We start from the raw sequence: 57,671 nt of genomic DNA, 5'->3' as shown, positions 1-57,671 counted from the left end.
GGTTCAAGCAGATACTTTTCAAAAAACTGCGGATGGCGTTGAAATAAAAGCGATCGTCAAAGGCACCGAGCAAACATTCACAGCTTCAAAAATGCTCGTTTCCGTTGGGCGTGCTGCAAATGTTGAGAATATCGGACTTGAAAATACGGATATCATCGTCGACAAAGGCGTGATTCAAGTAGCGCCCAATTTCCGAACAAAAGAGAGTCATATTTATGCGGTTGGCGATTGTATCGGTGGCTTGCAATTAGCGCACGTCGCGATGGAAGAAGGCATCATTGCCGCAGAAGACATCAGTGGCAATCCTCAACCAGCCATTAATTATAATCACGTACCACGCTGTACGTATACATCACCAGAGATTGCTAGTGTCGGTATTACCGAGGAACAAGCGAAAGAACAGGGCTATGAAGTCAAAACCGGTAAGTTCTTTTTCCGAGGAATTGGAAAGGCGCTTGTTTACGGGGAGTCAGACGGTTTCATCAAAGTGATTGCAGATAAGAAAACAAATGATCTACTAGGTGTCTTTATGATTGGACCACACGTGACAGATATGATTTCAGAAGCCGCGCTCGCACACGTGCTTGACGCGACACCATTTGAAATTGGCAGCACGATTCACCCGCATCCAACGCTCGCAGAAGCATTCGGTGAAGCCGCGCTTGCTGTTGACGGACTAGCTATTCATGGATAACAAATAAGGAGGAAATTTGGCAATGGGATTAAAAGAAACAGGTTTATCAGATGAAACCTTATTAGAAATGTATAAGAAATTACTCTTAACACGACGCATTGATGAGCGCTTATGGTTGCTCAATCGATCTGGGAAAATACCGTTTACAATATCAGGACAAGGACAGGAAATTGCTCAAATCGGTGCAGCATTTGCTTTTGATTTGGAGAAAGATTACTGTCTGCCTTATTACCGCGATCTTGCCGTTGTCCTTTCATTCGGTATGACTGCGCGCGACATCATGCTCAGTGCATTCGCAAAAGCGGAAGATCCAAACTCTGGCGGTCGCCAAATGCCTGCTCATTTCGGTCAAAAATCAAACCGAATCGTGACGCAAAGCTCGCCGGTAACAACACAATTTCCGCATGCAGCAGGAATTGGTCTCGCTGCGAAAATGAAAAAAGATCCAATCGTTGCCTATACTTCTACAGGCGAAGGTTCCTCCAATCAAGGCGATTTTCATGAAGGTATCAATTTTGCGAGTGTGCATAAATTGCCTGTTGTCTTCGTGATCCATAATAACCAGTATGCGATATCTGTTCCAGTTGAGAAGCAATATGCTGCTGCAAAACTTTCCGATCGCGCCCTAGGTTACGGCATTCCAGGCGTTCGCGTCGATGGAAATAACATGACCGAAGTTTACTTAGCATTTAAAGAAGCGACCGATCGTGCCCGTCGTGGGGAAGGCCCAACTTTGATTGAAACAATGACATACCGCTTCACGCCTCATTCCTCAGACGATGATGATAGAAGCTATCGGACACTAGAAGAAGTAAACAAAGCGAAAGAACGCGATCCACTTGCTGTTTACACGGAAGAATTAGAAGCGCTCGGTATTCTAGACGACGCCAAAAAAGAAGCGTTTGAAAAAGAAGTGATGACATTGGTGAACGATGCAACAGACTACGCGGAAGCGGCAAGTTATGCAGAACCAGAATCAGCCCTACTTCACGTCTACGAAGAACCGACCAATTAAGACTAAGGTTGGCAGTTCATGAAAAACCAACCATTTAGGAGGAATAATAATGCCTGTCATTTCATATATTGATGCGATTACGGCCGCGCTTCGTGAAGAAATGGAACGCGATGAAAATGTATTTATTTTAGGAGAAGATGTCGGGAAAAAAGGAGGCGTATTTAAAGCAACTGCTGGCCTCTACGACCAATTTGGCGAAGACCGCGTGCTCGATACGCCACTTGCTGAATCCGCTATTGCTGGTGTTGGTATCGGTGCTGCGATGTATGGCATGCGTCCTGTTGCTGAAATGCAATTTGCTGATTTTATCATGCCTGCGGTGAACCAAATTATTTCCGAAGCATCGCGCATTCGTTACCGCTCAAACAATGATTGGGATTGCCCGATTGTATTTAGAGCGCCATACGGTGGGGGTGTTCATGGTGCACTTTATCATTCCCAATCGATCGAGAAAGTTTTCTCAGGCCAACCGGGACTTAAAATTGTGATGCCATCGAGCCCATACGATGCTAAAGGACTTTTGAAAGCTGCGATTCGCGATAATGATCCAGTTCTTTTCTTGGAGCACAAGCGCGCGTACCGTCTTATTAAAGGCGAAGTTCCAGACACAGATTATACGGTTCCGATTGGTAAAGCAAATGTTGTCCGCGAAGGCGATGATTTAACGGTCATCACATATGGTTTAGCCGTGCATTTTGCGCAACAAGCCGCCGAAAAATTAGCGAGCGATGGCATTGAAGCTGAAATTCTGGATCTCCGCACGATTTATCCGTTAGACAAAGAAGCCATTATCGAAGCTGCGAAAAAGACCGGAAAAGTGCTACTCGTAACGGAAGATAATAAAGAAGGTAGCATCATTGGCGAAGTAGCCGCAACCATCGCGGAACATTGCCTCTTTGATCTGGATGCACCAATCAAGCGTTTAGCTGGTCCAGATACCCCAGCGATGCCTTTTGCACCAACTATGGAGAAATATTTTATGATCAATCCAGATAAAGTTGAAAAAGCGATGCGTGATTTAGCGGAATTTTAAAGGAGTGAAAAAGAATGGCACTTGAAAAAATTACAATGCCACAACTTGGTGAAAGCGTAACAGAGGGAACGATTAGCCAGTGGTTAGTTGCACCTGGTGACCACGTAAATAAATACGATGCCTTAGCAGAAGTATTGACGGATAAAGTAACAGCAGAAATCCCATCTTCTTTTACAGGTACAATCAAAGAATTAATCGCAGAAGAAGATGAAACATTAGATGTTGGAGCTGTGATTTGTATTTTAGAAACAGAAGGTGAAGCTGCGGAGTCGGAAGAAAAAGAAACAGCGACGACGCAACAAGCTACTCCTGAACAAACGCCAGCCTCTAAAAAAGCACCCGTGAAACAATCAGCGGGAGCAGGTCGTTTTTCACCGGCAGTCTTAACGCTTGCAGCAGAACATGGCATCGATTTAGCTAATGTGAGTGGCTCAGGTCGCGATGGCCGAATTACGCGAAAAGATGTGCTTGCTTATGTAGAAAATGGCGCGCCAGTTGCTAATGTCGCGAAACCAACAGAAGAACCTAAAGCTGTATCAACACCGTCACAGCCTAGCGCTCCGATGCCAACAAGTCAAGTTGGTGATCGTGAAGTTCCGATTGATGGAATCAGAAAAGCGATTGCAAAACACATGGTTGCAAGCAAACACGAAATTCCACATGCTTGGATGATGGTCGAAGCAGACGCAACGGGCCTTGTTCGCCATCGTGATGCGCTCAAAAACAAATTCAAAGCAGAAGAGGGCTATTCGCTAACGTATTTTGCATTTTTCGTGAAAGCTGTAGCACAAGCGCTGAAAGAGTTCCCAATTTTAAATAGTACATGGGCTGGCGATAAAATCATTGAACGCGCGGATATCAATATTTCCATTGCTGTTGCGACGGATAGCCACCTTTTCGTTCCTGTTATTAAAAATGCAGACGAGAAATCGATCAAAGGAATTGCTCGTGAGATCAGTCAACTAGCGGCTAAAGCGCGTGCTGGGAAATTAACACAAGACGATATGTCGGGTGGCACGTTCACGGTGAATAGTACAGGTTCATTTGGTTCTGTACAATCGATGGGAATCATCAATCATCCGCAAGCAGCGATTTTGCAAGTCGAGTCCATTGTGAAACGTCCTGTGGTTATTGACGATATGATTGCAATCCGTAATATGGTGAATCTATGTCTGTCAATTGATCACCGTATTTTAGACGGACTAGTTGCTGGACGATTCTTAAATAAAGTCAAACAAAATATAGAAACCATCACGAAAGAAAATACACCAATTTATTAATTTAAAAATGGATATACTAGGGAGTGGAAATTGGCGCTATATGTTTTAGCGCTTGCTACAGCGGGTATTTATATACTACATCTAGATCCATACCCCTAAACTCCCTAGATTTCTTGAGTGATACGTAATCCTACGCTATCACTCTTTTTTAGTTCGATCAAACGTTCAAAATGACGAGGTTGGACGGGCAAATAGGATCTTATCTAGCAATGCCTTTCATTGGGACGCAAAAAAACCACATAAATAAATATGCGGTTCGCCATTTTTAATTTTATTAGCAATTATAAGAACATCAAAACCCCTGTTAACACAGAAGAAGCAACGATTGCAACTAGCATTAAAATAACGATTACTTTAGCAACTTTTTTGTTAGTCATAGTATTGGATGACTCCTTCCAAATAAAATCTCGATATCTCTATCATACTTACTTTATGTGAGAATTTCAAGTGAAAATAGTAACAAAAATCGAATAAATTTAAAAACAATGATCGAGGTGAGTAAATATGACACATTCTAACGTACGTGACCTTTTTTTAGAATTGGTTGCAATCCCATCACAATCTGGACAAGAACAAGAGCTTATTTTGTATGTAGAACGCTATTTCAAAGAACTCGCCATTGATGTCAAAGTTAGTAGACAGCAAGCGGGTATTGTCGCATGTATTCCGGCAACAGATGATTCCGTTACACAATTGCCTGTGATTGCTTTTTCAGCGCATCTGGATACAGTAACTTCAACCGAGATCCCAGAAGTCATCGTTGCAAACGGGTATATCGATACAGCAAATGAAGCTCCTCTTGGCGCTGACGACAAAGCAGGTGTGGCGGCATTATTATCGGCAGCGTCTGAGCTTGTTACAAGCAAGGATCCCCACGGCCCATTGGAATTCATTTTTACTACAAAAGAAGAAGAAGGGCTGACAGGTGCGAAATTATTTGATCTCGATTTGGTGGACGCTTCCTTTGGTTACTGTTTAGATGCCCCAGGTGCGGTCGGCGGTATTATTCGAACAAGTAAAACCCATTTGCAATTGGATTTTTGGATTGAGGTTGGCATGTCACATGAAAAATCAGCTATTCTCGTTGCACGGGAAGCGATGAAAAAAATCCGGAAAAATTTTGCGGCTACGTTAGGAATTTCATGGCAAGTTTACCATTTTGGTGGTGAAATTTTGGAAAACGGTAATGAGAAAGTGACGATTCTATCTGAATTTGCGGCCGATGTCCCACTTTCAGACTGCTTACCATACGTAGAACAAATTAAACAGATTTTTATTGAAACTGGTGTTACATATAAGGCGGATGTGCAAGATGTGACACATATGAATTACCACCATTTTGATATCCCTGAAACGAGCCAGGTCTGTAAGATTGTAGCAGAAGCGATGCAGTCTCTAAGCATTCCGAGAAAAACAATTCAGCAAGAAGGTGGCACGGATGCTAATGTCTTTAACGATCGTGGAATTCCATTTATCGTTCTTGCTACAGGTTTTGAAAATCCGCATACAACGAGGGAACGAATAGCTGTTCCAGAGCTAGAAAGGCTGACCGAACTCGTTTTAGAAATCATAAAGAGAGCGGCAAACAGACAATAATTTCGCTGAATTCGGGTTCGTTTCGTTGCCGTGGCGCCAAAGTTTTGATATAGTTGTTAGTGTTGAGTAAATGGTAGCATTCATTATAACGAATGACTCGAATGAGAAGGGACGAATGTAAAAAATGGCAAAACAAGAAATTGGCGTTATCGGAATGGGCGTAATGGGTCGCAACTTGGCCTTGAATATCGAAAGTCGTGGTTATAGTGTATCGATTTTTAACCGCTCTAGCGAAAAAACGAAAGCAGTCGCAGAAGCACATAGCGACAAAAAATTGTTTCCAACGTATAACTTAGAGGAGTTTGTTAACTCTATCGAAGTACCTCGTCGTATTCTTTTAATGGTACAAGCGGGAGCAGCGACAGATATGATGATCGATGCTGTCAAGCCGTTCTTAAGCCAAGGGGATATTTTGATTGATGGCGGAAACACGTTCTTTAAAGATACGATTCGTCGTAATAAGATGCTAAGTGAAGAAGGTTTTAACTTTATCGGAACTGGTGTTTCTGGCGGCGAAGAAGGCGCGCTTAAAGGTCCATCTATCATGCCTGGTGGGCAACGCAAAGCCTACGATTTAGTCGCTCCAATTTTGCAAGAGATTGCCGCTGTGGCGGATGGCGAAGCATGTGTCACTTATATCGGCCCAGATGGCGCTGGACACTATGTGAAAATGGTGCATAACGGAATTGAGTATGGCGACATGCAATTGATCGCAGAAGCCTACACAATTCTGAAGCAAATCGGCGGTTTAACAAATGATGAACTTGCTGAAGTTTTCACAGAATGGAACGAAGGCGAGCTCGATAGTTACCTCATCCAAATCACGAAAAATATCGTGAAAACAAAGGACCCTGAAACAGGTAAGCCAATTGTTGATGTTATCCTTGATAAAGCCGGTCAAAAAGGAACAGGTAAATGGACAAGTCAAAGCGCACTAGACTTAGGTGTGCCGCTTTCTCTAATTACCGAATCCGTGTTTGCACGTTACATTTCCGCTCTTAAAGAAGAACGCGTACATGCAAGTACTGTTTTAACTGGACCAAGTAACTACTCATTTAATGGCGACAAAAAAGCTTTCGTAGAATCCGTACGTCGCGCGCTATACTTCAGTAAAATTGCATCATACGCACAAGGATTCGCTCAAATGAAAGCAGCCTCTGACGAATATGATTGGGATCTGCAATACGGCGAAATCGCGAAGATCTTCCGTGCCGGTTGTATCATCCGCGCTCGTTTCCTACAAAAAATTACAGATGCCTACAATAACGACAAAAACCTAAACAACTTGTTACTCGATCCATACTTCAAAGATATCGCTCATAATTACCAAGATGCATTGCGTGAAGTCGTAGCAGAATCGGTAAAAGCAGGAATTCCAGTACCAACTTTCACAGCAGCAATCAGCTATTATGACAGCTACCGCGCAGCAGTATTACCAGCAAACCTAATCCAAGCCCAACGTGACTACTTCGGCGCCCACACATACGAACGCGTGGATAAAGCAGGAGTATTCCATACAGAGTGGCCGGAGATTGGGGAATAAATAGAAAAGCGGAAACAGCCCGTTAGCCTCGACAGAATTTGTTAGGGGGCGCAGTGAAAACCTTCTTTTGGTTTTTGCGGAGGCCACGAAAATTCCGAGAGGCTGGCTGTTGGAGCTAGATCCGAAGGTGCTGAACATGACTCAAGCATGAATCTCGATATTCTATAACCTCGAGATGCCTAAACTTCCTTAAAGAACAAGGCACAGCTTCCAAACTCGGCGTTTAATACCAGCCGTTGAAACCTGATTGGGGGATCAAACTCAGCGCCTTCCTAAGATCTAGCCCAAAAAGAATGATGATTTACCTCTAAACAAGAGATAAGTCATCATTCTTTTTCATTTCAACAATCACGACAAACTAATGGCAACCTCCTAAGAAATTCACCCCCAAAATGAGTATCCCATGAATATCTACGAATAAATTGCTTAAACAGACTGTTATTAGTTGTTTTTGCCGTGATTTTAGTTACAATGGTAATAGGAAGATATCTGGTTTTTGAAGGTGGGGAAGTTAATGAATAGAATATTAATTGTAGAAGATGAGAAAAATTTAGCTCGCTTTATAGAACTAGAGTTGCAACATGAAGGTTATGAAACTGGTGTTGCGAATGATGGCCGTGCTGGCTTAGAACTCGCGATTACCGAAGAATGGGATGCCATCCTCCTTGATTTAATGCTACCTCAGCTTAATGGTGTCGAAGTTTGTCGCCGAGTTCGTCAGGTAAAAGAAACACCAATCATTATGATTACCGCACGTGATTCTGTTATTGACCGCGTATCTGGTCTAGATCACGGTGCCGATGATTATATTGTCAAACCATTCGCAATTGAAGAGCTGCTTGCGCGTCTGCGTGCTTTATTACGCCGAATTGAAACAAGTGAAAACGAAACGAAACAAACAACGCTTGAATATCGTGATATCGTTGTGGAGAAAGAAAGTCGTATCGTGAAACGTGGGGAAGATATTATCGATCTGACGAAGCGCGAATATGAATTATTACTCACTTTGATGGAGAATATCAATATTGTTTTAACACGTGAAGTCCTTTTAAATAAGGTATGGGGTTATGAAACCGAAGTGGAAACGAACGTGGTCGATGTGTATGTCCGGTATTTACGGAATAAGATCGATAATAAGGACGAGGACGAAAGTTACATCCAAACAGTTCGGGGCACGGGGTATGTGATGCGTACATGACTCAACCAAACACATTCTCTTTAAAAAGCCGATCACTTAAATTCAAATGGACATTTGGCGCCAGTGCCGCAATTTTTCTAACATTTTTCTTATTCTCATTTGCGATTTATCAAGGAATCGGTAGCATGCTCTTAGGTGAGAAGAACACGACTATCAAATCAGCCGCGACAGCAGCCTCACAAGCGCTTTATATTAATGGTTTGACAAGTAGCGCCTCGAATCTAACGAGCGAAAATATAGGCCCGGTAGTGCAGGGGAGCAAAGATTTAAGTCAACGTTTAGAAGATCAAGTTCTTGTTTTTTATGATGCAAAGGGGAAGAAGATTGAGCAATATTCCTCCAGTATTTTTAAAAATAGAGATTATGCTACGTATGATTATAGTAGCTATCTTGTGAAAGAGCCTGGGGATCCTATTTTCAAGCCAACTGTCAAAGGTCAACAAATGGTTATTGGACAGATGCCAATTGTGGATAGTGCTGATAATTCTACTATTATTGGCTATATTCAAGTCATTAATCCGATGACATCCTATAATAGCATGATGGGCAAACTGCTTGCGACGATGTTCTTGCTGGGTGCAGTAGCCTTATTTATTAGTGGTATGCTTGGTTATCTACTCGCACAAAATTTCCTTAATCCACTGACTAGAATGGCGAAAACAATGAATGATATTCGGAACAATGGTTTCCAAAAACGTATCGAACCAACGAATATTACTAAAGATGAGATCGGTGAATTAACGATTGTCTTTAACGATATGATGGAACAAATTGAGCGTAGTTTTGAACAACAGAAGCAGTTTGTAGAGGATGCCTCGCACGAATTAAGAACGCCTGTACAAATTATGGAAGGGCATTTAAAGTTGCTGACTCGTTGGGGGAAAGATGATCCAGAAGTTCTCGATGAATCGCTCAATGCGTCGTTAACGGAATTGGAACGAATGAAGAAGCTTGTGCAAGAAATGCTTGATTTATCTCGCGCGGAGCAAATTTCGCAGACGAAAGAATTGCAACTCGTATGTGTAAATGATGTCGCGGAACAAGTAAGACGTAATTTTGAAGTAATGCACGAAGACTTTATATTTACGCTGAAAGAGGACGATAAAGATCTCCATGCGCTGATTCAACATAATCACTTAGAGCAAGTCTTAATTATCATTGTCGATAATGCGGTGAAATACTCTGGTGATGGAAAGCAAGTGGATATGCACGTATTTAAAGAAGACGATAAAGTAAAAGTTGCGATTAAAGATTATGGTGTTGGTATATCCAAAGATGAGATTGACAAGATATTCAACCGTTTCTATCGTGTGGATAAAGCGCGGAGCCGTGAAGTTGGCGGGAATGGTCTGGGTCTTGCTATTGCAAAAGAACTAGTCAGTGGTTATCTTGGATCGATTCAAGCTGAAAGTGAAGATAATGTGGGCACGACAATAACAATTACACTTCCTTTAATCGAGAAAAAAGAAGAAAAAACATCTTAAACAAAAAAGTTTCCGATTCTCGCTGCTACGTTTAGCGTGAAAATCGGAAACTTTTTTATTATGAATTTTTATTCTGTTCTTGTTCTAATTTCTCAATATCTTTTTCTTCTTTTTCCATAATCTCTACTTCTGGGTGTTTTTTCATGTATAATTTTTTGGTTAGTAGTGTTTGGCCAGCAAGGAAGAGACCACCGACTGCCCAATATAGTGCTAAGGCTGATGGCGCCGAGAAAGAGACGAACAAGATCATTACTGGTGAAATTAACCCCATAATCTTCATCTGTTTTTTCTGCTCGGGTGTGTAACCGATAAGGGATACGAAATATTGTAGTAAATAAACTGCACCGGCAATAAATGCTAGGATCATGTCAGGACTTCCTAAACTAAACCATAAAAAGGTATGGTGTGCAATGTCGGAAGATCCACGAATCGCGTAGTAGAATGCCATCAAAATAGGCATTTGTATTAAAAGTGGTAAACAGCCCATTTGTAGCGGGTTAATATTATATTTGGAATAAACAGCAGCCATTTCTTGTTGAATTTTTTGCTGCTCTTCTTTTGAAGTTGCTCTTTTTAGTCGTGCTTGGATTTCATCAATTTCTGGTTTTGCGACAGCCATTTTAGATTGCATTCCCATTTGTGCTTTGGCAGTACGCAAGTTAAGTGGCATGATAAGCGCTCGAATGGCTAGTGTTGTGACGATAATTGCGATACCATAGTTACCGCCAAATATCGAAGCAATCCACTCAATCACAGTGGTGAATGGCTTAATAAGATAGATGTAGAAAAAACCATCTGTATTTTGAGAAGGGTCCATGCTACAACCCGCTAGTGCAAAAAATAAAGTTCCAATCATGATTAGCAATAAAATATTTTTCTTTTTCAATGTCTTTTTTCCTCCTAGAACTTAAGTTTCTAATATATGTGAGGTTAGGAAAAAGACGGTGACATCTCGTCGTCTGTGTTGGAACAACGTGTTATTGCCTGAACAAGCCATGTGATTATGAAGCTCGGCTGATCTGTTTCTGTTGGTTTCAAAGGAATAACAGGAAGTGGCGTGATGCATAGGTGTTTCGTATGCAGTACCATTGTTGGCTTCACCATAGCAAGAATCGGCCAGTATTTCAGCACAGCCATCGTCATGAAAAACGTGACATAAAGCGAGATATATTCAGGTCCGAGCGCCATCTGGATCATTGATTCAAACACACGCAACACTCCTTTCCGTTCATAATAAGTACAGCCTTAACTATAAGTGAATTGCGCCAGAAAAACAAGTCTAGGCCGTAAGAAAATTCTAGTACTCGATATCAAATGTTTTTTGTTCTTCAACAGGAGCGTCTTTATAGATATAAACCTCACCAATTTGCGCGGAAGGAGAAGGTCCTTTTTTCACTGCTTCGATGAATTTTTCTAAGTCAGATTCTTCCGCGATAGCTTGGATTTCAACGGAGCCATCCTCTAAATTTTTAACGGTACCGCTTACGTTCATTTTGTACGCTAAATGTTTTGTTGTGTAGCGAAATCCAACGCCTTGTACCATTCCAGTTACACGCATAATTACTGTTTTACGAGCCATACGTCATCACCTATCCTTTTTGATTATATTTTTAGTGTACCTTTTTTTCGACAATTTTTCAAAAAATAACGTATCAGAAGCAAGTTAGGATGAGTTTGGGAGGCCTTGTGCTATAATTGTTTTACAAAAAGAAGTGAATGAAAGTAAGGTGTTTTTGGAGATGGAAGAATTTCAAGTCATTGTTACGAAAGGCGAATACGAGCCCTGGTGGTTTTTTGAAGAATGGCAAAAGGATATTGAGTCGATTTTTACGTATACAGAGAAAGAAGAAGCGCTTGCGAAATATCAAACATTAGCCGAAAAATTAAGAGACATTTATCCGCATAGTGCTGTTAAAAAATCCGTATTACTAGCGACTTGGTCTGAAGATGAGACGCAGTATTGCGAAGAGTGTGAGGACGATATTCAAACGTTTCATGGTCTTATATTATTTCAAAATGGAGCGGTGTATGAACCGACAGCAGACGAACAAGCCATGTATTTTTCTTTTGCAGAGGAATTAGATATGTCAAAGGACGCCTGAAATTTAGGTGTTTTTTTAGATAGGAGGAAAATCAATGAGGGAAGAAGAGAGGTCACGTCGAAAAGACGAACATATTGCGCTAGCTTACAGACAATATCAAGAAAATGCGTCATCTTTTGAGGATATTCGATTTATACCGCAATCTTTGCCTGATTTTCACAAGGAAGATGTGGCATTACATACCTATTTTGCGGGTCAAAAATTCGAATTGCCGTTCTATATTAATGCGATGACGGGCGGAAGTGCGCGAACGCAAAAAGTGAATCAAGATTTGGCTATTATTGCACGTGAAGTTGGTGTCGCGATGGCAGTTGGATCCCAATCAGCCGCACTAAAGAATCCTGATTTGGAAGATACGTATAAGGTTGTTCGAGCCGAGCATCCAGATGGACTTATTTTCGCCAATATAAGTGCTGACAATACGGTTGACGATGCTCGAAAAGCGGTCGACATGCTTCGTGCCAATGCTTTACAAATACATATTAACGTAGCGCAGGAATTGGTGATGAAGGAGGGCGATCGTGATTTTTCGAATTGGTTGCGCGCGATTGAAAAAATTATCGCCTTGCAGGAATTTCCTGTTATTGTGAAGGAAGTTGGCTTTGGAATGAGTCGAGAGATGATGCAGCAATTGCAAAATATTGGTGTGGAGACGATTGATTTAGGCGGAAAAGGTGGTACTAACTTTGCGAGGATAGAGGGAGATAGAAGGCGCGATCAAGCTTACGATTTCTTGGGAGACTGGGGTTTAACAACAGCTGAATCCCTACTTGATTGCCAAAATAGTACAGCAGAAATTCTTGCTTCTGGTGGGATTAAGACGCCTCTAGATGTTGTGAAATGCCTGTCGCTTGGTGCGAAATCGGTCGGAATTGCAGGAGCTGTTTTATATGAACTGAAAAAAAGTGATGTGGAAACGACGATTCAGGTATTTCAAGGTTGGTCGAACCAGTTGAAGAGCTTGATGACGCTTTTAAATGCAAAAACAGTAGCTGAGTTAGTTCATAAACCACTGCTTATACAAGGGGAGTTACAAGAGTTCGCGAAATTGCGCCATATTAATATCGATCTTTTCGCTAATCGAGACAATTAAAAAGATGTCATCCAATTTCGGATGACATCTTTTTAATTATTTTACACTTGCTAGTCTAGCTTCTAACTCTTCTGGACTAAGTGCATGTTTTTTAACGTAGAGATTGGCAGGATGCGTCCGACATTCGTGGGAGCAACTGCGTAAATATTTTTCTTCATTTTCAACGGAAGCTAAAATTTGTTTGTTACAGTAAGGATTTGCACAGTTAATGTAACGTTCACAAGGCGTGCCGTCGAAGTAATCTTTGCCGACAATCGTGTGATCCACGCGATTAATCGGAACAGCGATACGCTCATCAAAAACGTACATCATACCATCCCAAAGATCACCTTTTACAGTTTCATCCTTACCATATGTTGCAATACCGCCGTGTAATTGAGAAACGTCTTCAAAACCAGCTGTTTTTAACCACCCAGAGAATTTCTCACATCGAATTCCACCAGTACAGTAAGTAACGACTTTCTTATCTTCAAACATATCACGATTTTCCTCTACCCATTCTGGTAGATCACGGAATGTTTCAATGTCAGGACGAATGGCCCCGCGGAAATGGCCAAGATCGAATTCATAATCGTTTCTAGCGTCCAAAACAACGGTATTTTCGTCTTGTAAAGCCTCGCGGAATTCTGCTGGTTCCATGTAATTTCCGGTGATTTCTAAAGGATTGACGTCATTTTCAAGGGAAAGCGAGACAATCTCTGGGCGTGGACGTACGTGCATTTTTTGGAACGCATGTTTATCCGCCTCATCAATTTTGAATACCATATCAGCAAAACGTGTATCTGCGTGCATTGCCTCGATATATTTCTCCGTTTCCTCTGTTGTTCCTGAAACAGTGCCATTAATGCCTTCCTCTGCCACTAAAATCCGCCCCTTAAGACCGATTTCCTTGCACATAGCGAGGTGTTCGGCTGCGAATTGTTCAGGATTATCAATCGTTGTGTATTTGTAATATAACAACACTTGATAGCTGCTCATGTTCTAACCACCCTTAATTTAATTTTATTGGAAAAATGAATTTCCTTGTTTGCGCATTGTCTATGATACTATATTTATGGCTGTTTAGGCAAGAGGAAGAGATATACTTCGCCTTAGAATAGTTCAAATTATGAAATAGTTATTTTCCACAGCGTTATAGTGTGATATAATTTACTATAGTATTAAACGAGCATAGGAGTGGGTAAAATTGCAAGGAGGAGAAACATCGATTGATGAAAAAGTAGTACAAGATGTCTTTGTAAAAAAACGTAACAAAACAAAGTGGTTTATCTATAAAATGTTAATGATCACGTTAGGCGCTGTATTAATGGGTGTTGGTTTAGAATTATTTTTAGTAAATAATCGGATCTTAGATGGCGGCATTGTTGGTGTTTCCATCATTATCTCACAATTAACACCAGCGCCATTAGGTGTACTAACATTTGTTTTAAATATTCCGTTCTTTATAATCGGATATCGTAAAATTGGTAAAAATTTCGCATTAGTCACGCTATACGGCATTGCAGTTATGTCGATTGTGACGCTGATATTGCATGATTTAGAACCAGTCACAGATGATCTACTGCTAGCTACCGTATTTGGCGGTGTGACACTTGGACTTGGTGTTGGAATTGTCATTCGAAATGGTGGTGCGCTTGATGGGACCGAGATTGTTTCCATCATTATCAATGGAAAAACACCATTTTCAACGGGACAAATTATTATGGCGATCAATATCGTGATTTTCTTAGTCGCTGGTCTCGTTTTTAACTGGGATCGTGCCATGTATTCTCTGATCACGTATTTTCTAGCGTACAAAGTGATCGACATTGTCATTAGCGGTTTAGACGAATCGAAAAGTGCTTTTATTATCAGCCATCACTACGAAAAAATTGGTGCCGAGATTATTGAACAGCTTGGAAAAGGCGTTACTTACATCGATGCAACAGGTGGTTATTCTGGCGACATAAAAAAAGTAGTTTTCGTTATTATCTCCCGTTTTGAAGAACCAAAACTCATTTCTATTTTAGATGACATTGATCCAGATGCCTTTCTCGCAGTTGGAAATAATATGTCGGAAGTTCGCGGTGGAAAACAGATGAATATGAAAACACCGCGCCTTTAAGAATGTAAACATTTTCAGATCTTGCTTTTTAAATGGGCAGATCGGGAAATGTTTTTTCTTGTAAAAAAGTAGAACGTATTTTCGTATTTTTAGCTGATATAGGAGGATTGTCTGCGTATTTTATGATATAATGAGGCAAGCGAAAAAAAGTTAGGGTGGGGAAATTGGCAAATCAAACAAAGAAAAAAACAGCTCGCTCGAAAAAAACGACGAGAAAGAAAAAACAAACAACAAAATCATATTCTTTTGAGATAAGCGGCGTCATTATGGCTGGGCTTAGTCTCATTGGTATTTTCAATCTAGGCTTTATCGGTCGACTAGTATATGCGTTAGGCGAGTTTGTAGCAGGGGATTTATCCATCGTACTACTTGCTGGATTGACTATTTTGGGTATTTATTTTATTTTTAAAGGCTCATTTCCGAGAATGTTTACAAAACGCTTGAATGGCGCCTATTTGATTTTTATTGGTTTACTGATCTTTTTTGAAATGTGGTATGTGACGCACGTTTTAGCAGATGGTTCTCCAGTATTTGGATCGATGTGGAAACTGCTCGTGGAAAATATCGCCCACCCAAGCCAAGTTGGTAGTGTAGGCGGCGGCGTTATTGGTTCGGGAATCGTTGCGATTACATATTTTCTAGTTGATCGTATTGGAACAAATATTATTGCGGCGATTCTGTTGCTTTATGGTCTATCACTTGTGACCGGGATTCCTTTGCGTACAGCCTTTGCGAAGATTGGTGCTTTTTCAAATGGCGTATTCCAAAAGGTACAAAGCTTATTTGAGCGGGATAAAAAACGGAAGCCAAAACCTAAAAAAGCTCCAAAAGCGAAGAAAGAAAAAGTGGCCGCGCCAAAGCCTGTGCTAGAAGTGGCCCAAGAACAGGAAGAAAAAGCGTTACCACCGATCATTTCCAATTTTCAACAAGCGAAAGAAGTGGCGAAACAAGAAAAAGTAGTAGAAGAAGACACAGCGCCGATCACGTTTCAACAAGAATCATTCGAAAATGAAATTTACCAATTACCGCCGATTGATTTGTTGACGCCTGCAAAACCGACAGATCAAAGTAAAGAGTATGATCAAATCAAGGCGAATGCTCAAAAACTAGAAGCGACATTTGAAAGTTTTGGCGTGAAGGCGAAAATTACGCAGGTTCACCTTGGCCCCGCTGTTACAAAATATGAAGTACAGCCATCCGTTGGGGTAAAAGTAAGCAAGATTGTAGGACTAAGTGATGATATCGCCTTAGCACTCGCCGCAAAAGACATCCGAATTGAAGCGCCTATTCCAGGTAAATCAGCTATTGGGATTGAAGTTGCCAATCAAACGGTAGCCATGGTCGCACTCCGAGAAGTATTAGAAAACAATCCGAATGAGCGCCCAGAAGAGAAGTTGCAAATTGCCTTGGGACGCGATATTTCTGGTGAAGCCATCGTTGCAAGCTTGGACAAAATGCCACATTTACTCGTCGCTGGAGCAACAGGTAGCGGAAAATCCGTATGTATTAACGGAATTATCACGAGTATTTTACTTCGCGCAAAACCGCATGAAGTGAAAATGATGATGATCGATCCAAAAATGGTGGAATTAAATGTTTATAATGGGATTCCTCATTTACTAGCACCCGTTGTGACTAACCCAAAAAAGGCGGCACAAGCTTTGCAAAAAGTTGTTTCTGAAATGGAACGCCGTTACGATCTGTTCTCTCATACAGGAACGCGAAATATGGCCGGCTATAACGCCAATGTTCGTCAACACAATGAAAAAAATGAAGCAAAACAAGCCGAATTACCGTTTATCGTCGTGATTGTTGATGAATTAGCCGACCTAATGATGGTGGCATCAAACGATGTTGAGGATGCTATCACACGCCTAGCTCAAATGGCTCGTGCTGCAGGAATCCATCTCATTATCGCAACGCAACGACCATCCGTCGACGTTATAACCGGTGTCATTAAAGCAAATATCCCGTCACGGATTGCTTTTGCCGTATCGAGTTCCATCGATTCCCGTACTATTTTAGATATGGGTGGCGCTGAAAAATTACTTGGTCGCGGGGACATGCTCTTTCTTCCAGTTGGATCAAGTAAGCCCGTTCGAATTCAAGGTGCATTTTTATCTGACCAAGAAGTAGAGGATATTGTTTCCTTCGTCGTAGCACAACAAAAAGCGCAGTACAACGAAGATATGATTCCAGACGATGTTCCAGATGTGCCGGTTGACGCAGAAGACGAACTTTACAATGAAGCTGTCGAACTTGTCCGAGAAATGCAAACCGCGTCTGTTTCGATGCTCCAACGCAAATTCCGTATAGGTTACAACCGTGCGGCTCGTATCATTGATGAAATGGAGCAACGAGGTGTTGTCGGTCCGCATGAAGGTAGTAAACCACGTCGCGTCAATATTAGCGATTCACCAGAGTATGAAGACTAGACCACATCAAAAAAGCATGGCGATACATGCAGTAACTCCAAAATGTGAGGAGGTTTCTGAAACATATCGCCATGCTTTTTTATTTTAAAATAATTCTTTTATTTGTTCATTAATTTCCGCATGATGATCCGCGTACTTGTCCGCCGTCCGCACGAGCAACTCATCAAAAAATGCAGGTAACTTATCTTGACTTAAGTCCACGCCTTCCGCTGTAATCCCGCCTTTTGTAGCCACGCGTTTAATCAACGAATCAAACGTGTAACCTTGTTCTGACAGCAATTTTGATGTGCCAGCTAGAGAGTTACTAATCATTTGGAAAACTTGCGCTTCTGTCAGGTCCGACTTACGGACAGCTGCTTGAACGAATTGCTCAAAAATGGCTGCAATGAAACCTGGCGACGAACTCGTAAGATCACTTGCCAAATCAATATTCTCTTCCGCAACTTCCATAACCGAACTAAACGTTCCTAGCGCCTCATCTAGCCACGCTTGATTCTCTTTTGAAACGGCAACATCATGATTCACCAGACTTGTACCAACACCAACCGATGTCGTTAAAGAAGGGATTAACTTGCTGTATTGCGCCGCCGTCGTCACGTGTTTTAAATCATCGACAGAAACCCCTGCTGCGATTGAAATGACATGCGAATCTTTTGTTAAAGCCGGTTTGTTTTCAAGCAAAACAGGTAAGACGGCAAGTGGCAAGACGCAAACAAACGTGTGCTGTGCTTGCTCAAAAACAGCCTGACTCGTTTTACTAATCGTGATGTTAGGGAATAAATCGTGAATTTCCTGCAATCGCTCATTTTCAGAACGCGTATAAATAATAATATCCTCTGGTGACACATTGGCATGCGCTAATAATTGTCTCGTCAAAAGATCCGCCATGCTACCATACCCAATAAATCCAACTTTCATCTAAATCATCTCGTTTCTACTCAAAATTATGCTACTGTTCTATTATGCAAATCTTTCTCCACACTTGCAAGTCATTCACCTTTAGAAAAAAAGGAATATTCCGAATATATTTTGAATACTTTTTTTAAGCTTCGATATTTATTTATTTTGGTTTACATGGTATATTAAAAAGAGTGATAGTATCCGTTTACAAATAAAAGGTTAGATTTAACAAAAAGGGAACATAAGTCATACATACTTTCTAATCGTTCGTATTTGGGGTGCTAACAACTATAATTTTATCTCTTGGGAGGGATTTTAAGGTGAAAAAGCGTACATTTGCTTTAGCACTATCCATGGTTTTGGCGACAAGTGTTGTACTTGGAGCATGTGGATCATCAGATGACAGTAAGAAGAGTAGCGGAGACAGTGATAAATTTACTGTAGCCATGGTAACAGACACTGGTGGGGTAGATGACCGTTCATTTAACCAATCAGCATGGGAAGGTATTCAAAAATTTGGTAAAGCGAACGACCTTGAAAAAGGAACAGATGGTTATAACTACTTACAATCCGCTTCAGAAGCTGATTTCAAAACTAACTTAAACACTGCTGTTCGTAACGATTTTAGCCTTATTTTTGGTATTGGTTACAAATTAAAAGATGCTATTGAAGATGTTTCCAAGCAAAAACCAAAAAATAAATTCGCACTTGTGGATGATACAATTACAGATCGTGATAACGTTGCAAGTATCGGCTTTGCTGACCAAGACGGTTCATTTTTAGTTGGTGTTGTTGCAGGTCTTACAACTAAAACAAATAAAGTTGGATTTATTGGTGGCGTTAAAGGTGCCGTAATCGATCGTTTTGAAGCAGGAGTCACAGAAGGCGTTAAAGCCGTGAATCCTAAAGCAGAAGTGAAAGTTCAATATGCCAATGATTTCGCTAAAGCAGATAAAGGACAACAAATTGCAGCTGGTATGTATAACGGTGGCGCAGATATTATTTTCCACGCAGCTGGTGCCACTGGTAATGGTGTCTTTGCAGAAGCTAAAAACTTGAAGAAAAAAGATCCAGCACGTGCCGTTTGGGTAATCGGTGTTGACCGTGACCAATGGGATGAAGGTGCTGTCACTGCAAATGATGGCAAAGAATATAACGTAACACTAACATCTGAAATCAAACGTGTTGATATCGCAGTAGAAGATTTGGCAACACGTACGAAAGCTGGAGATTTCCCAGGTGGCGAAAAGATTGAATACGGTCTTGATAAAAATGCTGTCGGTCTTTCTGCAAGCCAAGATAACCTATCAAAAGATGTTCTAGCTAAAGTAGACGAATATAAACAAAAAATCATTGATGGCGACATTAAAGTTCCAGAAAAACCTTGATAAGCTGATTTTAGAGTAAAAGCCGGTTTGATACCGGCTTTTATTTCTGAGAATGGCATATATTTTCATGGATGATTTGTTTATGTTTTTATTTTTCGTTCGTATTGTAAGCGTTTCAACCTATAATGAGTTGGATTATATTCTCTAATCATAGGTCAAAAAGAGTATTTTTATAAAATATAGTCTATTTTTATGCTTTTTTTCAAAAAAGCAATTGCAATACGGCGCGTTTAGAAATAGAATAAGGTGATGACTTTTTTGTAAGACTACATACTTCGCTCTATTCATGATTGAGAGAGGACTTTTTTACACCAGACCAAATCATGTAAAACGGTTTACATCAAAAAGGAAATCAATCCATTCAATGGATATTAGCGATAATAAAGGGAGTGAGACAGTGGATTATGTTATTGAAATGTTAGGGATCAGAAAAGAGTTTTCTGGGTTTGTAGCTAACGATAACATTACCTTACAGCTGAAGCGTGGCGAGATTCACGCGTTGTTAGGTGAGAATGGTGCTGGAAAATCAACACTAATGAATGTTTTGTTCGGTCTTTATGAACCAGATGGTGGCGAAATTCGCGTTAACGGTAAAACGGAAGTGATCAATAGCCCTAACAAAGCCAATGATCTTGGAATTGGTATGGTACATCAACATTTTATGCTCGTTGATAAATTTACCGTTGCCGAAAATATTATTTTAGGCAAAGAACCGAGTAAATTTGGCGTTATCGAAAAGAAAAAAGCGCTAGAAGAAATTCAATCTATTTCCGATCGTTACGGTTTGAAAGTGGATCCAAACGCTAGAATAAGTGATATTTCAATCGGTATGCAACAGCGCGTGGAAATTTTAAAAACATTGTATCGCGGTGCAGATATTCTGATTTTCGATGAACCAACAGCCGTTTTGACACCACAAGAAATTAAAGAGCTCATTTCCATCATGCGTAGATTGATTAAAGAGGGTAAATCGATTATTTTAATCACACATAAATTAAAAGAAATCATGGATGTTTGTGATCGCGTCACTGTTATTCGTCGCGGTAAAGGTATGGGAACCGTCAATGTTCCTGAAACAAGCCCGCAAGCACTTGCCAATCTCATGGTTGGACGCGAAGTAGTCTTTACAACCGAGAAAACACCCGCGACCCCAGGAAAAGATGTTTTAGAAGTGAAAGACCTAGTTGTGAAGGAAAGTCGTGGCGTAGAGAGTGTTCGTGGACTAAACCTGACTGTTCGAGCCGGCGAAATCGTCGGGATCGCAGGTGTGGATGGTAATGGTCAAAGCGAACTCATTCAAGCTATTTCAGGACTTACTAAAACAACCAATGGCTCTATTCTACTAAAAGGCGAGCATATCGAGAATAAAAAACCACGTCGTATCACAGAATCTGGTCTCGGCCACATTCCGGAAGATCGTCATAAACACGGGCTTGTTCTAGAAATGTCGCTTGGCGAAAATATCGCTTTACAAACGTACTATAAAAAACCGATTTCAAATAAAGGTTTCCTCAACCATAAAGAAATGTATGACTTTGCTCGTAAGCTTATTGAAGAGTATGATGTTCGCGCAAGTAGCGAGTATGTTGCGGCTAAAGCACTTTCGGGTGGGAATCAACAAAAGGCGATTATTGCGCGTGAAATTAGTCGCGACCCAGATTTTCTCATCGCCGCTCAACCGACACGTGGACTTGATGTAGGTGCGATTGAATTTATTCATAGACGCCTTATTGAACAACGTGATGAAGGAAAAGCAATTTTACTAATGTCCTTTGAGCTCGATGAAATTATGAACGTTAGTGATCGCATCGCCGTTATTTATGAAGGTAAAATTGTTGCAATCGTGAAACCAGAAGAAACGACTGAGCAAGAACTCGGCTTACTGATGGCTGGTTCGGCAAAAGCGGAAGCGGGGGAGAAAACGCATGTCTAGAAAAATACAAGCCCTTGTCATACCAGTCACGGCCGTTATACTTGGTTTGCTGTTCGGTGCGCTTATCATGTTACTTTTCGGATACAATCCAGTAGACGCCTATATTGCTCTTTTCCAAGGTGCGTTTGGTGACTCTTTCTATCTCGGAGAAACAATTCGTCAAGCAACGCCTTACATTTTAGTCGGTTTATCCATTGCGGTTGCTTTTAAAGCCGGACTATTCAATATCGGTGCAGAAGGTCAGCTCTTGATGGGCTGGATCGGTGCGGTTGCTGTCGGTTTAACGTTCGATGGTTTAGACAAATGGATCCATCTACCGCTTGCATTGCTTGCTGGTATTGTCTGTGGCGCTTTCTGGGCTTTCATTCCCGGGATTTTAAAAGCCACGCTAAAAGTCAATGAAGTAATCGTTACAATCATGTTAAACTACACGGCGCTTTATATTTTCAACTACGTCGTGCAAAACGTGCTAACAAAACAAATGGACAAAACACCAGAAGTTCCCGCATCTGCTTCACTTCAATCAGAATTCTTGCAAGAAATGACGCAATATTCGTCGCTTCATTGGGGAATATTGATCGCTGTTGGTTGCGCGCTTATTATGTGGCTTGTTATTAATAAAACAACCTTTGGCTATGAGCTGAAATCAGTTGGTTTCAACCAAAACGCTTCCAAATATGCAGGGATGAGCGTCGCGAAAACGATTGTCATTTCGATGATTATTGCTGGAGGTCTTGCAGGACTTGCGGGCGCGATGGAAGGTCTTGGAAACTACGGTACAGCTTATGTACTACCAACATCTCCAGGTACCGGTTTTGACGGAATTGCCGTTGCTTTACTCGGCGGTAACTCACCAATTGGTATTATCTTCTCCGCTATTCTGTTCGGAGCGCTAAAAGTAGGATCGCTAAACATGCCTGCTGTCGCTGGAGTTCCAAACGAGCTAGTAAACGTGGTTATCGCGCTTATTATCTTCTTCGTTGCTTCCAGTTATATTATTCGCTGGGCTATGGATAAATTTGCGAAAGGGGCGAAAACAAAATGATTTCGACTTTAGCGATTATTGTCTCTAGTACATTATTAATGGCTGGACCACTTATCTTTACAGCTCTCGGCGGTGTTTTCTCAGAACGAGGAGGCGTTGTCAACATCGGGTTAGAAGGTATGATGATCATGGGAGCATTTTCATCGATCGTCTTTAACCTTACATTTGCCGATGTATTCGGCAACTGGACGCCTTGGATTGCGCTTTTTGCAGGAATGTTCGTCGGCGGTGTTTTCTCACTTGTACATGCCGTGGCGACGATTAACTTCCGTGCCGACCACGTTATTAGTGGTGTCGCGATTAACTTTTTAGCACTTGGTATTTCTTTGTTCTTAGTTAAAGTTATTTACGACAAAGGACAAACAGACCAAATTAAATACTACTTCGGAAAACCAGATATTCCGTTCTTGAAAGATATTCCGGTGATTGGCGATATTTTCTTCAAAAATGTCCCGGTCATGAGTTACGTCGCAATTGTTGTGGCGATCGCATCCTGGTTTATCATCTATAAAACAAGATTTGGCCTGCGTCTTCGCTCGGTTGGGGAACATCCACTCGCAGCGGATACAATGGGAATTAAAGTTCGCTGGATGAGATATCAAGGGGTTATCATTTCTGGTATCCTCGGTGGACTTGGTGGAGCCGTTTATGCCCAATCATTTACACTAGATTTCGGTCATGCGACGATCTCAGGGCAAGGTTATATGGCCCTAGCCGCGATGATTTTTGGTAAATGGAATCCACTTGGTGCAATGGGTGCTGCAATTTTCTTCGGATTTGCACAGTGTCTGAGTATCATCAGTGGACAACTACCATTCTTCAGCGACATTCCAGACGTGTACTTACAAGTTGCCCCTTACGTTCTAACTATCTTTGCACTTGTTGGTCTCATCGGTAAGTCCGAAGCACCAAAAGCAGATGGCGTAAATTACATTAAAGGTAAATAATATAACCTGAGACAAAACTCGATATAAAGCAAGATCGCCCTCCCTTTTCTTCGGATAGGATGACAAATTCTGCTTTATACAAATCGAGCGAGAGCGTTTGTATTCAGGAGTTTGATGGAAGCTGGAAAGTAGAGCATACTGGTGTATGTGAAAACCGAAAGTCCGCCAAACTCCCTGAATGCGAGCGCTTTTTGCCTATTTATCAGGGTTATGATCTTTCTAATTGTTTACCCCACCAGAATAAGGTACAATGAGTAGTGCTAAGCCAAATAAGGAGGGATTTTTCATGACCACTCAAAAACAGGAATATAAAGAACAAGTTGGAGCGATTCAGTTAACGCTTATTCCTTCTGACAAATATAAATCCAATAAAATCGTTTTTAAATTCAGAGCGCCACTAACGCGCGAAACCTCTACTAAACGGTCGTTAATCGCCGCTTTAATCGAGACCAATACAAAGAAATACCCAACACAAACAGCTTTTCGAAAAGAACTAGCGAGCTTATACGGTGCGAACTTTTATACGTCTGTTGATAAAAAAGGAAACGAACATATCATAACGGCAGTCCTAGACATGGTGGACGGTCAATTTGTCCCAGAAGGCGATACGTTACTTAAACAAGCATTCGAACTAATTCAAGAAATTCTTTTCAATCCGAACGCGGAAAATGGTAGTTTTAATGAAACAACCGTTGCTCGTGAAAAAGAAAATTTAGAACAGCGTCTAGAAAGTGTATATGATGACAAAATCCGTTACGCAAACAAGCGTTTAACAGAAATTATGTTTGCTGATGAGAATTATAAATATGGCGCTTTTGGTGTTCTAAAAGACATTCCAACTATTAGCGCTACCGATCTCTATGAGTACTATCAACAGTTTTTAGTGGAAGATACGATCGATTTATTCATATGCGGCGACGTTAAAAAAGAGGACGTACTCCCACTTGTGAAGGCACTTCCGTTTGTAGATCGGGAATATCGAGATCTAGATATTATCCCGCCAGTTCACCCAAAAAAGGTAAATACAGTGAAAGAAACGCAGTCCATCAATCAAGGTAAGCTCGTACTTGGATACAGAACTAATATTTTATTTGGCGAAGAAGCATACGTGCCATTACAAGTTGCGAATGGCTTACTTGGCGGTTTTGCGAACTCGAAAATCTTTATTAACGTGCGCGAAAAAGCAAGCCTGGCCTATTACGCCAATAGCCGCATCGATTCATTTCACGGTTTCATGATTATCTCCGCTGGTATCGATGAAAAAAATTACGATCAAGCGCTTGCGATTATTAAAGAACAAGTAACCGCAATGCAAACAGGGGATTTCACAGAAGATGAGCTATCACAAACCAAAGCAATGCTAACGAATCAACTTTTGGAAGCAAACGACCAAGCACAAGGTTTGATCGAGCTAACTTACAATAATACATTGAAAAAAGCGAACCTAGATCTACCTAATTGGCTAAAACGCATTTCCGAAGTGACAAAAGAAGAAGTAGTCGCTGCCGTGCAATCACTTGAACTCGACACTATCTATTTCCTAAGCAAAGGAGCTGAATCCTAATGAATAAACAAAGCTATGACCAATTAAAAGAAGCTGTTTACTATGAAAAACTAGAGAACGGTTTGCAAGTATATGTCCTGCCAAAACACGGGTTTAGTAAAACATTTGCTATCTTCACAACGAATTACGGCTCCATAGATAACGAGTTTGTGCCGCTCGGCGAAGATTCCTATACGCGTGTACCTGATGGAATCGCGCATTTCTTAGAGCATAAATTATTTGAAAAAGAAGATGGCGATGTATTTTTCAAATTTGGTGAAAAAGGGGCCTTCACAAATGCCTTCACCTCTTTCACTCGCACAGCCTATTTATTTTCCAGCACATCTAATGTAGAAGAGAACCTGGAAACACTCGTCGATTTTGTTCAAGAACCTTATTTCACAGAAGAAACCGTGGAAAAAGAAAAGGGCATTATTGGGCAGGAAATTCAAATGTATGATGATGACGCTGATTTCCGCGTGTATTTCGGAGCTATCGAAAATATGTACCATCATCACCCAGTGAAAATTGATATCGCAGGTACCGTGGAATCCATTGCGGATATTGATAAAGATCTATTGTACCTATGCTATAATACGTTCTATCACCCAAGCAACATGGTGCTTTTCATTGTTGGAAATGTCGATCCAAAACAAGCGATCAATCAAGTTCGCGATAACCAAGCCAAGAAAACATTTGCACCTGCAAAACCAGTAAAACGTCATTTCCCAGAGGAACCTAAATCCGTTGCCGTACCAAAGAAAACATTGAAATTTCCTGTACAGATTGCGAAAAACTTGGTAGCAATTAAAGAGGATATTGGCTTACTCCGAGGTATAGATGCTGTAAAACATGAAATGACCGCTGATATTATGTTGGAATTACTGTTCGGAACGACCTCCGATGCGTATTTAGAACTCTACGATCAAGGCGTTATCGATGACTCATTCGGCTTTGATTATAGTTTACAAGATAGCTTCTCTTTCGTTCTGATCGGTGGAGACGCAAAAGATCCTGATTTACAAGAAAGAAAAATCAAAGAAACATTAGAAAATGCGCTCGTGACAGGATTTAAGGAAGCAGATTTAGAGCTTATCAAGCGTAAAAAAATGGGGCAGTTCCTCCGCTCGCTCAATTCACCAGAATTCATTGCTAATCAGTTTTCACAGTATATTTTTGAAGATGCTTCTCTTTTTGATATCTTACCAGCGATTGAATCCGTGACTGTAGCCGATGTAGAAGCGTTTCTAAAACGTATTTATTTAGAGGATCGCGTTACAACATTCCAAATTGTACCAGAGTGATTAGGTGCAGATTTAAAAATTTTTACTAATTTTATAATAATAAATGGCATTTGGCGCCGAGTCATGCTATGATGAAAGAAATGGATAGAAGGGACTTGCCGTCTTTGGATAAGGATACGAAATACGCGCTAGTTACTGGAGCGAGTGGAGATATAGGAAGAGAGATCGCGATTGCGCTTGCAAAAGAAGGATTTCACCTATATTTACATTATTATCGTAACGAACAGGCAATACAGCTATTACGAGAGGAATTGCTTTCTTTTCATGTAGATGTTATCCCGATACAAGCTGATTTTACTAATTCTGACATGATTACCCGATTGCAAGAATCGATTTTTCAATTAGATGTATTTGTACATGCGGCTGGAAATAGCTATTATGGCTTATTTCAAGATACGCCTGATCAGGAATTAAAGAACTTATGGGATATCCATGTTCATTTTCCAATGCAGTTATTGCAGAAATGGATTCCGAAATTGCAACAGAGTGAGTCTGGAAGAATTATTTTTATTAGTTCTATCTGGGGAGAAGTTGGGGCTGCGATGGAAGTGGCTTATTCGGCTGTGAAGGGAGCGCAAATTGCTTTTTGTAAAGCACTAGCGCAAGAAATAGCCTTATCAGGAACGACCGTCAACGTAGTATCTCCAGGAATGGTAGATACAAAAATGAATCACCTTTTTGACGAAGAAGAAAAGACAGCGATTTTAGCGGACATTCCAATGCACCGATTTGCAAAACCGAGTGAAGTTGGGGACGTGGTTGTTTTTTTAGCAAGCGATCGCGCAAGTTATATCACTGGACAAACGATGCGTCTAAACGGTGGCTGGTTTATGAGGTAAGAAAAGATTTTATGTAATGGTAGGTGTTTATATTGACCGAACTAGGTGAGAAACTGAAAAATGCAAGGCGAACAAAAGGTCTCAGTCTTGATGATCTACAACAAATAACAAAGATTCAAAAACGCTATCTAGTTGCTATTGAAGAAGGTAACTACGCTGTGATGCCCGGTAAATTCTACGCGCGCGCTTTTATTAAGCAGTATGCAGAAGCTGTCGATTTAAACAGTGAAGAACTTTTCCAAGAATTTGAGAATGAAGTTCCTGCTACAAGCCAAGAAACGGTTGTAAACGAGCAAATAACACGTGCGCAACAACGACGTGCCCCGCTCGCAGCAAGCCAACCAGGCAATGATAATCCACACACGACGCACTCGGTATTTGGGTTAGTTCCAAAGATCCTCATCGCCTTATTCATCGTCGTTATCGGCTTTGTTATCTGGTATTTCGCCATCTATAGCGGCGGTACAGGTGATGAAGTGAAGAACACGAGCAATGGTGATGCGACAGTGAAAGTGGATGACTCTACAACAAGTGGTTCTGACACGAAAAAAGATACAACAACGAAGAAAGACACAAAGAAAGAAGACACAACCACTAAAAAAGAAGAAACACCAAAGAAAACAGAGGTCAAAGCCGAAACATCTGGCAATGCGACAACATATACTGTAACCAATGCGACAAAACTTTCATTAACGTTCACCCTATCTGGTGGCGAAAGTTGGATCCAAGTAACAGATGACGCAGGCTCTAGTATTTTTGGAGGCATTATTGCTGACGGAGAAACACAAACGTTCGATTTAGCAAATAGTAAATCTGCAAAAGTAACGCTTGGAAATGCAACTCCTGTTACAATGAAAATCAATGATCAAGCAGCAGAACTGTCTAAAGAATCGATTACTCAAAAGCTAACGATCGACCTTGCCGAGAGTACAGATACTAGTACAGATTCTGATAGTAGCGCACAATAAATAGTTTTAAATACAGCGTGGCGATAAATAGAAAGACGTTTATCGCCACGCTGCATTACATATTTTTTCAAAAAAGAAGGGATGGAACAAATGAATTTACCAAATAAAATAACGGTAGCCCGCATCATCTTAATTCCGATTTTTGTCGTTTTGTGTGTGGCACCACTCGGCCTTGGTTCAGTTACATGGCTTGACTCGACAATTCCAGTTTCGAATATTATCGCAGCGATCATTTTTATTGTTGCAGCACTCACCGATTGGTTTGACGGACATTTAGCACGAAAGCATAATTTAATTACCAATTTCGGGAAGTTTGCCGATCCGCTAGCAGATAAACTATTGGTAGCAGCGGCATTTATCATTTTAGTCGAACAACATATCGCGCCAGCTTGGGTTATCATCATTATCATCAGTCGTGAGTTCGCGGTTACAGGTTTGCGTTTGCTCCTTGTAGAAGGCGGCGAAGTAATGGCAGCTGGACAACTTGGTAAAATCAAGACCTTCACGCAAATGATCGCTATTCCATTATTATTATTGCACAACTGGCCGTTTGAATGGTCCGGTATTCGAGTAGACCTTATCTTCCTATACGTCTGTGCTTTCTTCACAGTCTGGTCCGGTTGGGATTACTTCTATAAAAACCGCAACATTTTCAAAGGTTCTATGTAACATGAGAAAGCAACTTGCCATTTTGTCGGTAGGTTGCTTTTTTGCATCTTAACTAGTAGTATTTTCAAGATAGAAGTTGTAGTATATAAAATAGAGAGAGGACGTGTTTTCATGCGTAGTGCAGAAATTATTGCAGTAGGTACCGAATTATTATTAGGTCAAATTGTGAACTCTAATGCCGCATTTATTTCAAAGGAGCTTGCCGAATGTGGCGTTTACGTGTACCATCATACGGTTGTTGGCGATAATCCAGAACGCTTAAAGAAAGTTATTGAAATTGCCGAAAGTAGAAGTGATATCTTGATTTTCTCAGGAGGACTTGGACCCACAGAGGACGATATCACCAAGCAAGTGTTAGCTGAGTATTTGAAGAAAAATATTGTATATGACGCGGATCATTTAACAAAAATTGAGCAGTTTTTCGCAGCCAGAGAAGACAAGATGTCTGAAAATAATAAACGTCAGGCGGAAGTGATTGAAGGATCGCAAGTTTTGTCTAATGATTTTGGCTTTGCAGCAGGGATGTTCTTGGAGGCAAACGCTCACACGTACATTTTACTTCCAGGCCCTCCATCTGAAATGCAACCAATGTTTACGAAATATGCCAAACCTTTTTTACTCAAAAATAGTGAACGTGAAATTATATTAGAATCCAAAATAATACGTTTTTTCGGCATTGGCGAATCGAAACTTGCAGATGACTTAAAAGACATGATTGCGAACCAGACAAATCCTACAATCGCAACGTATGCCGGTGAAAATGAGGTTGTTATCCGAGTAACGGCGTCTGCAAAAACGAGAGAAGAAGCGCTAGAACTGATCAAAGCGACGGAAGAAGAGATTATCAAGCGTGATGGAGCTTACATATACGGCTCTGGAGAGGTCACGCTGGTCGATTTAGTCATTCAACAGCTTATGGACGCCAACATGACGATTTCAGCTGCAGAGAGCCTTACAGCGGGTCTATTTCAAGCGGAACTTGGTGGAACAACTGGCATCTCGAAAATATTTAAAGGCGGTATGGTCACATATAGTTCAGAGATGAAACACGAATTACTTCACGTATCGAAAAAAACAATCGAACAAGAAGGTGTTGTGAGTCAGGCTTGTGCGATTGAAATGGCCGATAACATTCGTGAACTATGCAATACTGATATTGGCATAAGTTTCACTGGTGTTGCAGGCCCTGAAGAACTTGAGGGCAACCCTGTTGGAACCGTTTGGATTGGCCTTAGTGTCGTGGGAAGTCCAACTTTAGCTTATCGTTATACCTTCAATCGTGATCGCAATTATAATCGCCGCAGAGCTGTAAAAGAAGGTTTTGCGCTGATTAAAGCTTTTTTGGACGAAAAATCTGATAAAAAAGTAGAATAAGGGGTTAAAAACAGCTGACCAAACCTTAAGAAAAGGTTAGACGAATGCTCCGAAAACGGCTATAATAAAGGCATAGTGGCAAGGCGAACAATAAACGTTAGAACGCAAAATTAGGCACTATAAAAAAATACGAACAAATATTCGCTTTTTGCTTGTATATCATTAAAAAATAAGGTATAGTATCTATAGGCAGTAAAAACAGCCATTAAAAATGAGATTGTTTTTATATAATTAGATATTATAGATAAAGACTAGGAGGCAATAATGTGAGTGATCGTCAAGCGGCCTTAGACCAGGCTTTAAAACAAATTGAGAAACAATTCGGTAAAGGTTCCATTATGAAGTTAGGGGAACAATCAGATCATAATATTTCTACGATTTCTAGTGGCTCTTTAGCCCTCGATATCGCACTTGGAGTAGGTGGCTATCCACGTGGACGTATCATCGAAGTATACGGACCAGAGAGTTCAGGTAAAACAACTGTTGCCTTGCACGCCATTGCAGAAGTACAAGCACAAGGTGGAACGGCAGCTTTTATCGATGCTGAGCATGCCCTTGATCCAGCTTATGCGAAGAATCTAGGCGTTAACATCGATGAACTACTTCTTTCACAACCAGATACTGGGGAGCAAGCATTAGAAATCGCAGAAGCACTCGTACGTAGTGGAGCTGTTGACATTCTAGTCATTGACTCTGTAGCGGCACTTGTACCTCGTGCTGAAATCGAAGGCGAAATGGGAGATTCCCATGTTGGTTTACAAGCGCGTTTAATGTCCCAAGCACTACGTAAACTATCGGGGGCAATCAACAAATCTAAAACCATCGCGATTTTCATTAACCAAATTCGTGAAAAAGTTGGTGTTATGTTTGGTAACCCAGAAATCACACCTGGTGGACGTGCACTTAAATTCTACGCGACAGTTCGTCTGGAAGTAAGACGTGCAGAGCAATTGAAACAAGGCACAGATATCATCGGTAATAAAACGAAGATCAAAGTGGTTAAAAATAAAGTAGCACCACCATTCCGTGTTGCGGAAGTTGACATGATGTATGGTTTCGGTATTTCACGTGAAGGTGAGCTTGTTGATATGGCATCTGAAATAGACGTTATTAATAAGAGTGGTTCATGGTATTCTTACAATGAAGAACGTATTGGCCAAGGCCGTGAGAATGCAAAACAATACCTGAAAGAACACCCAGAAGTTCGTGATGAAGTCTCTAAACGTGTTCGTCAAGAATACGAAATAGACGTAAAACCGAATTTAACGGAAGACATTCCAGCTGAAGAGATTAATTTACTGGATGAAGACTAATAACAAAACAAAAATGCTATCCCCTATAGGATAGCATTTTTGTTTTGCATAATATTTATTTTTGGAAATGAAAAAGAGGCTTCGTTACTTTTAAAATGTTACAATCGATACCTATAAAGACCTAAATAGAAACAAGTCTAACTACTAAAGAAAGCATACGAGATACAGCTTTTAAAATAACCGATCTTGATTCCGTTTACATCTTAGCGCTTTCCTTGACAATACATGGATTGACCTATAGAATTAAGTTGTATATTTTACATTTAAAAATGAAAAAATACACGCGTGTCAGAAGTTTATCTGACAACCGACATAACCATTAAAAAGAATTGAATAGCAAAGGAGGTGTAAGGATGGAAATCGTAATCACAATCATCTCCAGCTTGCTTTTCTTAATCGTCGGTCTGGTTGTTGGTTCTCTAATTTATAAATCAAGCTCCCAAAAGAAATTGGTGGCTGCTAGAAGTACGGCTGAATTAATCACGGAAGACGCTAAGAAAGAAGCAGAAACCTTGAAGAAAGAAGCGTTACTTGAAGGGAAAGAGGAGAATCATAAGTTACGTACTGAAATCGAAAATGAACTTCGTGGGCGAAGAGCAGAACTACAAAAATCAGAAAACCGCTTATTGCAAAGGGAGGAAAACCTCGACAGAAAAGATACTTCTTTAAGTAAAAGGGAAGCAACTCTTGAAAGAAAAGAGGAGAGTATCAGTAAACGACAACAACAAATTGAAGAAAAGGAAAGCAAAGTAGAAGAGATGATCGAAAAACAACAAGTAGAGCTAGAAAGAATATCTGCCCTTACGAAAGACGAGGCGAAGAGCGTTATCTTAGGCCAAGTAGAAGAGGAACTAACACACGATACAGCAGTTATGGTAAAAGAAGCGGAAACTCGTGCGAAGGAAGAAGCGGATAAGAAAGCTAAAAACATTCTTTCTCTAGCAATTCAACGCTCGGCGGCAGATCATGTTGCTGAAACGACGGTAAGCGTTGTAAATCTACCGAATGATGAGATGAAAGGTCGTATTATTGGTCGTGAAGGCCGTAATATTCGTACTTTGGAAACACTCACTGGTATCGATTTAATCATTGATGATACACCAGAAGCAGTTATCCTTTCCGGATTTGATCCTGTTCGCCGTGAAATCGCGCGAATCGCTTTGGAGAAACTCGTACAAGATGGACGAATTCACCCAGCACGGATTGAAGAAATGGTCGACAAAGCTCGTAAAGAGGTTGACGAACATATTCGCGAAGTTGGAGAACAAGCCACATTCGAAGTTGGAATTCATTCGATTCACCCAGATCTAATTAAGATTCTTGGCCGTTTACGCTACCGTACAAGTTACGGGCAGAACGTCTTGAATCACTCATTAGAAGTTGCAAAACTAGCGGGAATTTTAGCTAGCGAGCTTGGGGAAGACGTTACAATGGCCAAACGTGCTGGACTCCTACATGACATCGGTAAAGCGATTGATCATGAAATTGAAGGAAGTCACGTTGAAATTGGTGTAGAACTTGCTACGAAATATAAAGAAAATGATATTGTTATTAATAGTATCGCTTCTCACCATGGAGACACAGAGGCAACGTCTGTTATCGCTGTTTTAGTAGCAGCCGCAGATGCCTTATCAGCCGCTCGACCAGGCGCTCGTAGTGAAACATTGGAAAACTACATTCGCCGCTTAGAAAAATTAGAAGAAATTTCCGAGTCTTATGAAGGTGTAGAGAAATCTTACGCTATTCAAGCAGGACGCGAAGTTCGTATTATCGTAGAACCTGATTCTATCGATGATCTTGCTTCTTATCGTTTAGCACGAGACATTAGAAAACGGATTGAAGAAGAACTGGAATACCCTGGTCATATTAAAGTGACTGTTATCCGTGAAACTCGCGCTGTTGAATACGCGAAATAATCACAATGTACGCCAAACGCGCAGTATCGAACTTTCGGTACTGCGCGTTTTTTGATGCAACGGACTTGATTCATTTCAAGAAATAAGGCTATAATATGCAGTAATACGAAATGATAGGGGCGTTTTACAATGGGAGCTTGGGAAATCAGAACTTTTCAAAAAAATAATTATAAGGATGTAGCGGCGATTTATCAAAAAGGAATCGACGGGAAAAATGCGACATTTCAAAAAGTGGTCCCAAACTATGAGGCGTGGGATCACAAATATTTAGAGGATTGCCGCTTTGTTGTGATAGACAACGGCCAGGTTATAGGTTGGTCTGCGTTACTTCCTTTCTCCGCGATGCCTTCTTATCGTGGTGTTGCAGAGCTGAGTATTTATTTAGACCCGTCTGCCGCTGGAAAAGGAATTGGGACAGCGCTTATGGAACATACGATAACGGAAAGTGAAAAAGCCGGTTTTTGGACGTTGCAATCTCTTGTTTTTCCTGAGAATAAAGCGAGTATCGGGTTGCATGAGAAGTTTGACTTTAAGCAGATGTGTATCCATGAAAAATTAGGCGAAATGGATGGTAATTTTCGAGATGTGGCCTTATTGGAACGAAGAAGTGGAGTCACTGGAAAATAGAACGGGCATTTTCGCGCTTTTAGCGGTATAATGGATAGATATAGAGTATTTTAGTGAGGAGCACGATGCATGGAATTATTATTTATTGGTGATGTTGTGGGTTCGATTGGTCGAGATATGATCACCGAATACCTACCACAATTAAAGAAAGCATACCGCCCGACGGTTACCGTGATTAATGGAGAAAACGCGGCTGCAGGACGTGGAATTACAGAAAAAATTTACAAACAGTTTTTAGAACAAGGTGCAAACGCGGTGACGCTTGGAAATCATGCGTGGGATAACCGTGACATCTTTGAGTTTATTGATGATGCCAAATATTTAGTTCGACCAGCGAATTTCCCAGAGGAGACAACGCCTGGAACTGGACTTGTTTTTATTAAGAGCAACCAAGTGGAAGTAGCGGTTATTAATATGCAAGGGCGCGTGTTTATGTCGGATTTGGATGATCCTTTCCGCAAAATGGATGAGCTGATCGCCGAAGCATCCGAGCGCACCAATATTATTTTTGTTGATTTTCACGCTGAAACAACGAGTGAGAAGCAAGCGATGGGTTGGTATGTAGATGGCCGCGTAACCGCTATTGTTGGTACGCATACACACGTTCAAACATCGGATAATCGGATTTTGCCACAAGGAACAGCCTATTTAACAGATGTTGGAATGACTGGCCCCTATGATGGTATTCTCGGCATGGATAAAGAAGCTAGTTTGCGTAGATTTTTAACTGCGATGCCTTCTCGTTTTGAAGTTCCTAAAACAGGTCGTGCTGTCCTATCTGGTTGCATGATCAGCATTAACGACACGACAGGGCGCGCTACGAAAATTGAACGAATCTTGATCAACGAAGACAACCCGTTTACGAATTAAGGAGGTGTTTGGCTCCATGACCTATCAAAAAGATGAAATTATCGCGAAGGCAAATGAGCTAAAACAGGCGCTTCAACAAACCGAAGCCGTCGAATTTTACCGCGCGGCAGAGGCTAAGATCAATACGAACCAAAAAGTAGCGGCAAAAGTAGGCGATATTAAGAAACTGCAAAAAGAAGCAGTGAATCTAGAACATTATCAAAAATTTGGTGCAGTCAAAAAAACAGAAGACGACATCGATTCGCTCACAGCAGAAATTGACCATTTACCGATTGTTCAAGAATTCAGACGTGCGCAGGAAGAGGCAAATGACTTACTGCAGGCGATCACATATGAAATTAGTCATAAAGTAACTTCCGAGCTTCAGAAATAACCATGTAACGATGCAACGATTAGCCACGCGCTTTTTGTTGCATCGTTTCTTTCTACCGACTTTCTTCATGAATTCACTCCGTTTATGCTATAATATAAAGACAAAATAACTTTTAAACAAAGAGAAAAAGGGTTGATTGGAATGGCAGTAGAAGTTACGCCGATGATGAAGCAATATTTAGCGATTAAAGAAAATTACAAAGATGCATTTCTATTTTTCCGATTGGGAGATTTTTACGAAATGTTTTTTGAAGATGCCATTCAAGCGTCGCAAATTTTAGAGATTACCTTAACGGCTCGCGCGGGAAATACGGACAATCCGATTCCAATGTGTGGCGTCCCTTACCATGCGGCGGCGGGTTATATTGATACGTTGATCGACAAAGGTTACAAGGTTGCTATTTGTGAACAAGTAGAAGATGCAAAATTTGCAAAAGGTATGGTAAAACGCGAAGTTGTCCAGCTCATTTCTCCGGGAACGATGATGGAATCAAAAGGCTTGAAGGAAAAAGAAAATAATTTTATCGCGGCGGTTTATCAGCATGAAGACAAGGAATACGGCTTTGCATACTGCGATTTATCCACGGGAGAATTGAAATCGACGGTGCTTCCACTCGGTGAAGACCGTTTGATCAATGAGTTGACAACGCTGTCTGCGAAGGAAATGGTCGTTGGGATTGAGTTCAGCGAGGCTTTTCCAGAGGCGGTTCGTGAGCAGTTAGGGCTGTTTATTTCCTATGAAAACAACAATGAGCTTCCAGACGGCTATCACGCTTTAATAACGAACACGATTCATCCGATTGAGAAAAAAGCGATCGCCAAGCTGCTCAATTACTTTATCGATACGCAAAAACGTGATTTATCTCATTTACAAAAAACGGTGCACTATGAAACAAGCCAATATATGAAAATGGACTACTATTCCAAACGAAATTTGGAGTTATCAGAGTCCATTCGCGGTAAAGGTAAACAAGGTACGCTACTCTGGTTGCTTGATCAAACGAAAACTGCAATGGGTGGACGTCTGCTGAAACAATGGATCGATCGCCCGCTTATTCATTTAGATGAAATCGAAGCGCGCCAACAAGATGTTCAGAGCTTCATCAATCATTATTTCGAGCGGATGGAATTGATGGAACAGTTGAAACAAGTGTATGATTTGGAGCGTTTAGCAGGTCGGGTAGCATATGGAAACGTGAATGCGCGTGATTTAATTCAATTGAAGCACTCCCTCTATCAAGTTCCACTGTTGAAAGAGACGCTAAAATCAATGAATCAGCCGAATCTGACGCGTATTATTGACGAAATCGATCCATGTGATACGCTTGCGGATGTTTTAGAACGTTCAATTAACACGTCCCCACCGATTTCGATTCGCGAAGGCGGTATTATTAAGGATGGCTATAACGCAGAGCTTGATACATATCGTGATGCCAGCCGTAATGGGAAAACGTGGATTGCAGAACTCGAGAAGCAAGAGCGTGAACTTACAGGAATTAAGTCGTTAAAAGTAGGTTTTAACCGCGTTTTTGGCTATTATATTGAAGTGACGAAGGCGAACATTGCGGCTCTTCCAGAAAATCGATATGAGCGCAAGCAAACGTTAACCAATGCCGAGCGCTACATTACGCCCGATTTAAAAGAAAAAGAACGCCTCATTCTAGACGCAGAAGAAAAAAGTATCGAGTTAGAATATACACTATTTATTGAAGTACGTGAGACGGTAAAAGAATACATTGCACGTTTGCAACACCTAGCGAAAGTGATCAGCGAAATAGACTGCTTGCAAAGTTTTGCGAATATCAGTGAAAACAATCATTTCGTGAAGCCAATCATGAATAAAGAGGGTCATTTAGAAATCATTCAAGGTCGCCATCCTGTTGTGGAGAAAGTAATGGGGACGCAGAGCTACGTAGCGAACGACTGTGTGATGAATGAAGACCGTGGTATGTTATTGATCACAGGCCCGAATATGTCTGGTAAAAGCACGTATATGCGCCAAATTGCTTTGACTGCGATTATGGCGCAAGTCGGCTGTTACATCCCTGCCGAGCAAGCGACGCTACCAATTTTCGATCAAATTTTCACGCGGATAGGTGCAGCGGATGATTTAATTGCTGGGCAAAGTACGTTCATGGTTGAAATGCTCGAAGCCAGAAATGCGATCGTGAATGCCACCGCGGACAGTCTGATTTTATTTGATGAAATCGGTCGTGGAACCGCAACGTATGATGGTATGGCGCTGGCACAAGCGATTATCGAATACATTCATGAAGAAGTGCATGCCAAAACACTATTTTCCACGCATTATCATGAACTGACGATCTTAGACGAAACATTGCCAGGCATGCATAACGTTCACGTAAGCGCGGTAGAAGAGGATGGTAAAGTCGTTTTCCTCCATAAAATTGCAGACGGCCCCGCTGACAAAAGTTACGGTATTCATGTCGCCGAGCTCGCGAACTTACCAGAAAAACTGATTGGCCGAGCTCGCCACATTTTAGAACAGCTAGAAAGTTCCGAGGAGAAGATCATCGTTCCAGCAGAAGTCACCAAAGCTCCAGAAGTTCATGAGGAAGTGCAATTATCGATGTTCCCAATAGAAGAGAAGTCCGTGCGCACAAAACAAGAACAAACGCTCATCAAAATGATCAAAAACATTGATTTGATGCACATGACGCCGATGGATGCGATGTCAACACTCTATGATTTACAGAAGAAAGTAAAGCAATAATGAAAGTTAGGTGAAGTAAGATGCCCCAAATTATTGAACTAACCGATGCATTATCCAATAAAATTGCGGCTGGCGAAGTTGTGGAGCGCCCTGCTTCCGTCGTAAAAGAACTTGTTGAAAATGCCATCGACGCTAAAAGCACCGTCATTGATGTACTTGTCGAAGAAGGCGGTTTAAATAAGATTACGATTATTGATAATGGCATTGGGATTACGGCCGAAGAAGTTTCTGTTGCGTTCAAGCGTCATGCCACGAGTAAAATTAAAAATGAACACGACCTATTTCGCGTTCATACACTCGGTTTTCGTGGTGAAGCACTTCCGAGTATCGCTTCAGTGTCTCGTCTTGAAATGACCACAGCGACAGGAGAAGGTGCCGGTACTAAAATTATCGTAGAAGGCGGCAAAGAAATCGAAAAGCATAGTGCCCAAGCGAGAAAAGGTACGGAGATCCAAGTTTCTAATCTATTTTTCAATACACCAGCGAGGTTGAAATATTTAAAGAGTTTGCATACGGAGCTTGGCAATATTACCGATATCATGAATCGGCTGGCATTATCGCACCCAGAGATCAGTTTCCGGTTTTCGCATAATGGGAAAAGCTTACTTAAAACAAACGGAAACGGCGATTTACAGCAAGTTATGGCTTCAATCTATGGTCTTGCTGTCGCGAAAAAAATGTTGCCAATCCAAGCAGAGTCGCTCGATTTCAAATTAACTGGATACGCAGCACTACCCGAAATCAATCGTTCCAATCGTAACTACATTTCAACGATCGTAAACGGCAGATTCATTAAAAACTATGCGCTCGTTCGTGCGATTCAAGAAGGTTACCATACATTACTCCCAATCGGACGTTTTCCAATTCTAATTCTCCAAATCGAGATGGACCCGCTGATTGTTGATGTGAATGTGCACCCAGCAAAGCTCGAAGTTCGTCTAAGTAAAGAAGCAGAACTCGGTAAATTTATTGCGGACACATTAAAGGCAGTTTTTCATAAAGAACAACTTATACCAGAAGGAACCCTTTCCAAACGTCAAAAGCTTGTTTCTGAGCAAATAGCGATGAATTTCGATGGACAGGAAAAAGAAGAGTCATCAGCGGAAGAGACACGCGAACCGGCGAAATCAGCGCCTACATTTACGCCAAGCTATTCTACTGCCACACAATCGAGGTCAGACTTGCCAACAAGCGATTCTATCCCAGATGAGCCACCACTTTTCATCAATGAGGAGATGGCAACATATGAAGTAGAAACACCAATAGAGGCTCCAGCACCAAAGGCCGAGCGAATTCCTAAAATGTACCCTGTAGGCCAAGTGCATGCGACCTACATCGTTGCGCAAAATGAAAACGGCATGTACTTAATAGATCAGCACGCCGCACAAGAACGCATCAAGTACGAATTTTATCGTGAGAAAATTGGGGAAGTGGACCGTGAGTTACAGCAGTTGCTAGTCCCAATTGTGCTTGATTTTTCCACTGATGAATTTATCAAATTAAGCGATCAAAAAGCGAAATTAGAAGAAGTAGGCGTTTTTCTAGAAAATTTCGGACAAAATAGCTTTATTATCCGCGAATATCCAACGTGGCTTCCTAAAGGTGAGGAAGAGAGCACATTGCGTGATATATTAGATGAGGCGTTGCATAAACCGCAGATTAGCATTCATAAATTGCGGGAAGATGCTGCGATTATGATGAGTTGCAAGAAATCGATCAAGGCTAATCATTACTTGACGCAAGAGGATATGGAGACGTTGCTGGACACATTACGAGAAGCAAGCGATCCATTCACTTGTCCACACGGCCGACCCGTTATTATTCATTATTCCACTTATGAACTTGAAAAAATGTTTAAACGGATTATGTAGAATTAAAGGAGAGAAATAGATGTCGTTTCACGGTCAAACAATCCTACCCGCCGCACATAACCACCGAGATGTAGAAAAAATACTTCGTTTAGATGCGGAATATATGGTCATGCTAGAAACACAAGTGGGTCAGTTGAAATCCCTTGTTAAACTTGCCGAATCCGGCGGAAAAAAAGTACTTTTACACGCTGATTTAATTAATGGGCTCAAAAATGATGAATATGCAGTAGACTTTTTATGCCAAGATATTCGTCCAGCAGGAATCATTTCTACACGCGCCAATGTCATTCAAAAAGCAAAGCAACATAAGGTCATCGCGATTCAGAGGCTCTTTATGCTCGATTCCAGCGCTTTTACAAAAGGAACCGCGCTCGTTCAGAAAATCCAACCAGATTATATTGAACTTTTGCCAGGGATTTTGCCAACAATGATTGAGCAAATGACCGAATTACTACACATACCTGTCATTGCGGGCGGCCTTATCACAACGCAGCAGCAAGTAGACGACATATTAGCAGCAAAAGCAACGGCTATCACGACATCTCAAAAATCACTATGGAAATGAGGGGTTTCAAGATGGGGAAAATTGTTGTTATTGGAAGTATTAACATGGATATCGCAACCGATCTAAAAGGAATGCCTGAAATTGGCGAAACGATCAAAGGACAGGATGCCGTTATTTCACCTGGTGGGAAAGGTGCCAATCAAGCCGTTGCTGCCGCTAAACTCGGTGGTGATGTGATGATGGTAGGTATGATCGGCAACGACGCTTTTGGTGCCGACGCACTTGCTAATCTCAATTCTTTTGGCATAGATGTGACACATGTTCGGAGTGTGAAAAGTACGACGGGACTTGCGCTGATTTTGCGGGAACATGGCGATAACCGAATTATCGTTTCACCAGGTGCAAATAATGACTGGCCAGATGATTTACCACTAGAAGAGATCATTCCTGCTGCTTCGATTGTTTTGTTACAAAACGAGATTCCGTTTCACGTGATTGAAAAAGTAGTTGAGGTGGCGTTAAAACATAACGTACCAACTATTTTTGATCCGGCGCCAGTAGAACAATTTCCTGTGGCATTTTTACAAAAGATCACATACTTGACGCCGAATGAGAGCGAGTTCAAGGAATTACCAGCTGATATTTTACAGCAAAAAACAGAGGCGGTTCTTGAAACCAGAGGGAAAGAAGGCGTCCGCATCCATCGCTCACGCGGCAAAGAAGTTATTCCAGCTGTGAGTGTAGAAGTAAAAGATTCAACTGGGGCAGGCGATACGTTCAACGGTGCTTTTGCTGTGGCGATGACAAATGGCGAATCATTACCAGACGCCGTTCAATTCGCCAATAAAGCCGCCGCGCAGAGCACAACCAAAGTTGGCGCTCAAGTTGGGATGCCGAACTTAGAGGATATAACCAATACGAAGTAAACAAGCGAATGTTGGTGGAGGAAACTTCATCCGTGTTCGCTTTTTTTTGCAGAGAAAACAACCTTACTCTATGGGAATTTCTTTAATAATCTTCGCAGGAGTACCCGCCACAATTGTGTTTGGTGGAACATCCCGAGTAACCGTTGCGTTCGCCGCTACAATCGCATTTTCGCCAACAGTGATACCAGGAAGAACGACAGCACATGCTCCAATCCAGGCATTCCTCTTTATGAGGACCGGTTTTACAATAATACCTCTACGCAGCGCAGGATCAACTGGATGATTAACACTGATGAGGGAAGCCCCCGGTCCAATTAAGACGTGATCTTCTAGTGTGATACCACCTAAATCAGTAAAGGTTACGCCACAATTAATAAAGACATGCCGACCTATGTGAATATGTCTCCCGAAATCTGTATAAAACGGTAAGTTAATAGAAAAAGAAGCATCAATTTCCCTACCTGTAATATCAGACAATAGGGCTCGTACTTCTTCTTTAGAAAGGTCCGTAGTATTCAAGCGGAGAAGTTTGGATCTGTTTTCATCCACAATCGCATCTATCTCTTTAAAAATCGGATCATCTATTTGGAGCAAATTATTTGTAATATCCTGACTCAAACTATTTTTCTTCATCATAAAACTTCCTTTCTCATATTGTTATTCTAATCATAAAGTGTTATCTTTAAAATAACAAATACCTATAACAAATCACTAACGATAACTAAAAAGTATAGGAGGCGGTAATATGGACATACGTGTCTTGCGCTATTTTTTAGCCGTTGCCCATGAAGAAAACATATCTGCTGCAGCTAAAATATTACATGTTTCACAACCAACCTTATCGAGACAATTAAAAGAGTTGGAAGAAGAACTAGAAGTAATCCTATTTATACGTGGGAATAGAAAAATCAGCTTAACAGAAGATGGTCTATACTTGGTAAATCAAGCGAAGGAAATTGTCGCCATGATCGATAAAACAGCATCGAATATAAAAAAAGCAGAAAAAATCAGAGGGGACATATATATCGGTGGTGGAGAAAGCGATGGCATGAGGCTTATCGCGAAAGTAGCGAAAGAATTAATAGCTAATTATCCAGATGTACACGTTCATTTATTTAGTGGAAATGCCGAACAACTACTTGAAAAACTGGATAATGGGCTGTTGGATTTCGGAATGATTATCGGGCCAATAGCAAAACAAAAATACAGCACTTTAAACCTACATACGAGAGATCAGTGGGGCGTTTTGATGAGAAAAGATTGTTCCTTAGCCAAGAAAACCAGTATAAGAGCAAGCGATATTAAAAACGTACCTTTGATCACATCTAATCAAACTGGGGTAGCTGATAAACTGTCTGAATGGTTAAATACGAATCTTGATGAGTATAACATCGTGGGCACCTACAACTTATTATATAATGCTTCTTTACTTGTAGAAGAGCATGTCGGATATGCTTTATGTCTTGATAAGATAATCAATACTACAGGAGGTAGCGAGCTATGTTTTAGACCGTTGATGCCAGAATTATATGAAGATATCCGCCTCATCTGGAAGCGAGATAAGGTACTTTCAAAAGCATCTACCGTTTTTCTAGAAAAATTAATAGAGGTCACTGGTAATAGGGATGGAGGGACTGAAAATAGTGCTGTATCGCTCATTTGAAACAGTTAGCAAAGAAGCTAAGCATAGCAACAATTCTACGCTTGATACAGGAATCATGATTATACAGCTGTACTACAACAGTAAAATGATTTTTTAATAGTACAGAAATATTACAATGTTTCAGTTAAATTATTTTCGTACTTATTTAATAATCATGATAATCTAACAAACATTGTGATACCAATCACTTAGCGCCATTAAAGTAATGAAAGCACTTTATTTCATTAGAAATAAATTAAAATTTATATGTGAAAACTGTAGCATTATTTTTATTTTGTGGTATGATAACAGTATAGAAGTTACTAAATAACTTTGCTCAATTTTTAACGCTCATAGACGAACAATGAAACGTAGGAGGTTTCCGTGATGAAAGAACAATGGTTTGAATTTACAGGTGGTAATTGGGAAAACGAAATCGACGTAAGAGACTTTATTATGAAAAACTACAGATTATACGATGGTGATGATAGTTTCCTTGTAGGTCCTACAGATGCAACATCGCAATTATGGGATCAAGTTATGGATTTAACAAAGCAAGAACGGGATAACGGCGGAGTTTTAGATATGGATACAAAAATCGTATCTACTATTACATCACATGAACCTGGATACTTAAACAAAGACTTAGAAACAGTAGTAGGGGTTCAAACAGATGTACCATTCAAACGTTCCCTACAACCATTTGGCGGTATTCGTATGGCAGAACTTGCTTGTGAAGCTTATGGTTATGAAGTAGACAAAGAAATCTCAAGTATTTTCAGAGATTGGCGCAAGACGCATAACCAAGGCGTTTTCGATGCTTACAATGACGAAATGCGTGCAGCTCGTAAATCTGGTATCATCACAGGTCTTCCAGATGCTTACGGACGCGGACGTATCATCGGTGACTATCGTCGCGTTGCTTTATACGGTGTAGATCGCCTTATTGAAGAAAAGAAAAAAGATCTTAAAAATACTGGTCTTCGTACAATGAGCGATGATATCATTCGCTTACGTGAAGAACTCAATGAACAAATTCGCGCTTTAGCTGAATTAAAACAAATGGGAGCACAACATGGTTTTGATATTTCTAAACCAGCTACAACTGCACAAGAAGCTTTCCAATGGTTATACTTCGGTTATCTTGCAGCAATTAAAGAACAAAACGGCGCAGCAATGAGTTTAGGCCGTACATCTACTTTCCTTGATATCTTTGTAGAACGCGATTTACGCAACGGTACATTAACAGAAGTAGAAGCACAAGAAATTGTGGATCATTTTATCATGAAATTGCGTCTTGTTAAATTTGCTCGTACGCCTGATTACAACGAATTGTTCTCTGGAGATCCAACATGGGTAACAGAATCAATCGGCGGTATTTCAGAAGACGGTTTGCCACTTGTTACAAAAAACTCATTCCGTTTCTTGCATACACTTAACAACCTAGGACCAGCTCCTGAACCAAACTTAACCGTACTTTGGTCGACTCATTTACCATCAGGATTCAAGAAATTCTGTGCTAAAATGTCTATCAAAACAAGCGCTATCCAATATGAAAATGATGATGTAATGCGTCCTAAATGGGGCGACGATTATGGAATCGCATGTTGTGTATCCGCAATGCGTATCGGTAAACAAATGCAATTCTTCGGCGCACGTGCGAACCTTGCGAAAACATTGCTTTATGCTATCAATGGTGGCGTAGATGAGAAATCAAAAGCACAAGTTGGACCAGCTTTCCAACCAATTACATCAGAAGTGCTTGATTATGAAGAAGTAGTCGCTAAATATGACGAAATGATGGAATGGATTGCAGAACTTTATTTAAACACATTAAACGTTATCCATTACATGCATGATAAATATGCGTACGAACGTCTTGAAATGGCTTTACATGACACACATGTTTTACGTACAATGGCAACTGGTATCGCTGGACTTTCTGTTGCAGCTGACTCACTAAGTGCTATCAAATACGCACAAGTAAAACCAATCCGTGACGAAAATGGCATCGCTGTTGATTTTGAAATTATTGGCGACTATCCTAAATACGGAAACAACGATGATCGCGTAGACCAAATCGCTGTTGACTTACTAAAAGCATTCATGACAAAAGTAAGAAAACACAAAACGTACCGTGATTCTGTTCACACAACATCTGTTCTTACTATTACTTCTAACGTGGTATACGGTAAGAAAACTGGTAACACACCAGACGGACGTCGTGCTGGCGAACCATTCGCACCAGGAGCAAACCCAATGCACGGTCGCGATACAAAAGGCGCTTTAGCTTCCCTATCATCCGTTGCAAAACTTCCATATGAATATGGACAAGATGGTATCTCGAATACGTTCTCGATCGTGCCAAAAGCATTAGGTCGCGAAGATGAATCACAAATTAACAACTTAGTAGCTATGCTTGATGGTTATTCAACAAAAATGGGCCATCATTTAAATATTAACGTCTTCAACCGTGATACATTGCTTGATGCGATGGATCATCCAGAAGAATACCCACAATTAACAATCCGTGTATCTGGTTACGCTGTTAACTTCATTAAATTAACACGTGAACAACAATTAGATGTGATACACCGCACTATGCACGAATCTATGTAAGTCAGCAAAACGAGAAACGCTAATCTTCGTCGTTAAAAGCTCCGTTCCGATGCTCATGTACAGTCGTACATTCCGCTTCGGTACTCGCTTTTGCCTAGAATCTTAGCATTTCTCATTCCGCTGAGGTTTCGCGGGGCTTTATAGTTCTGTGAAAAGACATTAGTTAGGGATTGTGTTTGTTGCAATCCCTGTCTGTTGTAAATCTGTCACTGAAAGGAAGAGGAGTAAAATGTCTGAAGTTATTGGTCGTGTTCATTCCGTAGAAACAATGGGGACTGTTGATGGTCCTGGTATTCGTTTTATTGTTTTTATGCAAGGCTGTTTATTGCGTTGCCAATTTTGTCATAATCCGGATACATGGAAGATCGGAATTGGGGAGGAAAGAACCGCACAGGATGTTTTTGAAGAAGCTTATAAATATAAGGCTTTCATGGACGCTTCAGGTGGAGGTATTACAGTTAGTGGAGGGGAACCCTTACTACAAGTAGACTTTCTTATTGAACTCTTCACCCTTTGCAAAAAAGCTGGAATTCATACTACTATTGATTCTTGCGGTGGCTGCTTTACAAGAGATCCAGAATTCATTGAAAAACTAGATCGTCTGATGGAAGTCACAGATTTAATATTGCTTGATATCAAGCAGATTGATCCTGCCAAACATCTAAAACTTACAACTCGTCCAAACGCGCCAATTCTTGATTTTGCACAGTATTTAGCGGATAAAGAACAACCAATTTGGATTAGGCATGTATTGATTCCAACTAAAACTGATGATCCTGAAGACTTAACGAAATTACATGAATTCATCACAAAATTGCCGAATGTAGAGCGGGTAGAAGTGCTACCATATCATACAATGGGCGTGTATAAATGGGAGAGTCTCGGTATCAGATATCCGTTAGAAGGAATCGAAGCACCTGAAGATGATGTCGTTAAAATGGCAAATACTATTTTAGAAACACAAAAATATAATTAAATAGTTCCTAGCAAAGAGCATAGATTCACAATACTATGCTCTTTCATTCTTTCATTACGTTTTGATTACAAAAAAGGCATTATCATGTCAATAAAATGTTAACTTATACAATTATCACTTGAATAATCCCCTAATATGTGTTTAAATTGTAATATAGAAATATAAAAGGGGGCAATAATCTAATGCGGCAAGGCCGAAGATCACAAGCGCACAAGATAAAGTCATCCAAGTTTAAATGGTTCATGGCAATCATCATTACAACCATTGTTTTAACTATAGGAGGCTTAGCGATAACCAATAATTTATCTACGAATAGCACGGGTTCCAAAGAAATGATTCAACTAAAAGCCGAAGCAGTCACTGTGCAGCACTGGAAAGTACCAGCGAACAAGCAACCTATGAAGATGGCACCAATTGATCCACCAGGACCTGCTGCAGGAAAAAAAGTTGCTTACCTTACTTTCGACGATGGTCCAAGTATTCATCTTACGGAATTCTTAGATATACTGGAGCGAGAAAATGCTCCATCATCATTCTTTTTTGTAGGAAATGAGTTTCCTAACAGCGATAAAGCTACGTATCAACGTATGGCCAATGGAGGTTCTGTTATTGGTTTACATAGTTATACGCATGACCCTAAGAAACTTTACCGTAAAAAAGATCCTACGTTCATTAGAGAAATGAACCGCGAACGTGATAAATTTGCAGAAATAAGTGGTATTCGCACTAATTTAATCAGAGCACCATATGGCAGTACGTATCTTACAGACAAGCAAATTGAAGAAACGAAACAAAATGGATTCCGTCTGGTTGATTGGAATATCGATAGCAACGACTGGCGTTATGGTCCTGGTAATTCTAATGCAGTATACAAAAATGTGCTTTCACAAGTTAACGCATATGAAGGTAGCGATGAACCAATCGTGATTTTATTCCACGAACGTAAAAATACGCTCGATGCATTACCAAGGATTATAAAAATGTTTCGTAACAAAGGATATACATTCCAGGCTTATCATGAAAATGAAACTTTACATCAAAACTTTAAAAATGATCCTAATTTATAAGATAAAAAGCATTATTTGTTGTTGATTGGCAACAAATAATGCTTTTTTGTATGAATCAGCTATTCTGATTATTGATTCATTACTTCCTATAATATATATTATGTAAACTAGAAAGAGCGAAGTCAAATTGCTGAGCAAATCGCTCCCTTTCTAGCTTTTGTTTTAGTATTTTAGATTAATTTATTGATCTTATAACGATCTTTGAGATGTTTTAATCATGTTTAAACTTTTTTCTTAATTTCCGATAGGCATTCAGTACTTCATGATAAGATTCTACATCTTTTCTGTAAAATAAACAAATTGTTCTGGGGCTTTCTTTATTAAAAACATATAATGGATTGATTCTTTTGTCTTTAACTAGTCTAGTTACATTCGTGGTATCCATATTAAGCATTTCTGCAGCTTGCTTTTGTGACATGATGTATTCATCAAGAATAGCAACAATTTTTTGCTTAAGAATATCGTCGTTAGGTCCAAACATTCATTTTCGCATCCTTAAATTTTTTGATTGATATGATAAATTCTATTTATCAGCATACTTTAAATTTGACTTAAAAGCTCAAAAAACTATACCATTAATCCACGTTTTAACAACATTAAATTCCTCATCAACTAAGACCAAATCGGCCACAAAACCTTCTTTAATAGATCCAACATTAGCCATCCCTAAAATGGTCGCTGGCGTGCTGGTAGCCATCTGAATACTGTTTTCTAAGGGAATACCAAACTCTGTACTAAGTTGTAAGGAACGGTTCATAGTCACTGTACTAGAAGCCAATGTGCCATCATGTAAGCGTGCTACACCTTCCTTGACGGTTACTTGATGTCCTCCAAATAAATACTCACCATCACCGACACCCATGGCTTGCAACGCATCTGTCGTCAGTACCATTTTGTCGGGCCCTTTTATTTTATGCATTAACCGAACAATCCCTGGATGGAGATGTACGCCATCAACAATTGCTTGCACGCTGACAGAGTCGTCTTCCAAGGCTGCGGTTACTAATCCTGGTGCCCTGTGATGGATCGCTGGCATGGCATTAAAACAGTGCGTAATATGTGTTGCTCCATGGCTGAATGCAAGTTGAGCCTGCTCGTAGGTCGCATTAGAATGAGCAATCGCCACAACCACGCCACGTTCCCTTAAAAAGTGTATAAGCTCCAGGCCACCTGGTAATTCTGGCGCTATTGTCACCATCTTAATTAGACCGTCTGCCACATCGAATATTGTTGCCATTTCCTTTAAATCGGGATGGCGTAAATGGATAGGATTTTGCATGCCCTTTTTCTCTACATTAAGATACGGGCCTTCCAAGTGTATCCCCGCAATTTTAGCGCCTTCTTCTTTACCTATTACCGCTTTCGTTTGCTCAATCATTAACAATAAAACCTCTAAACTAGAACTAACCGAAGTTACTAAAAAGCTAGTGCAGCCAGTTTTTGCGCATGCTCTTGAAACTGCTTGAATACTTTCCGTTGTCCCATCCATCATATCAAAATTATGCGCTCCATGAATATGAACATCGATCATGCCAGGTATTAGCAGCTTATTATCACCATCAATAATATTTTCTTGAAAATATTCGTCTACGTTTAAGTCTTCTAAGTCCTCGCCGGTCAATACTCGCTGGATTTTATTTCGATCAATAACAACGGCCGCCTCAACTAAATCTTGACCTTGAGCTATTCTTACATTTTTAATAATCGTCATTATTTCCCTCCTTCTTTCACAAGCACCACATCGATTTCCTTTGCAATCATGACATTCATGAGGCTTGGCGGCAAAGCTTGATCTGTAATGATCTTGTTGATACCTGTAAAATCGATTTTATACGCGGATTGTTGATTAAACTTGCTACTGTCGATTAACAAACACACCTTCTGAGAATTTTGAATAATACCTCGCTTAAGGTGACTATCGGCCAATTCTGAGTAATATATCCCTTGCTCCGTTATTCCAGCGGCTCCGATAAAAGACCAATCGAAATTAAACTGATTTAATTGCTGCAAGACTGCTTCACCAGTTAGTATACGAGATTTCGCATTAAAAAAACCACCAAGTAAATAAACTTGATTACTTCCCTCTTGTGAGACGGATAAAGCATTGTCCATGGAATTTGTCACGACAACCAAATCATGAGCCACTAAGTTAGCTGCTAAAAAATGAACCGTTGTGGAAACATCTAAATATATCGTCATTTCCGAATCTAGTAAGTGACCCGCCTCTTTCGCGATCTCCTCTTTTTCTCTTGCTCGCTTAATTAAGCGACTCGAATAGTTTTCGATCTGTGCTTTTAAAAGCGGGCGCGAAATTCCACCAGGATACCGTTCTGCCAATCCTTGCTCTACTAATATCACTATATCTCGACGCACGGAGTCTTTTGAAATATTGAAAATCGACATCAATTCCTTCTGAGAAATCTTCGGTTGCTTTTCTAGTATGCTGAGGATCTTAGCCAATCGTTCTTGTTGATTCATAAGCCAACCTCCTTAAGTTTACGCGATTATTAAATAATTTTATGTAAGTCAATTATAATCTTTATTCACTAATTGTCAACCAAATCAAATATAGAATGGAATCCAGATAGTGGTTTCAATAAAAATAAAGATATATATTTATTGTAAAACGATATATATTTTGCTATTATCAATATAATACTATTAAATGAGGTGTTTATTATGAAGCGAGGATCTACTCTCTTCTTAAAGATTGTTGTTCTTCTTATGGGAATTGCAATACTTGCTGCATGCGTTATTCCGTTACCACTACTTGCCACAGAAGTCAGTAAAAGAGCTCCCGAGTTTACCAAGTTGCTATATCCAATATTAATGACGGTGTACATTACTGTTATCCCTTTTTTCATTGGTTTGTATCAAGCTATCAAAGTTCTAACATTTATTGATAAAAAAGTGGCTTTCTCCGAGCGTTCTGTTCACTCCTTGAAATGGATCAAATATTGTGCCATTATTATTAGCTCACTATATGTACTTTGTTTGCCACTTTTTTATTTTTTAGCAGATAAAACCGATGCTCCAGGTATTATGATCATCGGACTTATTCTTACATTTGCATCTATCGTTATTGCCACATTTGCTGCGGTTCTTCAAAGACTTTTACAAGAAGCAATTAGTATCAAATCAGAAAACGACTTAACGGTCTGAGGTGACTAAGCTATGGCGATTATAATAAATATTGACGTACAACTGGCTAAAAGGAAAATGAGTGTTACCGAACTATCCAAAAAAGTTGGCATCACAATGGCTAATATTTCGGTTCTGAAAAATGGTAAGGCAAAAGCAATCCGGTTCTCCACCCTAGAAGCTATTTGCGCAGCACTCGAATGTCAACCTGGGGATATTTTAGAATATAAAAATGAGAAATAAATAGAGCAAGTTCCCATATGAATCATGTTTGGGAGCTTGCTCTATTTTTAGAAGTCTCTTAGTTTTTTCTCAGCAGGTATCATATGGCTCGCATAATTATCAATTTTAAAATCTAGACGGTCTAATGCGCTTTGCATCATGTCAATACGATCTTGCAGCTCATTTCGCTGTTCTTTTAAAAGTTCTACACGTGCGGGTGCGGTGTCATCTCCTTCACGAAAAAGGCTTAGATATTCAATTAAGGATTCAATGGATAGCCCTGCTTTACGCATCTGACGGCTGAATGTGATCCAACGCAGATCTTCATCATCGAATATACGAACACCATTTTCATTTCTTTGCACTGGTGGAATGAGCCCTATTCGCTCATAGTAACGAATCGTATCGGCAGAAACATTCGCCTCTGCGCTTACCAATTTTATATTCATCCATACAACCTCCTTTAAAAATAAAACCTGCCTTTCTTTCATGCTATAATAAGCAATATATCGAAACGAAAGGAGAAATACATGAAAAAATTTGAAGTGACTGTCACAATCGACAGACCTATAGGCTACACAGACGCATTTAATAATGTATATCCGGTAGACTATGGATTCGTTGAAAACATCATTGCTGGGGACGGCGAATATCAAGATGCCTATATACTGTCTGCGTCTGTCGTTCCTACAAAAAAGTTCTCCGGCGAAGTAGTGGCTGTTATCGTTCGAAAAAATGATGTAGAAGATAAATGGGTTGTCATGTCTAAAGGCGAACACATAGATATAGCTACCATTCAATCTAAAACCAATTTTATAGAACAATATTTCGACTCAGACATTATGCTTCTTGTTTAATTTTCCACCCTTTTAGTATACATCTTGGAGTTCACTTCAAGTCAAGCATATGCGAAAAGAGCCTCCAATGTTTGTACAGCATCCCGGAGGCTCTTTCTTTTAGGTGTAATTAGTCTAGCCGTTTCGTACACGTCAAAAGTCGATCTTTCACGATGGGGAACTTTTGCATGAGTCGTAAGGAATAAACCGCACTTAAAATACTAATAAGCGTCCAATCCATCCACGCTGCCGCCTCTTCCTTCTGAGCGAATGAGTTGTTCAATTCTTAGTTCATGACTGCTTGATACTTATCAAATAGCGCTAGAAACTCTTCTTCTGTAAAGGATACGTCTTTATCTTCTAAAATACCCTGAATTTTTTGTAAGCACATGTACCAACCTGCAATGTCACGTGGTGTATGTGTCGTCAACTCCGTTATTTCTTCCGTGAATCGTAGCACTGTTGTTGCTTCTTTTTCGATGAGCTCAAATCGAACGACATTCTTATCCCACGTGTACTCCAATACAGATTTAGGATCATAAATGGTGATCGTCATCTCTTCGTATTCGCCATTCCCAAAATCAAATAAGATCATACCATCAACGCCAGACTCGCCGACGCTTAGTTCAGGAAACCATTGGGCAAAACCTTTCGTTGTTGCAATAAGCTCCCATACTTTAGGGCGCGGGGCATTTAGCTCTAATTCAAATGACATAACGCCAGATTCTTCGGTTATTTTTTGATAGTTTTCTTGCATCGTACATCTCTCCATTTCATATTTTAATTAAGGTTGGTCTAAAACAGGTATTGGCTTCACAAATAAGAATAATACGCCACCGATAACGAATAAAACGACGAGACTCGCAACACCGTATTGTGTGTGGCCAGTGACTTGAGCGATGACTCCCATCAGTGCCGGGCCCATAATTGCTGAAAATTTGCCGAAAATATTATAGAATCCGTAAAATTCATTGGATCGTTCTTTAGGGATGATTTTGCCGAAATAAGAACGGCTTAGCGCTTGAATGCCTCCTTGAGATGTCCCGACAAGCATGGCTAAAACCCAGAAATCAGTCGTTGTTTTCATGAAAATAGCGTAGATACAAATGATAATATAAATCGAAATCGCGACAAGTATGAGAGATTTACCACCGAATCGTTTCGCTAGTTGACCGTATATAATCGTGAACGGGAACGCCACAATTTGCGTGACCAACAAGACAATGATCAGCGTGGTGTCTGAAATCCCAAGATCAATCCCGTAGGACGAGGCCATTCTGAAAATCGTATCCACACCATCGATATAAAAAAAATACGCGACTAGAAACAGAACAATATTGCGGTACTGTTTTATATTTTTAAGCGTCTTACCAAGCCTCGCGAAACTGCTTCGTACGGGCTTTTTATCATGTGGAATGTAGTAAACTTGTTGCACATTACGCCAAAGTGGTATCGTGAAAACAGCCCACCAGACAGCGGTTAGTAAAAAGGCGCCATTTAGCAGCATCGTTTGACTAATTGGCAAGATTCCCGTCGCTTGAAAGATGATGAAAACGACAAACGGAATGCAACTTCCTAGATATCCAAATGCATAACCGAAAGACGAAATTTTATCCATTCGGTCATTGCTGGTGACGTCTACTAAAAACGAGTCGTAGAATATATTAGCTCCAGAAAAACCGATCAAGGATAACATATAGAATATCAGCAGCAACATCCATTGATCGCTCGGAACGAACACAAAGCCAACTGTAAAAGCGATACCGATCCAGGTGAATAAACTGAAAAACCGTTTCTTGAAAAACTGGTAATCAGCAATGGTCCCTAAAATCGGCGCCAGTAGCGAAATAAATAGCGTACCGAGCGAATTCGCATAACCCCAGTAAGCCGTTGATACATGATCTGCAATACCAGCGTTACTCGCCACCCCTTTAAAGTAAATCGGTAAAATCGCCGTTGTAATCATAATAGAATACACCGAGTTGCCCCAATCTTGCAATACCCAGCTCTTCTCTTGTTTCGTCAATTTCATTTAGATGTATCCCCTTTTCTTAATCAAAAATACCTTCTATCACCGTACCAGCTGTTCCAGGGAAGTCAATATTTAAAATGGCTGCAAACGTTGGCGCGGCGTCAATTAATCGTGAGCGCTCTATCACTGCTCCCTTTTTGATACCCTGTCCAAAGGCAATCATGGTTGTATCATAGTTTGGCTTTTGCGGTGAATAGCCATGTACGGCGCGATAATAGTCTGGCCTCCCAATGTCCTGCGCCTCGATTTTTTGAACAACATCACCTACTGCTGCATCTTTAAAATAGTAACCTGCCTTGGCTTCTATCATTAAAGCGCACGTATCATCTGCTCCAAATGCTGCTGCTTCCTCAGCGCTAAAAATCTTTTCAATACCTTCTAATGGCTCTATTAGCGCCCGAATCTGGTCTATATCCGTATCATCTTTAGCATAAATATAACACGAACCATCGCAACTTTTAGCGTAGACATCCCAATCTGTTATTTTTCCATTTTGTACAGATAAGAAATGATGCTCGGCGAATAGCGCGTTTAACTGGATGGCCTTACTCACATCAATCTGATAATGATCTCCTAAAACAATGAATGTCGTCTCTGCGTATGTACCATTTCGCTTCGTCGCCTCGATAATCCTTGCTAACCGGTCGTCGTGGCGTTTTAGCGCTGCGTGTGCTTCAAGTGATCTAACCCCGTGGGCATGCCGCATACTATCCATATCCACTAAATGCACAAGTGTGAGATTCGGTTTTTTGCGAAGAATCGTGTCTTCTACTGCGGCTGTCAAAAAGTTATCTAAGTCTGGCTGGGCAATTCCTTTTCTTAAATGGCCAAAACGATGGTTCATTTCTATCAAAAAGCCTGGCGAACTTCCCCACAATGAAACGGCGACTTGACTCAGCCAAAATCGATTCGGGAAAATTTCAGCAATATTATAATCGATCGAACTACGCGCTGCCACTGGCCATAAAAAGGCGGCAGTGCTTAACCCTGCTTGTTTTGCGGCATCGTATAAGGTGGGAACTTTGATTGCATTACGATACCAATACCAATCTGGTGACGCCTTTTCTGGTTGCACCTTCGTGTTGTTTATAATACCATGTGTTTTCGGATAATGTCCCGTCATGATCGTCGTATGCGCTGGGTATGTGAGCGAGGGATAGATCGTTTCAACAGCTGAAACATGCGTCCCATTGTTTTTCAGAAAAGCAAGTGTGGGTAAATCGGTGAGATCTTCCAAGTCAGCCTTTCCGAGCGCATCTAAAGAGATAATTTGCAAATAGCGACTCATATTTTTCATTCGTTCCTTTCGTCAAAAAAACCGAGAAAATAGCAGAAGCAACTTCCTCAGTTCTAACTTACTTGGTGACTTTTTTATCAGGATGCACCATGACCTCATCTTCGTTAATCACGCCGAGAACATCTAAGAAGAACATGAATACTGGAATACCAACGATTAGTCCCCAGATGCCGAAGAAATGTTCTGAAAAAATCAGCACAATAAACGTATAAAAAACAGGTAAATCAGTCTTAGCGGACATCAATTTCGGATTTAAAATATAGGATTCGATCGCGTGAATGACAACCACAAGTACTAGAATAATGAGTACGTAGTTGATACCACCGATAGCATAAGCGATAATCGTTAGCGGTATCATTGAGATAATAACGCCCGCTACTGGAATCAGGCCCAGTAAGAAAACCATAATTGCAAGTGAGAATAGTTGCGGGAAGCCCATGATCCATAGAGCGATCGTTGTTAGTACGCAGTTGACCAGTGCGATCATAAATTGCGCTTCGATCACTTTTCCGAATGTTTCTGTGAACTTAGAACCGAAATATTTTAGCTCGTCGTAAACGAAGGCTACTTTACTCTGACCAAATTTACTAGTAAACAGGATCAATTGTTCTTTTCCAAGTGAGAAAAATAGGCTCAAAATAAGCGCAATGAAAATATTCATCGTTACGACACCGATATTAGCTAAATACGAGAGTAGGAACTGAATACCATCGTTCGCATATTTCGTTATTTCAAATTCTTTAGCAAGGGACATGATGTAATTAACAGATTCGTTGTTTCCTGGATTCGTGTAAAATTTAGTAACAGACCTAATCAGCTGATCTAGTTGTTCGATTAGCATTGGTATGTATTTAACAACGATAAGTGAAATGCCGAGTGCGATAAACACATACAAAATAATCACGATGACTTTCCTATAAATCGAGATCCGCTTCAAAATAAAATTCTCCAGACGATTGATTAGAAATGAGAATATAAAGGTGAGCAAGATAATATCGATCATACTTCTAAGTAGATATAGAACGACGGCAACTAATATAAAGACAAGTACGCGTCGGAAACTACGATTGTAAAACAGTTTTATTACAGCATCCAAATTGAAATCCTCCTAGTTTGATTCTGACTCATTCTATTGTAACAAAAAAACACTGTTGATGCATGCTATCTATTAAAAAAACTCTTTAGCTCAACATCTAAGCCAAAGAGTTTACAATTACTTATCTTCTCCAATAATTTTTACTTCAGTTTCAAGCAAAACACCGGATTTTTCTGAAACTGTCTTCTGCACGTGATCGATAAGCTCCATATAATCTGTTGCTGATGCATGATCGATGTTCACGATAAATCCAGCATGCTTCATGGACACTTGTGCTCCGCCAATTTGATGACCTTGTAAACCAGCATCTTGAATGAGTTTCCCCGCAAAATGACCTGGTGGACGTTTGAATACACTACCACATGAAGGATATTCTAGTGGTTGTTTTGCTTCGCGCATTTCTGTTAGCTCTTCCATTTTTAAGCGGATCGTATGTGGTTCAGCGAGCGTTAATTCAAATACGGCTTCTAGTACAACGTAATGATTGTCTGCGATCGAACTTTTGCGATATTTGGCTTCTAACTGGTCTTTTTGAAGATATTTCAACTCACCAGTTGGTGTTAGTACCGTAGCTTCGATTAACACGTCAGATATTTCGCCACCGTAAGCGCCAGCGTTCATGTAGAGCGCACCACCGACGGAACCTGGAATACCACAAGCGAATTCTAAACCGCTCAGTGAGGCTTCTAATGCAAAGCGAGAGACATCGATGATTTTAGCACCACAGCCAGCAATGACCTTCGTACCTTCCCGTTTAATCGCATGAAGCGCATCTAAGTACATCACAATCCCACGAATCCCGCCGTCTTTAATAATCAGGTTCGATCCGTTTCCGAGAATGGTTAGTGGTACGTTATTTGTATTGGCGAATTTAATCGTTTCAGCAGCTAATTGATGACTTGTCGGCATAACAAATAAGTCTGCCTGGCCGCCCGTTTTTGTGAAAGTATACGCCGCTAAATCTTCATTCGGTTTTACAATAAGTGTTGGAATTTCTTGCTTTAATTGTTCCATAATTTGAGTTGTGTACATACGCCTTTACCTTTCTATTGGCTCTAATTAGCCTTTCTTATTACGAATTAACGGGGTAATCCGATCCATCGACGGCTCATATGCGCGACA

The 57,671-nt window shown here is 40.5% G+C and carries 55 protein-coding genes (2 of these 55 cut by a window edge); 38 read left to right on the top strand and 17 right to left on the bottom strand.

Annotation, left to right across the window (positions count from 1 at the left end):
* The 4 genes in view from lpdA to UE46_RS08515 are tightly spaced (at most 49 nt apart) and all read left to right on the top strand, a layout consistent with a single transcriptional unit that may run on beyond the window.
* Positions 1 to 694, top strand: partial view of a dihydrolipoyl dehydrogenase gene (lpdA, locus tag UE46_RS08530; protein ID WP_036062356.1) — the 3' portion only. Its footprint begins 731 nt before the window's first position; only the last 694 of its 1,425 coding nucleotides appear in the window; the start codon falls outside the window, past its left edge; the stop codon is at positions 692 to 694.
* 22 nt (positions 695 to 716) lie between these two features.
* Positions 717 to 1,709: a thiamine pyrophosphate-dependent dehydrogenase E1 component subunit alpha gene (locus UE46_RS08525; protein ID WP_036062355.1), complete on the top strand. Its 993-nt coding sequence runs from the start codon at positions 717 to 719 to the stop codon at positions 1,707 to 1,709.
* A 49-nt stretch (positions 1,710 to 1,758) separates the two neighbouring features.
* Positions 1,759 to 2,742, top strand: coding sequence for an alpha-ketoacid dehydrogenase subunit beta (locus UE46_RS08520; protein WP_036062353.1), 984 nt, complete (start codon positions 1,759 to 1,761; stop codon positions 2,740 to 2,742).
* Positions 2,743 to 2,756: 14 nt separating this feature from the next.
* A complete protein-coding gene (locus UE46_RS08515; protein ID WP_036062351.1) occupies positions 2,757 to 4,022 on the top strand; it encodes a dihydrolipoamide acetyltransferase family protein in 1,266 nt (421 codons plus the stop codon).
* A 281-nt stretch (positions 4,023 to 4,303) separates the two neighbouring features.
* Here UE46_RS08515 and prli42 read toward each other — a convergent pair whose 3' ends face one another.
* Entirely contained in the window at positions 4,304 to 4,399 is a 96-nt protein-coding gene (gene prli42, locus UE46_RS08510) for a stressosome-associated protein Prli42 (RefSeq protein WP_118907546.1), read from the bottom strand.
* 127 nt (positions 4,400 to 4,526) lie between these two features.
* Here prli42 and UE46_RS08505 point away from each other — a divergent pair, with 127 nt between their 5' ends.
* The 4 genes from UE46_RS08505 to UE46_RS08490 all read left to right on the top strand — a co-directional run bounded on the left by UE46_RS08505 (position 4,527) and on the right by UE46_RS08490 (position 9,843).
* Positions 4,527 to 5,618 carry a M20/M25/M40 family metallo-hydrolase gene (locus tag UE46_RS08505; RefSeq protein ID WP_036062343.1) on the top strand — a complete coding sequence of 364 codons (1,092 nt, stop codon included), beginning with the start codon at positions 4,527 to 4,529 and terminating at the stop codon, positions 5,616 to 5,618.
* 124 nt (positions 5,619 to 5,742) lie between these two features.
* Positions 5,743 to 7,161, top strand: coding sequence for an NADP-dependent phosphogluconate dehydrogenase (gndA, locus tag UE46_RS08500; RefSeq protein WP_118907545.1), 1,419 nt, complete (start codon positions 5,743 to 5,745; stop codon positions 7,159 to 7,161).
* Between the two features lie 514 nt (positions 7,162 to 7,675).
* On the top strand, positions 7,676 to 8,359 hold the full coding sequence (locus tag UE46_RS08495) for a response regulator transcription factor (protein ID WP_036062342.1): 684 nt from the start codon (positions 7,676 to 7,678) through the stop codon (positions 8,357 to 8,359).
* Positions 8,356 to 9,843, top strand: coding sequence for a HAMP domain-containing sensor histidine kinase (locus UE46_RS08490; protein WP_036062341.1), 1,488 nt, complete (start codon positions 8,356 to 8,358; stop codon positions 9,841 to 9,843). The genes UE46_RS08495 and UE46_RS08490 overlap by 4 nt, the downstream gene beginning before the upstream one ends.
* A 58-nt stretch (positions 9,844 to 9,901) precedes the next feature.
* Here the strand turns inward: UE46_RS08490 and UE46_RS08485 are convergent, their stop codons facing one another.
* The 3 genes from UE46_RS08485 to UE46_RS08475 form a co-directional block, all read right to left on the bottom strand.
* Positions 9,902 to 10,729: a membrane protein insertase YidC gene (locus UE46_RS08485; protein WP_118907544.1), complete on the bottom strand. Its 828-nt coding sequence runs from the start codon at positions 10,727 to 10,729 to the stop codon at positions 9,902 to 9,904.
* 44 nt (positions 10,730 to 10,773) lie between these two features.
* Positions 10,774 to 11,052, bottom strand: coding sequence for a hypothetical protein (locus UE46_RS08480; protein ID WP_118907543.1), 279 nt, complete (start codon positions 11,050 to 11,052; stop codon positions 10,774 to 10,776).
* 88 nt (positions 11,053 to 11,140) lie between these two features.
* Complete coding sequence (locus tag UE46_RS08475) at positions 11,141 to 11,422, bottom strand: acylphosphatase (RefSeq protein ID WP_036062338.1); 282 nt, start codon at positions 11,420 to 11,422, stop codon at positions 11,141 to 11,143.
* A gap of 160 nt (positions 11,423 to 11,582) precedes the next feature.
* Between UE46_RS08475 and UE46_RS08470 the strand changes: the two genes are divergently transcribed.
* Positions 11,583 to 11,945: a DUF1033 family protein gene (locus UE46_RS08470; protein WP_036062428.1), complete on the top strand. Its 363-nt coding sequence runs from the start codon at positions 11,583 to 11,585 to the stop codon at positions 11,943 to 11,945.
* Positions 11,946 to 11,979: 34 nt separating this feature from the next.
* The gene (gene fni / locus UE46_RS08465; protein ID WP_036062337.1) at positions 11,980 to 13,038 is read left to right on the top strand and encodes a type 2 isopentenyl-diphosphate Delta-isomerase; all 1,059 of its coding nucleotides are present in this window, start codon (positions 11,980 to 11,982) and stop codon (positions 13,036 to 13,038) included.
* 36 nt (positions 13,039 to 13,074) lie between these two features.
* Here fni and trhO read toward each other — a convergent pair whose 3' ends face one another.
* Complete coding sequence (gene trhO, locus UE46_RS08460; RefSeq protein ID WP_036062336.1) at positions 13,075 to 14,016, bottom strand: oxygen-dependent tRNA uridine(34) hydroxylase TrhO; 942 nt, start codon at positions 14,014 to 14,016, stop codon at positions 13,075 to 13,077.
* Between the two features lie 229 nt (positions 14,017 to 14,245).
* Here trhO and UE46_RS08455 point away from each other — a divergent pair, with 229 nt between their 5' ends.
* Together UE46_RS08455 and UE46_RS08450 are read left to right on the top strand one after the other, a co-directional pair.
* Complete coding sequence (locus UE46_RS08455; protein ID WP_411814712.1) at positions 14,246 to 15,142, top strand: YitT family protein; 897 nt, start codon at positions 14,246 to 14,248, stop codon at positions 15,140 to 15,142.
* 164 nt (positions 15,143 to 15,306) lie between these two features.
* Positions 15,307 to 17,577 (top strand): DNA translocase FtsK, encoded by a 2,271-nt coding sequence (locus UE46_RS08450; RefSeq protein WP_118907541.1) that lies wholly within the window; start codon positions 15,307 to 15,309, stop codon positions 17,575 to 17,577.
* An 84-nt stretch (positions 17,578 to 17,661) separates the two neighbouring features.
* Here UE46_RS08450 and proG read toward each other — a convergent pair whose 3' ends face one another.
* Positions 17,662 to 18,495, bottom strand: a complete 834-nt coding sequence (gene proG / locus UE46_RS08445) for a pyrroline-5-carboxylate reductase ProG (protein WP_036062335.1) — start codon at positions 18,493 to 18,495, stop codon at positions 17,662 to 17,664.
* Positions 18,496 to 18,797: 302 nt separating this feature from the next.
* On the opposite strand from proG, the gene UE46_RS08440 reads away from it, so the two are divergent.
* The 19 genes from UE46_RS08440 (at position 18,798) to UE46_RS08350 (ending at position 41,621) form a co-directional block, all read left to right on the top strand.
* Positions 18,798 to 19,865 (top strand): BMP family lipoprotein, encoded by a 1,068-nt coding sequence (locus UE46_RS08440; RefSeq protein ID WP_036062334.1) that lies wholly within the window; start codon positions 18,798 to 18,800, stop codon positions 19,863 to 19,865.
* 397 nt (positions 19,866 to 20,262) lie between these two features.
* Positions 20,263 to 21,798 (top strand): ABC transporter ATP-binding protein, encoded by a 1,536-nt coding sequence (locus tag UE46_RS08435; RefSeq protein ID WP_118907819.1) that lies wholly within the window; start codon positions 20,263 to 20,265, stop codon positions 21,796 to 21,798.
* On the top strand, positions 21,791 to 22,843 hold the full coding sequence (locus UE46_RS08430) for an ABC transporter permease (protein WP_118907540.1): 1,053 nt from the start codon (positions 21,791 to 21,793) through the stop codon (positions 22,841 to 22,843). Before UE46_RS08435 ends, UE46_RS08430 begins: the two co-directional genes overlap by 8 nt.
* Positions 22,840 to 23,790 (top strand): ABC transporter permease, encoded by a 951-nt coding sequence (locus UE46_RS08425; RefSeq protein WP_036062423.1) that lies wholly within the window; start codon positions 22,840 to 22,842, stop codon positions 23,788 to 23,790. The genes UE46_RS08430 and UE46_RS08425 overlap by 4 nt, the downstream gene beginning before the upstream one ends.
* A 286-nt stretch (positions 23,791 to 24,076) precedes the next feature.
* Positions 24,077 to 25,354 (top strand): EF-P 5-aminopentanol modification-associated protein YfmF, encoded by a 1,278-nt coding sequence (gene yfmF / locus UE46_RS08420; RefSeq protein ID WP_036062332.1) that lies wholly within the window; start codon positions 24,077 to 24,079, stop codon positions 25,352 to 25,354.
* Entirely contained in the window at positions 25,354 to 26,637 is a 1,284-nt protein-coding gene (gene yfmH / locus UE46_RS08415) for an EF-P 5-aminopentanol modification-associated protein YfmH (protein ID WP_118907539.1), read from the top strand. Before yfmF ends, yfmH begins: the two co-directional genes overlap by 1 nt.
* 104 nt (positions 26,638 to 26,741) lie before the next feature.
* Positions 26,742 to 27,476, top strand: coding sequence for an elongation factor P 5-aminopentanone reductase (gene ymfI, locus UE46_RS08410; protein ID WP_036062330.1), 735 nt, complete (start codon positions 26,742 to 26,744; stop codon positions 27,474 to 27,476).
* Positions 27,477 to 27,508: 32 nt separating this feature from the next.
* Positions 27,509 to 28,444 carry a helix-turn-helix domain-containing protein gene (locus UE46_RS08405; RefSeq protein WP_036062326.1) on the top strand — a complete coding sequence of 312 codons (936 nt, stop codon included), beginning with the start codon at positions 27,509 to 27,511 and terminating at the stop codon, positions 28,442 to 28,444.
* Positions 28,445 to 28,534: 90 nt separating this feature from the next.
* Entirely contained in the window at positions 28,535 to 29,113 is a 579-nt protein-coding gene (gene pgsA / locus UE46_RS08400) for a CDP-diacylglycerol--glycerol-3-phosphate 3-phosphatidyltransferase (RefSeq protein ID WP_036062325.1), read from the top strand.
* A 111-nt stretch (positions 29,114 to 29,224) separates the two neighbouring features.
* Positions 29,225 to 30,487, top strand: a complete 1,263-nt coding sequence (locus UE46_RS08395) for a competence/damage-inducible protein A (RefSeq protein WP_036062324.1) — start codon at positions 29,225 to 29,227, stop codon at positions 30,485 to 30,487.
* Between the two features lie 266 nt (positions 30,488 to 30,753).
* Complete coding sequence (gene recA, locus UE46_RS08390; protein ID WP_036062322.1) at positions 30,754 to 31,800, top strand: recombinase RecA; 1,047 nt, start codon at positions 30,754 to 30,756, stop codon at positions 31,798 to 31,800.
* Between the two features lie 353 nt (positions 31,801 to 32,153).
* Complete coding sequence (gene rny, locus UE46_RS08385) at positions 32,154 to 33,716, top strand: ribonuclease Y (RefSeq protein ID WP_036062319.1); 1,563 nt, start codon at positions 32,154 to 32,156, stop codon at positions 33,714 to 33,716.
* A 129-nt stretch (positions 33,717 to 33,845) separates the two neighbouring features.
* Entirely contained in the window at positions 33,846 to 34,343 is a 498-nt protein-coding gene (locus tag UE46_RS08380; RefSeq protein ID WP_036062315.1) for a GNAT family N-acetyltransferase, read from the top strand.
* A gap of 69 nt (positions 34,344 to 34,412) precedes the next feature.
* Positions 34,413 to 35,213: a TIGR00282 family metallophosphoesterase gene (locus UE46_RS08375; protein WP_036062314.1), complete on the top strand. Its 801-nt coding sequence runs from the start codon at positions 34,413 to 34,415 to the stop codon at positions 35,211 to 35,213.
* Between the two features lie 16 nt (positions 35,214 to 35,229).
* Positions 35,230 to 35,586 (top strand): YlbF/YmcA family competence regulator, encoded by a 357-nt coding sequence (locus UE46_RS08370; RefSeq protein WP_036062313.1) that lies wholly within the window; start codon positions 35,230 to 35,232, stop codon positions 35,584 to 35,586.
* Positions 35,587 to 35,727: 141 nt separating this feature from the next.
* On the top strand, positions 35,728 to 38,319 hold the full coding sequence (gene mutS, locus UE46_RS08365; protein WP_036062421.1) for a DNA mismatch repair protein MutS: 2,592 nt from the start codon (positions 35,728 to 35,730) through the stop codon (positions 38,317 to 38,319).
* Between the two features lie 20 nt (positions 38,320 to 38,339).
* Positions 38,340 to 40,190, top strand: coding sequence for a DNA mismatch repair endonuclease MutL (gene mutL, locus UE46_RS08360; protein WP_118907538.1), 1,851 nt, complete (start codon positions 38,340 to 38,342; stop codon positions 40,188 to 40,190).
* 19 nt (positions 40,191 to 40,209) lie between these two features.
* Positions 40,210 to 40,755 carry a glycerol-3-phosphate responsive antiterminator gene (locus UE46_RS08355; RefSeq protein ID WP_036062311.1) on the top strand — a complete coding sequence of 182 codons (546 nt, stop codon included), beginning with the start codon at positions 40,210 to 40,212 and terminating at the stop codon, positions 40,753 to 40,755.
* Between the two features lie 11 nt (positions 40,756 to 40,766).
* A complete protein-coding gene (locus UE46_RS08350) occupies positions 40,767 to 41,621 on the top strand; it encodes a ribokinase (protein ID WP_036062308.1) in 855 nt (284 codons plus the stop codon).
* A 63-nt stretch (positions 41,622 to 41,684) separates the two neighbouring features.
* Here UE46_RS08350 and UE46_RS08345 read toward each other — a convergent pair whose 3' ends face one another.
* The gene (locus tag UE46_RS08345; RefSeq protein WP_233230915.1) at positions 41,685 to 42,257 is read right to left on the bottom strand and encodes a DapH/DapD/GlmU-related protein; all 573 of its coding nucleotides are present in this window, start codon (positions 42,255 to 42,257) and stop codon (positions 41,685 to 41,687) included.
* A 109-nt stretch (positions 42,258 to 42,366) separates the two neighbouring features.
* On the opposite strand from UE46_RS08345, the gene UE46_RS08340 reads away from it, so the two are divergent.
* The 4 genes from UE46_RS08340 to UE46_RS08325 all read left to right on the top strand — a co-directional run bounded on the left by UE46_RS08340 (position 42,367) and on the right by UE46_RS08325 (position 47,925).
* Positions 42,367 to 43,284, top strand: coding sequence for a LysR family transcriptional regulator (locus UE46_RS08340; RefSeq protein ID WP_051493030.1), 918 nt, complete (start codon positions 42,367 to 42,369; stop codon positions 43,282 to 43,284).
* Between the two features lie 366 nt (positions 43,285 to 43,650).
* Positions 43,651 to 45,882: a formate C-acetyltransferase gene (gene pflB, locus UE46_RS08335; RefSeq protein ID WP_036062306.1), complete on the top strand. Its 2,232-nt coding sequence runs from the start codon at positions 43,651 to 43,653 to the stop codon at positions 45,880 to 45,882.
* A 229-nt stretch (positions 45,883 to 46,111) separates the two neighbouring features.
* A complete protein-coding gene (gene pflA / locus UE46_RS08330; protein WP_036062304.1) occupies positions 46,112 to 46,858 on the top strand; it encodes a pyruvate formate-lyase-activating protein in 747 nt (248 codons plus the stop codon).
* A gap of 242 nt (positions 46,859 to 47,100) precedes the next feature.
* The gene (locus UE46_RS08325) at positions 47,101 to 47,925 is read left to right on the top strand and encodes a polysaccharide deacetylase family protein (RefSeq protein ID WP_233230914.1); all 825 of its coding nucleotides are present in this window, start codon (positions 47,101 to 47,103) and stop codon (positions 47,923 to 47,925) included.
* A 211-nt stretch (positions 47,926 to 48,136) separates the two neighbouring features.
* On the opposite strand, the gene UE46_RS08320 is transcribed toward UE46_RS08325, so the two are convergent.
* The 3 genes from UE46_RS08320 to UE46_RS08310 all read right to left on the bottom strand — a co-directional run bounded on the left by UE46_RS08320 (position 48,137) and on the right by UE46_RS08310 (position 50,403).
* Positions 48,137 to 48,406, bottom strand: coding sequence for a hypothetical protein (locus UE46_RS08320; RefSeq protein WP_036062301.1), 270 nt, complete (start codon positions 48,404 to 48,406; stop codon positions 48,137 to 48,139).
* Between the two features lie 78 nt (positions 48,407 to 48,484).
* A complete protein-coding gene (gene nagA, locus UE46_RS08315; protein ID WP_036062297.1) occupies positions 48,485 to 49,636 on the bottom strand; it encodes an N-acetylglucosamine-6-phosphate deacetylase in 1,152 nt (383 codons plus the stop codon).
* Complete coding sequence (locus UE46_RS08310; RefSeq protein WP_036062294.1) at positions 49,636 to 50,403, bottom strand: DeoR/GlpR family DNA-binding transcription regulator; 768 nt, start codon at positions 50,401 to 50,403, stop codon at positions 49,636 to 49,638. Before UE46_RS08310 ends, nagA begins: the two co-directional genes overlap by 1 nt.
* A 201-nt stretch (positions 50,404 to 50,604) precedes the next feature.
* On the opposite strand from UE46_RS08310, the gene UE46_RS08305 reads away from it, so the two are divergent.
* Both UE46_RS08305 and UE46_RS08300 read left to right on the top strand, forming a co-directional pair.
* Positions 50,605 to 51,087: a DUF2975 domain-containing protein gene (locus UE46_RS08305; protein WP_118907536.1), complete on the top strand. Its 483-nt coding sequence runs from the start codon at positions 50,605 to 50,607 to the stop codon at positions 51,085 to 51,087.
* 12 nt (positions 51,088 to 51,099) lie between these two features.
* A complete protein-coding gene (locus UE46_RS08300) occupies positions 51,100 to 51,309 on the top strand; it encodes a helix-turn-helix domain-containing protein (protein ID WP_036062292.1) in 210 nt (69 codons plus the stop codon).
* 47 nt (positions 51,310 to 51,356) lie between these two features.
* On the opposite strand, the gene UE46_RS08295 is transcribed toward UE46_RS08300, so the two are convergent.
* On the bottom strand, positions 51,357 to 51,737 hold the full coding sequence (locus UE46_RS08295) for a MerR family transcriptional regulator (RefSeq protein ID WP_077912580.1): 381 nt from the start codon (positions 51,735 to 51,737) through the stop codon (positions 51,357 to 51,359).
* 81 nt (positions 51,738 to 51,818) lie between these two features.
* Between UE46_RS08295 and UE46_RS08290 the strand changes: the two genes are divergently transcribed.
* Complete coding sequence (locus UE46_RS08290) at positions 51,819 to 52,145, top strand: inorganic pyrophosphatase (protein WP_051493027.1); 327 nt, start codon at positions 51,819 to 51,821, stop codon at positions 52,143 to 52,145.
* 265 nt (positions 52,146 to 52,410) lie between these two features.
* Here UE46_RS08290 and UE46_RS08285 read toward each other — a convergent pair whose 3' ends face one another.
* The 6 genes from UE46_RS08285 to UE46_RS08260 all read right to left on the bottom strand — a co-directional run.
* The gene (locus UE46_RS08285) at positions 52,411 to 52,881 is read right to left on the bottom strand and encodes an SRPBCC domain-containing protein (protein ID WP_233230913.1); all 471 of its coding nucleotides are present in this window, start codon (positions 52,879 to 52,881) and stop codon (positions 52,411 to 52,413) included.
* Between the two features lie 27 nt (positions 52,882 to 52,908).
* The gene (locus UE46_RS08280) at positions 52,909 to 54,156 is read right to left on the bottom strand and encodes an MFS transporter (RefSeq protein WP_118907534.1); all 1,248 of its coding nucleotides are present in this window, start codon (positions 54,154 to 54,156) and stop codon (positions 52,909 to 52,911) included.
* A 19-nt stretch (positions 54,157 to 54,175) separates the two neighbouring features.
* Positions 54,176 to 55,444 carry an alkaline phosphatase family protein gene (locus tag UE46_RS08275; RefSeq protein ID WP_036062284.1) on the bottom strand — a complete coding sequence of 423 codons (1,269 nt, stop codon included), beginning with the start codon at positions 55,442 to 55,444 and terminating at the stop codon, positions 54,176 to 54,178.
* Positions 55,445 to 55,511: 67 nt separating this feature from the next.
* Positions 55,512 to 56,549 carry an AI-2E family transporter gene (locus UE46_RS08270; protein WP_036062283.1) on the bottom strand — a complete coding sequence of 346 codons (1,038 nt, stop codon included), beginning with the start codon at positions 56,547 to 56,549 and terminating at the stop codon, positions 55,512 to 55,514.
* Positions 56,550 to 56,666: 117 nt separating this feature from the next.
* Positions 56,667 to 57,563, bottom strand: coding sequence for a UDP-N-acetylmuramate dehydrogenase (gene murB / locus UE46_RS08265; protein ID WP_077912582.1), 897 nt, complete (start codon positions 57,561 to 57,563; stop codon positions 56,667 to 56,669).
* A gap of 45 nt (positions 57,564 to 57,608) precedes the next feature.
* Positions 57,609 to 57,671, bottom strand: partial view of a hypothetical protein gene (locus UE46_RS08260; protein WP_118907533.1) — the final stretch only. 777 nt of this gene lie beyond the right edge of the window; the window shows 63 of its 840 coding nt (coding positions 778-840); the start codon falls outside the window, past its right edge; its stop codon occupies positions 57,609 to 57,611.

It is taken from the genome of Listeria weihenstephanensis (assembly GCF_003534205.1).
GTDB lineage: Bacteria > Bacillota > Bacilli > Lactobacillales > Listeriaceae > Listeria_A > Listeria_A weihenstephanensis.
This window is presented reverse-complemented; position numbering and strand designations above follow the sequence as displayed.

What these genes read in the sequence shown, in the direction of transcription:
- UE46_RS08525 (WP_036062355.1), top strand. Translation starts at nt 717, where the DNA reads ATGGGATTAAAAGAAACAGGTTTATCAGATGAAACCTTATTAGAAATG.
- UE46_RS08520 (WP_036062353.1), top strand. Translation starts at nt 1,759, where the DNA reads ATGCCTGTCATTTCATATATTGATGCGATTACGGCCGCGCTTCGTGAA.
- UE46_RS08515 (WP_036062351.1), top strand. Translation starts at nt 2,757, where the DNA reads ATGGCACTTGAAAAAATTACAATGCCACAACTTGGTGAAAGCGTAACA.
- prli42 (WP_118907546.1), bottom strand. Translation starts at nt 4,399, where the DNA reads ATGACTAACAAAAAAGTTGCTAAAGTAATCGTTATTTTAATGCTAGTT.
- UE46_RS08505 (WP_036062343.1), top strand. Translation starts at nt 4,527, where the DNA reads ATGACACATTCTAACGTACGTGACCTTTTTTTAGAATTGGTTGCAATC.
- gndA (WP_118907545.1), top strand. Translation starts at nt 5,743, where the DNA reads ATGGCAAAACAAGAAATTGGCGTTATCGGAATGGGCGTAATGGGTCGC.
- UE46_RS08495 (WP_036062342.1), top strand. Translation starts at nt 7,676, where the DNA reads ATGAATAGAATATTAATTGTAGAAGATGAGAAAAATTTAGCTCGCTTT.
- UE46_RS08490 (WP_036062341.1), top strand. Translation starts at nt 8,356, where the DNA reads ATGACTCAACCAAACACATTCTCTTTAAAAAGCCGATCACTTAAATTC.
- UE46_RS08475 (WP_036062338.1), bottom strand. Translation starts at nt 11,422, where the DNA reads ATGGCTCGTAAAACAGTAATTATGCGTGTAACTGGAATGGTACAAGGC.
- UE46_RS08470 (WP_036062428.1), top strand. Translation starts at nt 11,583, where the DNA reads ATGGAAGAATTTCAAGTCATTGTTACGAAAGGCGAATACGAGCCCTGG.
- fni (WP_036062337.1), top strand. Translation starts at nt 11,980, where the DNA reads ATGAGGGAAGAAGAGAGGTCACGTCGAAAAGACGAACATATTGCGCTA.
- trhO (WP_036062336.1), bottom strand. Translation starts at nt 14,016, where the DNA reads ATGAGCAGCTATCAAGTGTTGTTATATTACAAATACACAACGATTGAT.
- proG (WP_036062335.1), bottom strand. Translation starts at nt 18,495, where the DNA reads ATGAAAGTTGGATTTATTGGGTATGGTAGCATGGCGGATCTTTTGACG.
- UE46_RS08430 (WP_118907540.1), top strand. Translation starts at nt 21,791, where the DNA reads ATGTCTAGAAAAATACAAGCCCTTGTCATACCAGTCACGGCCGTTATA.
- UE46_RS08425 (WP_036062423.1), top strand. Translation starts at nt 22,840, where the DNA reads ATGATTTCGACTTTAGCGATTATTGTCTCTAGTACATTATTAATGGCT.
- yfmF (WP_036062332.1), top strand. Translation starts at nt 24,077, where the DNA reads ATGACCACTCAAAAACAGGAATATAAAGAACAAGTTGGAGCGATTCAG.
- yfmH (WP_118907539.1), top strand. Translation starts at nt 25,354, where the DNA reads ATGAATAAACAAAGCTATGACCAATTAAAAGAAGCTGTTTACTATGAA.
- pgsA (WP_036062325.1), top strand. Translation starts at nt 28,535, where the DNA reads ATGAATTTACCAAATAAAATAACGGTAGCCCGCATCATCTTAATTCCG.
- UE46_RS08395 (WP_036062324.1), top strand. Translation starts at nt 29,225, where the DNA reads ATGCGTAGTGCAGAAATTATTGCAGTAGGTACCGAATTATTATTAGGT.
- rny (WP_036062319.1), top strand. Translation starts at nt 32,154, where the DNA reads ATGGAAATCGTAATCACAATCATCTCCAGCTTGCTTTTCTTAATCGTC.
- UE46_RS08380 (WP_036062315.1), top strand. Translation starts at nt 33,846, where the DNA reads ATGGGAGCTTGGGAAATCAGAACTTTTCAAAAAAATAATTATAAGGAT.
- UE46_RS08375 (WP_036062314.1), top strand. Translation starts at nt 34,413, where the DNA reads ATGGAATTATTATTTATTGGTGATGTTGTGGGTTCGATTGGTCGAGAT.
- UE46_RS08370 (WP_036062313.1), top strand. Translation starts at nt 35,230, where the DNA reads ATGACCTATCAAAAAGATGAAATTATCGCGAAGGCAAATGAGCTAAAA.
- mutS (WP_036062421.1), top strand. Translation starts at nt 35,728, where the DNA reads ATGGCAGTAGAAGTTACGCCGATGATGAAGCAATATTTAGCGATTAAA.
- mutL (WP_118907538.1), top strand. Translation starts at nt 38,340, where the DNA reads ATGCCCCAAATTATTGAACTAACCGATGCATTATCCAATAAAATTGCG.
- UE46_RS08355 (WP_036062311.1), top strand. Translation starts at nt 40,210, where the DNA reads ATGTCGTTTCACGGTCAAACAATCCTACCCGCCGCACATAACCACCGA.
- UE46_RS08350 (WP_036062308.1), top strand. Translation starts at nt 40,767, where the DNA reads ATGGGGAAAATTGTTGTTATTGGAAGTATTAACATGGATATCGCAACC.
- UE46_RS08345 (WP_233230915.1), bottom strand. Translation starts at nt 42,257, where the DNA reads ATGATGAAGAAAAATAGTTTGAGTCAGGATATTACAAATAATTTGCTC.
- UE46_RS08340 (WP_051493030.1), top strand. Translation starts at nt 42,367, where the DNA reads ATGGACATACGTGTCTTGCGCTATTTTTTAGCCGTTGCCCATGAAGAA.
- pflB (WP_036062306.1), top strand. Translation starts at nt 43,651, where the DNA reads ATGAAAGAACAATGGTTTGAATTTACAGGTGGTAATTGGGAAAACGAA.
- pflA (WP_036062304.1), top strand. Translation starts at nt 46,112, where the DNA reads ATGTCTGAAGTTATTGGTCGTGTTCATTCCGTAGAAACAATGGGGACT.
- UE46_RS08325 (WP_233230914.1), top strand. Translation starts at nt 47,101, where the DNA reads ATGGCAATCATCATTACAACCATTGTTTTAACTATAGGAGGCTTAGCG.
- UE46_RS08320 (WP_036062301.1), bottom strand. Translation starts at nt 48,406, where the DNA reads ATGTTTGGACCTAACGACGATATTCTTAAGCAAAAAATTGTTGCTATT.
- nagA (WP_036062297.1), bottom strand. Translation starts at nt 49,636, where the DNA reads ATGACGATTATTAAAAATGTAAGAATAGCTCAAGGTCAAGATTTAGTT.
- UE46_RS08310 (WP_036062294.1), bottom strand. Translation starts at nt 50,403, where the DNA reads ATGAATCAACAAGAACGATTGGCTAAGATCCTCAGCATACTAGAAAAG.
- UE46_RS08305 (WP_118907536.1), top strand. Translation starts at nt 50,605, where the DNA reads ATGAAGCGAGGATCTACTCTCTTCTTAAAGATTGTTGTTCTTCTTATG.
- UE46_RS08300 (WP_036062292.1), top strand. Translation starts at nt 51,100, where the DNA reads ATGGCGATTATAATAAATATTGACGTACAACTGGCTAAAAGGAAAATG.
- UE46_RS08295 (WP_077912580.1), bottom strand. Translation starts at nt 51,737, where the DNA reads ATGAATATAAAATTGGTAAGCGCAGAGGCGAATGTTTCTGCCGATACG.
- UE46_RS08290 (WP_051493027.1), top strand. Translation starts at nt 51,819, where the DNA reads ATGAAAAAATTTGAAGTGACTGTCACAATCGACAGACCTATAGGCTAC.
- UE46_RS08285 (WP_233230913.1), bottom strand. Translation starts at nt 52,881, where the DNA reads ATGCAAGAAAACTATCAAAAAATAACCGAAGAATCTGGCGTTATGTCA.
- UE46_RS08280 (WP_118907534.1), bottom strand. Translation starts at nt 54,156, where the DNA reads ATGAAATTGACGAAACAAGAGAAGAGCTGGGTATTGCAAGATTGGGGC.
- UE46_RS08275 (WP_036062284.1), bottom strand. Translation starts at nt 55,444, where the DNA reads ATGAGTCGCTATTTGCAAATTATCTCTTTAGATGCGCTCGGAAAGGCT.
- murB (WP_077912582.1), bottom strand. Translation starts at nt 57,563, where the DNA reads ATGGAACAATTAAAGCAAGAAATTCCAACACTTATTGTAAAACCGAAT.